This window comes from Pseudomonas sp. SD17-1 (genome assembly GCF_029201585.1).
Taxonomy (GTDB): domain Bacteria; phylum Pseudomonadota; class Gammaproteobacteria; order Pseudomonadales; family Pseudomonadaceae; genus Aquipseudomonas; species Aquipseudomonas palmensis.
The window spans coordinates 3207333-3265003 of record NZ_CP104044.1; the positions used below are offsets into that span (position 1 = coordinate 3207333).

The following is a 57671-nucleotide window of genomic DNA, read 5'->3' on the forward strand; positions in this document are numbered from 1 at the left end:
GGCTCGAACGCCACGGCGCCGGCGTAGCGCTCACGCAGTGCACCGAAGAACGCCTGCGCCACCTGCGGCTCGCAGGCCAGCGATGGCGGGGTCTGCACCAGCAGGCATCCCAGGCGCTCGTCCAGCTGCGTGCACTGCTGCACAAACGCATCCAGCAACCCGGCGCAGTTATGCAGGCGTTGCACATGGGTGATCTGCTTGGGCACCTTGACCGAGAATGCGAAGCCTGGCGGTACCGCATGAGCCCAGCGCGCATAGGTGGCGGGCTGGTGCGGGCGGTAGAACGAGCTGTTGATTTCCACGGCCGGCAGGCGCGACGCATAACGCTGCAGGTGCGTGCCCTGCTCGGCGAACGCCGGCCAGTACGCGCGCGGCAGGCTCCAGCCGGCACAGCCGATGCGTAACAAGGGGCTCATCGAGCGGCCTTGAGTTCGATCCAGGTGGGTGCATGGTCGCTGGCATGCGCTTCGTTGCGCACCCAGGCGTCGACCCCGGCGTTTTTCAGGCGCCTGGCCAGCGGCGGGTTGAGCAGCAGGTGGTCGATGCGCAGCCCCGAGTTCTTCTGCCAGTGCTGGCGAAAATAGTCCCAGAAGGTGTACACCCGCTCGTCCGGGTACAGGTGGCGGATAGCGTCCGTCCAGCCCTGGGCCAGCAGGCGCTGGTAGCATTCGCGGCTTTCGGGCTGCAGCAGCGCGTCCTTGAGCCAGGAGCGCGGGTTGTAGATATCCAGGTCGGTGGGCACCACATTGAAGTCGCCGGCCAGCAGCACCGGGTGCTCGCTGTTCACCAGGCCCTGGGCGTGGGCGATCAGGCGTTCGAACCAGGCCAGCTTGTAGTCGAACTTGGGCCCCGGTTGCGGGTTGCCATTGGGCAGGTACAGGCAGCCGACCTGAATGCCCAGCACCGCCGCTTCCAGATACCGGCTTTGCGTATCGTCCTCGCTTCCCGGCAAGCCGCGGCGCACCTCCAGCGGTTGCGCGTCACGGGCCAGAATCGCCACGCCGTTCCACGACGCCTGGCCATGGTGCAGGCAGCCATAGCCGAGGGCTTCGAAGTCAGCCACAGGGAACGCGCTGTCTACCGCCTTGAGCTCCTGCAGGCAGGCGATGTCGGGCTGTTCCCGCTCCAGCCAGGCCAGCAGGTTGGGCAGCCGCGCCCGCAGGCCGTTGATGTTGAATGTGGCGATCTTCAGCGTTTTCATCCGCACCTCCCTGGCGATCAGGTATCCGGGTCGTCGACCTTGGCCTCCACGGCCGCTTCGATGGCGTGCGTGTTCGCCTCGTCGGCCATGGCCTTGAGCGCCAGCCAGTCGTCCCATTCGATGGCACCGTCGTCCAGCAGTGCCTGGGCCAGGCTGACCAGGGCCTGGTGGTAGGCATCCGGCGATTCCAGCCGGTAACTCTGATCGTCCAGCACGGCATACCAGGCTTTGAGTTCAGGCGTATTGCGGTCAACCGACATGGCATTGTCCTCTGGGTCACTCAGCTCTAGTGAGTGCAGGGCGTGGCCGAACGTTCAGTTGCAGTGCACAGGCGGTCAGTCGGCCGCCACCACCTGATTGCGCCCCTGGGCCTTGGCACGGTACATCGCCTGGTCGGCGCTGTTGAGCAGGGTGTGCAGGTCGCTGTGCGCCGCACTGGCCACCGCCACGCCGAAGCTGGCCGTCATGCCCTGGCGACCATCGCTGTGGTGCACGAACTGCAATTGGGCGATGGCTTGCGCCAACTGTTCGGCGATGCCCAGCGCCGTGTCCATCGGGGTGTCGGCCAGCAGCACCGCGAACTCCTCGCCGCCCAGCCGACCGTACACGTCGGTGTCGCGGAACGAGGCCTTGATCACCCCGCCGATCTGGCGCAGCACCTCGTCGCCGACCTGATGACCGTAGGTGTCGTTGATGCGCTTGAAGTGGTCGATGTCCAGCATCAGTGCGCACAGCGGGCGCTGCTCGCGCTGGCTGTGGGAGTACAACTGCTGGGCATGTTCGAAGAACGCCCGGCGGTTCTTCAGGCCGGTCAGCTCATCGGTTTGCGCCGCGCTGCTGGCGATGTGGTGCGCGCGTTCCATCTCGTGGGTCAGGCATAACGCCTTCTCCAGCGCCGCGCAGAGCTTGCCGGTGGCACGCAGCATGAACGAGGAAAACACCAGCACCGCCAGGGCCATGCCGGTCTGCAGCTGCGAAGGCTGAAACAGCAGCCACAGCGTGCAGGGCAGCAGCACCAGGCCGATGGCGGCCAGGGTCATCGAGCGGTAGGCGTAATAGCAGGATACCGCGCTGCCCGACATGCCCACGGCGAACAACAGCACGATCGCCTGGGCCAGCAGGCTGTCGTGCGGCATCACCGCCAGCGCCCCCAGGCCCCACACGCCGGCACTGAACACCAGGGTGACCCAGTATCTGCGTTCCCAGCGCGATGGGGTATGGCTGGTCTCGGGGCTGCGGTAGTAAGCGGTGAACAGCACGATGCGCGACAGGGTCGCCACGCTCAGCACGCCGATCCAGCTCAACGCGACGTTGTGTTCGATGTAGTCCCAGCACAGCCAGCACAGCATCACTGCGCCAAGAAAGCTGCCGTATACCGCGGTCAGCGACTGACGGAACAGCAACTGCAAACGGTCGGTACGGGCCAGTTGCGCCACAGTGGCATCAGGGTGCGAAAAGGGATGATCCATTGGCTATGCCCGCTATGGTGAAGCGCTGGTAAGCCGCATTGTGGCACTGTGCGATCATCTCGAACAGCCGGCTGTCGGCTGGGGCGCGCACGTGCGATTGAATGTTCAGAGGGTCGAGGATAGCCTGTGCGCACGGCGGCCATGCCGACGTCTGACGCCAGGAGTGCACCATTGGTCTTGAACCTCGATATTCGCAGCTATCAGGCTGAAAGCGCTCATCACCAGCATGACTTCACGCAACTGGTGCTGCCCATCTGCGGGCGCATGGAAATCGACGTGGATGGCCGTGGCGGCAGCATCGACAATGCCCTGGCGGCGCTGGTGCGACCCGGTTCGCAGCACGCGCAGCTGGCGCAGCCCGGCAGTCGCTTCCTGGTGCTCGACTGTGCCCCCGATGCACTGCACGGCCAGCCGTTCACGGCGCTGGCGCAACGCACCTACGTCACCATCCCGCCCGCCACCCGGCGCCTGATCGAATATGCCGAGCTCATCGGCCGTGACCAGCTGGCGGCCACTGCAACGCACCTGGCGCCCTTGCTGCTGGCGTCGCTGGCCGCCCTGCCGGTGCAGCCGAACCCCGGCCTCAACCGCCTGATTGCCCAGGTACACGCCCAACCAGCCGCCGCCTGGAGCAACGAACGCATGGCCCATGTCGCGGGCATGAGCCTCAGCCAGCTGCATCAGCGCTTTCGCGAGCTGCATGACTGCACCCCGCAGGGCTGGCTGACCCGCGTAAGGATCGAGCAGGCGCAGCGCTGGCTGGGCGACAGCCACCTGCCGATTGCCGAGATCGCCCTGCGCAGCGGCTTCAGCGACCAGGCCGCCCTTACCCGCGCCATGCAGCGGGTGGGCGGCATCACCCCCGCCGCCTACCGCAGGCGCCAGCAACAGCCTGGGTAAAAAACCCCGCAGTCGGCGCCAATACCACCACTGGCAAAACCCGCATGCTGGGCACCTTTCACGGCAGGGGTGGTGCGATGTTCGCTGATCGTTCGTTGGTAAAGGGGCTTGGCTACGGCGTGGCGGCCGGGGTGTGCTGGGGCGTGATCTTCCTGGGCCCCGAACTCACCCCAGGGTTGAGCGGGGTGCAGTTCGCGGTACTGCGGTTCCTGTGTTACGGGCTGTTTTCGCTGGTGCTGCTGATGCCGCGCCTGCACCGGGTATGCGCGCAGCTCACCCGTGCCGACTGGGTCTCGCTGTTCTGGCTGAGCCTGGTGGGCAACCTGGTGTACTACTCGCTGGTGGGCAGCGGCGTGCAACTGGTCGGCATCGCCACCACCTCGTTGATCGTCGGTCTGATCCCGGTGCTGGTGACCCTGGCGGGGCGCCATGACGCCAACGCGGTGCCTGTGCGGCGGCTGATCCCCTCGCTGACCCTGGCGATGGCCGGCGTGGCCCTGATCAGCCTCGATGCGTTGCACAGCGGCGCCGACACCCGCACCAGCAGCGGCCAGGTGATAGCCGGCCTGCTGTGCGCCGTGGGCGCGCTGGTGAGCTGGAGCTGGTACGCGGTGGCCAACGCCCGTCGGCTGGCCCTGGTCGGCGGCGTGTCCTCCCACGACTGGGCCTTGCTCACGGGCCTGATGACCGGCGCACAGGCGCTGGTGCTGGCGATTCCGGTGCTGGGCCCTGAAGTGGCGGCCCATGGCGCGGCAACCTGGGTTCACTTCGTGCTGGTGGCCGCGGGCGTGGCGCTGCTGTCGTCGGTGGTCGGCGGCGCCTTCTGGAACCAGGCCAGCCGGCTGCTGCCGCTGGCGCTCAGCGGCCAGGTGCTGGTGGTGGAAACCCTGGCGGCGCTGCTGTTCGGCTTTTTGTGGGAACAGCGGCTGCCCGGTGCGCTGGAGCTGGTTGCTATTGCGCTACTGGTCGGTGGCGTGGTCTGGTGCCTGAACTGCCACCGCAGCGATACTGCCAGTGCCACACCAACCTCCTCCTGAACCAATGGACTGTGAAATGCTCACCATCAGACCCGCTACCAGCGCCGATGCCCAAGTGGCCTACGACATACGTCGGGAGGCAGTCCGTCATCACTGCATCGGGGCCTACCCGGCAGAACAGATGCTGGCCTGGACGGCGGGCACGGCCGAGGATGGCTACGCCAGCCTCATGGCCAGTCACTTCTACATGGGGTGCATCGAAGGTGAGCCGGTGGCAACCGGCATGCTGGATGTGAATGCCCGTGAAATCGGGGCGATCTTCGTGTTGCCGGGGTACATGCAGCAAGGCCTGGGCAAACAGATGCTGGCGTTTCTTGAAGCGCTGGCGCGCAACCTGGGGCTGGCGCAGGTGAACCTGGACGCCACGCTGAACGCTGCAGCCTTCTATCGACAGTGTGGTTATGTGGGCGAAGCGACAGCGCTCTATCACTCACCCCGGGGCATCGACCTGGCGTGTGTGCCCATGACCAAGGTACTGGTATAGGTCGGCGCCGGCCTCTCGCGGGTCAAGCCCGCTCCCACAAGGATGGCGGTGTGCCTTGTGGGAGCGGGCTTGACCCGCGATGCTGTCACTTCGTCCCGAACATCGCCGTCCAGTAGATCCCCGCATCGCTCTTGGGGTCAACCGCATAGGCCGCGCCCAGCTCCTTGAACTGCGGGTTCATCAGGTTGGCGCAATGCCCGGCGCTGGCCAGCCAGCCATCGACCACCTTGCGCACGTTGTCCTGCCCGGCGGCAATGTTTTCCCCGATCAGCTGATAGCTGTAGCCCTGCAACTCGGCGCGGTCGCCCGGCATGCGCCCGTCACGGTCGCGGTGGTCGAAGAAATTGCCGTTGGCCATGGCCCGCGTATGGCCCTGTGAGGCCTCTGCCAGGGTGGTATTCCAGGCCAGCGGCGCGCTGGCCGCATAGGCCTGGGCGCCGCACTGGCGCGGCTGGGCCCGCGCACTGTTGATCGCATCGAGCAGCTTCTGCCCCTCCACCTGCGACTCCGCCAGCTTGGCACTGAGCAGTGGGCGCGCCAGCACGATGCGCCAGTCACGCCCTTCGCGGCTCACGCCCACATCGACGAACTGCGGGTCGAGCACCACCTTGCAGAAGCTCTCCTGGATCGCCTTCATCGCTGCCGCTGCATCGCGCGGCCCCGACAGGCTGATGGCCTGCACGCTGACCATCGGGTACGAGGCCTTCACCAGCGCCTGCTGCAAGTCACCGACACCGTTGGCCGGGAGCACCAGGCGCGGGTCGCTGGCCAGCGGCGGCAGCTCCAGCGACACCTGCTCGGCACAACGTTGCGACTGGCTGCGATAGCCATTGATCGACTCGACCAGTTGCGTCTCGTCGCTCGCCACCGCCAGCGTGGTGACAAGCATGCCCAGCGCCAACGCGCCCAGACGCAGCCTGGATGATAAGTCGTGCATGTAACTCTCCCTTGAACAAACTGCGCCCATGATGCGTGATTTTGTGTTGCTTTCGTAGCACCACGGGATGCGACGCATTATCAATACCTGCCTGTGCGCCGCTATCGAGCTTGGATGCGCAGTGCCGGCCGGCGTTCCTTGCCCTGCGCACAAATCCACCGGTTGACGCCCCTACCCTCACACCAGCCGCAGGCTGGCAGCGGCCTGCGCGCCCGTGTCGCCAAGGCGCTGCTGCACGAATGCCCTGGCCTGGCGGGTGAGTTGATCCAGATGACGGTCGCGCTGCTTTTCGGCGTCCACCATGGCCCGCTTGCCGTGCTGCTTGAGCAGGTAGGCGTGAATCTGCTGGACCTCAAGGGTGCGGTAGATCGGCGCCACGTCGAGCACCGCCAGCAGCCCCTCGGTGGCGTGATCGCGGGTGTTCATCAACACCTGCGGCCCGCGTGCCCCCAGCACCTGAAAGCCCATCGCCTCGAAATACGCAACCTTGCCCACGGCGCAGGCCAGCTCCACGTGCGGGTAGCGCTCGCGCACCTGCCCCAGCAGGGCCCGGGCGATGCCCTGGCGCCGATGCCCGGCCAGTACCGCCATGTACGCCACCGCACAGGCCTGGGGGTCGTCCTGCACCGGCAGGTACAGCACGAACCCCAGCAGCCGCGAGGGGTCCTGCTCGTCGGTGGCCACCAGCAGCTCCACCGGGATGCCGCGCGCGCCACTCAGGGCCTCCAGGTACAGGTGCACTTCATAGCCGATGCCGTACTGGTAAAGGCTGTACAGCGGGTTGCTCGGCGGCAGGGCCACGCTGCTGATGTCGGTCAGGTAGTCGACCACCATCTGCAGGATCTGGCCCTTGATCGGTTCGTCGGGGGGTGTTTGCAGCAGGGTGATGACAGGCATGCGGCGTCTGGCTCCGGAAACAGGGTGACCTTGCGGTCCTGGCGGGGATTCTACAGGTCTGCGCGGCCCCGCCCTACCCCGCGCTCAAGCCCCACAGCACCTGCAGCACATGGCCGGTGGCACGCTCCACCTCGCCGCTGCGGTGCGCGATGCCCAGCTGGCGCCACAGCAGCGGCTGCAACGGGCGCATCACGATGCGCGCATCGGCCAGCGGCGTGGAGCCCTCGTTGGGCAGCAGGGTGGCGCCGTAGCCGGCAGCCACCAGGCTCTTGATCGCATCGTTGTAGTTGAGCTGGATGCGCGGCGCCGGCTGCTGGCCGGCCGCGTTGAACCACTCCGAGGTCAGGCGTGACAGCCCGGTGCTGCTGTCGTTGAGAATCAGCGGCTGGGTCGCCAGCCACTCGGGCGTGACCTGCGTCGGGCAGTCCCAGCGGGCCGGCAGGTACGCCATGACCGGGTCGCGCCGCCAGGGCTCGATGCTCAGCCCCTTCACCGGGCTTTGCGGCAGGGCCACCAGGCCGATGTCCAGCGAGCCCTCGGCGAGCTTGTTGAGCGTTTCGCGCGAGGTCAGCACCGCCACCTGCACATCGATGCCGGGATGTGCATGGCCCAGGGTTTCCAGCGCCTGGGGCATCAGTTGCGCAATCGCCCCGGTGGACGCCCCCAATCGCACGCGCCCGGCCAGGCCCAGCACCTGGCGCTGCACGTCGTCCAGTGCCTGCTGCGCGTCGGCCAGCAGGCGGCGGGCGCGCTCCACCAGGGTTTCGCCGATGGCAGTGGGCTGCACGTTGCCACGGGTGCGCGAAAGCAGGGTGCCGCCCACCCGTGCTTCAAGCTCGGCGACATGCAGGCTGACCGTGGGCGGCGCCAGGTTGAGCACCTGCGCGGCTTCGGCGAACGACCCCAGGTCGGCAATCGCCACCAGGGTACGCAAACGGTCCAGGCTGATTTCACGCATGGGTGTTGCCTCTTCAGTAAAACTGAACCTGACCTTTGCCAAATTCAACTTTTCCTATCTTAACCGCGCATCGAAGATAAGCCCTGACCTTTTTCACGTGCGAGCACACTCATGGCCACACCCGTTGTATTCATCGATGGCGACCAGGGCACCACCGGGTTGCAGATCCACCAGCGCCTGCAGGGCCGAACCGACCTGCAGTTGCTGACCCTGCCCGCCGAACACAGAAAGAGCCCGCAGCACCGCGCCGAGGCGATCAACGCCTGCGACATCGCCATGCTGTGCCTGCCCGACGATGCCGCGCGCGAAGCGGTGGCCAGCATCTGCAACCCGGCGGTGCGGGTGATCGACGCCAGTTCCGCGCACCGTACCCACCCGGAGTGGGTCTATGGTTTCGCCCAGATGAGCCCGCAGCAGGCCGAGCGCATTGCATCAGCCAAGCGGGTGAGCAACCCCGGGTGCTACCCGACCGGGGCGATCGGCCTGCTCAAGCCGTTGATCGATGCCGGCCTGTTGCCGCAGGACTACCCTGCCAGCCTGCATGCCGTGTCGGGCTACTCGGGCACCGGGCGCGCCGGTGTCGAGCTGTACGAGGGGCCGGATGCGGCCGGGGCGCCGGCATACCAGGCGTATGGGCTGGGGCTTGCGCACAAGCACGTGCCGGAGATCCAGCAGTACAGCGGGCTGGGCCAGCGGCCGATGTTCATGCCGGCCTATGGTGCGTTCCGCCAGGGCATCGTGCTGACCATCCCGGTGCAACTGCGGCTGTTGGCGCCGGGTGTTACCGGGGAGCGCTTGCATGCGTGCCTGGCCGAGCACTATGCGCAATTGCAGCACGTCGAGGTGCTTTCGATGCAGCAGGCCAAGGCGCTGACGTACCTGGACCCGCAGGTGATGAACGGCACCGACGACCTGCGCCTGATGGTGTTCGAGAATGGCGAGCAGGTGCTGTTGGCGGCGGTGTTCGACAACCTGGGCAAGGGTGCGGCGGGGGCGGCGGTGCAGAATCTGGACCTGATGATGGGGTGTGAGTGAGGGGCACTTCCCTGGCGATTGGCGCGGTGGCCTCGCAGCAAAAGCCTGCATTGTGCATGTAGGCCCTGCGACCGCTTCGCGCTCGTTCGCCGGCAACGCCGGCTCCTACGCCCTGCGGGCAGACTCCGCTTCTCGCCGCCAGGCCGTAGGAGCGGGCCTTGCCCCGCGATCTGGTGCGCAACGCCAGTAAAACTGAACACGCGATCTGCCTGATACATCGTGCATTCAGGCGCTGCGACCGCTTCGCGCTCGATTCGCGGGTCAAGCCCGCTCCCACGCCCTGCGGGCAGATGCTGCCTCTGGCCGCCAGGCCGTGGGAGCGGGCCTTGCCCGCGATCTGGTGCGCAGCGCCAGTAAAACCTGCACACGCGGTTCGCCTGACACACCGCGCACTCAGGCGTTGCGACCGCTTCGCGCTCGCTCGCCGGCAACGCCGGCTCCTACGCCCTGCGGGCAGACTCCGCCTCTGGCCGCCAGGCCGTGGGAGCGGGCTTGATCCGCGATCTGGTGCGCAGCGCCAGCAAAACCTGCCCACGCGGTTTTTCTGCCCACTCCGTTGCCAACCTCGCCCCACCAAGGCACTCTGCCATCGCTCGGCTGTTGCGCACCCTCGGCAATAAGGACCATTGCAATGACCTCACCCGATTTTCGGCCCAAGCCCGTCCACCAGCTGATCAGGGAGGACAGGCAAAGCCCGGTCAATCGCTTCTGGATCCCCGCCTACCAGCGCGGCTACCGCTGGAAACCCGAGCAGGTGCAACAACTGCTGGAAGACATCCTCGAGTTCGCCTACCGCAAGAACCCGCAGAACGACGACTTCTACTGCCTGCAGCCGCTGGTGCTAAAGGCCCGCGACAATGGCCAGTATGAAGTGGTCGACGGCCAGCAGCGCCTCACCACGCTGCTGCTGATTCTGCGTTTCTTCAACCAGCGGCTCACCGAAAGACACCGCGCACCGGTGTTCGAACTCAGCTACGAAACCCGCCCGCACCTGCCGGATTTTCTGCTCGGGCCCTCGGCCGAACAGGCCCGCGGCAATGTCGATTTCTTCCACCTGTACCAGGCCATGCACAGCATCGAGCACTGGTTCGATCAGCACGACAACGAAGTCGACGACTTCAAGTCCACCCTGCTCAACCGCACCAAGGTCATCTGGTACGAGCTGGCCGCCAGCGAGAACCCGGTGGACGCCTTCACGCGCCTGAACATCGGCAAGATCCCCCTGACCGACGACGAGCTGATCCGTGCACTGTTTCTCAAGCGCAACGCCGACGACGCCTCGGGCGAAACGCCCCAGCAACTGCGCATCGCCCACGAATGGGATCAACTCGAAAAGGCCCTGCAGAACGACGCGCTCTGGTACTTCCTGAACGAGCAGCCAAGCACCGGGCAGAACCGCATCGGCTTCCTGTTCCAGCTGGTAGCCCGGCTGGAAGGCGCAAGCGCGCCAGCCCGACAGCGCTACTCCGTGTTCCATCACTACAGTCGCCGGCTGGCTGCCCCCGACGCCTCGGCGCAACCGCTATGGCAGCAGGTCAAGAACACCTGCATGCTGCTGGAGGAATGGTTCGAGGACCGCCGGCTCTACCACATCATCGGTTTTCTGGTGCAGCAGGGTGTCGCCGTGGCCGAGCTGTTCGCCCTCTCGCAAGGCCTGCCCAAGAGCCAGTTCGAACAGCGCCTGCGCCAGCGCGTGTTCATGCAACTGACCGGCTCGCCCCTGCCCCAGCCGGCTACCCGCGACGCCATTACCGATGCGCTCTCGCCCTTCCTCGCCGGCCTGGACTACTCACAGCGGGACAGATCGGCCATTCGCGCGACCCTGCTGCTGTTCAACCTCGCCAGCCTGCTGCAGAACCCGCAATCGAACGTGCGCTTCCAGTTCGACAGCTTCAAGAAGGAGCGCTGGGACATCGAACATGTGCGCTCGGTCACCGCCCACCGCTTCAACGGCGCCGAGGAAAAACAGCAATGGCTGCAGCGCTGCCTGCCGCACCTGCCGGACAAGACCGAAACCCGGCCTCTGCGCGAGGCCCTGGAGGCATTCATTGGCGACCCCAAGGGTGCAGACGATGAGGCTTTCAACGCGCTCCACCAGGCAGTGCTGGAGGCGTTCGGCGAAAACCAGGAGGTCGACGACAGCATCGGCAACCTCACGCTGCTCGACCAGAAGACCAACCGCAGCTACAAGAACGCGATCTTCGCGGTCAAGCGCGAGCGCCTGCTGGCCCTGGACCAGGGCGGCGTGTTCGTGCCGCTGTGCACGCGCAACCTGTTCCTCAAATGCTACAGCCCTGACGTCAAGCACCTGCTGTTCTGGGGCGAACAGGACCGCAAGGGCTACGCGCTTGCGCTCTTGCACACCCTGATAGCCTTCTTCGCCGACCCGCAGGAGCAGCACCCATGAGCGCCCACAGCCAGATCATCTTCGGCCAGCTGTTCGAGCGCTACGCCGGCACCCGCATCCCGCTGATCCAGCGCGACTACGCCCAGGGCAGGGCCGATACCGAAGAGGTGCGCAGCGAATTCCTCGGTGCCCTGGCGCGCGCCCTGGCACTGCCGCCCGACGACCCGAGCCTGCCGCTGAACCTGGACTTCGTCTACGGCACGCTGAACCCCCAGCGCCAGTTCGTCCCGCTCGACGGCCAGCAGCGCCTGACCACGCTGTTTCTGCTGCACTGGTACCTGGCGCAACGCGACGGTGAGCTGGCAGCCTTCGCCCAGCTGTTCTGCAACGCCAACGGCAGCGCCCGATTCGCCTACAGCGTCAGGCCCAGCAGCAGCGAGTTCTTCGACGCCCTCAGCCAGCATGCGCCCTCGCCCGCGCTGGGTGCCGACGACTCGCTGATCGAGCACCTCACCGACCAGCCCTGGTACTTTCGCCACTGGCGCCTGGACCCCACCATCCAGTCATGCCTGACCATGCTGCAGGCCATGCACGAGCGCTTTCACAACGCCGCCACCGCCCGTTTTGCCCGCCTGATCGATGTGCAGCGGCCGGTGATCAGCTTCCAGATCCTCGACCTGGACGACTTCGGCCTGGCCGACGACCTGTACATCAAGATGAACGCCCGCGGCATGCCGCTGACCGCCTTCGAGACATTCAAGGCGCGCTATGAACGGCACCTGCACACCCAGTTCGACGGTCACACCCGGCAGATGCACGGCAAGCCGGTCAGCACCGCGACCTTCTTCGCCTGGCGCATGGACACGCGCTGGGCGGATTTTTTCTGGAACTTCAGCAACGCCCCCAATGACGCCACGGCCCCCGCGACCATGCGCCTGTTCGACCAGGCGGTGATGAACCTGTTGCAGATGGTCGCCGCGGCCACCCGCGCGCCCGAGGCGCCGGGCTACGAAGCCGACCTGCTCAAGCTGCGCAACCGCCAGCAGCGCCTGAGCTACCAGGTGTACGAGGACAACGGCTGGCTCGATGATGCGTTTTCCGAAACCCTGATGCTGCTGCTCGAGGCCTGGAGCGAGGGGCCCGACAGTTTCACCACCCAGTTGCCCACGGCGTACTACTTCGACGAGGTCGCCTTCTTCAACCACGCCATCAGCGACCAGCCACTGAACTACACCCGCCTGGTGCAGTTCTGCGGCTATGCGATGTTCCTGCGCCGCCATGGCAGCAGCCAACCGCAGGCATTTGGCGAGTGGATGCGACTGGTGGTCAACCTGTCGGTCAATGCCAGCTACGACGGGCCGGACGATGTAAAGCGCAGCGTCAGCGGGCTCGGCGAAATGCTGGAGCAGGCGCTGGACATCCTCGCGCACTTTGCCAGCGTCGACAGGCCCGTCAGCGGCTTTCGCGGTACCCAGGTGCGCGAGGAAATCACCAAGGCGAAACTGATCGTCGCCGACAGCCAATGGCGGCCGCTGCTCGAACACGCCGAGCAGCACGGCTACTTCCAGGGCCAGATCGATTTTCTGCTCGACCACAGCAGCGCCGCCTGGGCGCTGCAAAGCCACGCGCACGCCACCTGGCAGGAACACTTTGCCAGCAGCCTTGCGCTGGCCGAGCAGATGTTCGACGACCACGGCCTACGCGCAATCGACGACTTCCTCTGGGAGCGCGCGCTGTTGAGCGAGGGTGATTACCTGCTCAAACGCGGCTACAACCATTCGTTCCTTGGCGACGGTCTCACGGGCCCTGGCACCTGGAAACGCCTGCTGGCCAATGAAGACGGCATGCGCGTGACGCTGTTCTGCCTCTGGAACCGACTGGACGAAACCCGCCCGCTGCCGGCCCAGTTGCAACGCATCATCGACCAGGCCCGGGTGCGGGAGCCGTGGCGCCAGGTGCTGATCCAGACCCCCTCGGCCCTCGGGTACTGCGCGTTGCGCCAACTGCGCTTCGAACGCGACCAGGTGTACCTGCTGGCCAGGGAACGCATGAGTGGCAGCCATGCCGAGCTGTTCAGCTTCGCCCTGCATCAACAGCTGCAAACCCCGCAGCGGCTGGCGCAACTGGCACCGCTGTCGGTCGAAGGCTACCTGCCGGTTTCCGGCAGTGCCGACGAACCCTACTTCTACCTGCTGCACAGGCACAGCCCGCAGGTGCACACCCATCTCTATGTCACCTCCACGCCGCATGGCTTCCTGCTGCAGATCGATGTCGATGAACTGCTCGGGCGCGACGCCCTGGCCCATGCCCTGCAGCAGGACTTCGACTTTGTCGTCGAGGCCGGCTACCTGCAGAGCCACTGCCCCCGCGACACGGTCGAACAGCGGCTGGTCGCGCTGGCCGGCCTGTTGGCGGCCTGAGGCACGCGGACTGCCCGCCGCCCTCCAAGTGGTCGGTTGATGCCCGCGCCCTGCCCCTATGCTTGGGCAGGTCGCGAGGCATGCAGCCTTGCCATCAACGAGGACCATCAGCGATGACCAGCAGTACCGCATCACTCGCCATCCGCCCCATCCAGCCCACCGACTTCGAGGCCTGGCTGCCGCTCTGGCTGGCCTATCAGGACTTCTACCAGGTCGACCTGGGCGAAGCCGTCAACGCCACCACCTTCAAGCGCTTTCTGGACCCCGACGAGCCCGTGTTCGCCGCAGTGGCCGAGTACGACGGCGAGCTGGTCGGCATGGTCACCTGGGTCATCCACCGCTCCACCTGGTCGACCACCCACTACTGCTACCTCGAAGACCTCTACGTCGCCCCGCAGATGCGCGGCCAGGGTACCGGCGAGCACCTGATCGCCTGGGTCAAGGCCGCCGCCGACCAGCAGCAGTGCACACGCCTGTACTGGCACACCCACCAGACCAACCATCGCGCCCAGCAGCTGTACAACCGTGTGGCCGTCAACCCCGGCACGATCCTCTACCAGATCGCGCTGTAACCTTCCCCCGTTCAAGGGCAGGCATGGACAGCCGGGCCCTGGCAGGTCAGCATGCCGGCCTGCCCTTCTTCACTGCACAGACGTCATGGCCCACAGTTTTCAACTCGACACCCTGAAGATCCGCCTGGCCGCCGCCGAGCTGGCCCCGCTGGAGCTGCGCGTGCGGGTACAGCGCGCCCTGCGCGAACTCATTCTTGCCGGCGAACTGCCGCCGGGTTGCCGCCTGCCCGCCACCCGCACCCTGGCCAGTTCCCTGGGACTGTCTCGCGACACCGTGGAGATGGCCTATGTGCAACTGCAGCTGGAGGGCTGCATCTGCCGCCGCCCAGGCTCGGGCAGCTATGTGGCCGAGCACCTGGGGCCGCGTCTGCTGGGTGCACGCCCCCCGCGCACCGGCGCGCCGCAGCACGCGCCTGCCACCGTCGGCCTCAGCGCCCGTGGCGCGGCGATCCTGGCCAGCGGCGGGGTCAGCGACCAGCAGCAGGTCAAGGCCTTCGCCACCGGCCTGCCCGAGACGCGCAACTTCCCCCTCGACACCTGGGACCGCCTGCAACGCCAGGCCCAGAAGGACTACCGCGCCCAGGTGCTGCTGCATGGCGACCCACTGGGTGCCGCGCCGCTGCGCCAGGCCATCGCCCGCTACCTGAACCTGGAACGCGGCGCCAGGGTGCACGCCGACCAGGTGCTGGTGCTGAGCAGCGCGCGCCAGGCGCTGTACCTGTGCGCGCAGGTGCTGGCCGACCCCGGCGGGCCGATCCTGCTCGAAGACCCGGGTTACTTTGGCGCGCGCAAGGCCTTCGAGATGGCCCAACTGCAGGTGGTGCCCGTGGCCGTGGATGAGCACGGCCTGCGCACCGACCTGCTGCGTGCTGACCGCAGCGGCGCCAACACCGTCTACGTCACCCCGTCGCACCAGTACCCCACCGGCGTCACCCTGGCCCTGGAACGGCGCCTGGACCTGATTGCCTGGGCCGCCGAGCGCAACGGCTGGATCATCGAGGACGACTACGACAGCCAGTTCCACTACGACGGCCTACCCACCGCCTGCGTGCAGGGCCTGGACAACGCGCAGCGCACGATCTACCTGGGCACCTTCGCCAAGTCGCTGTACCCCGGCCTGCGCATGGGTTTCATGGTGCTGCCGCCGGCCCTGGTCGCGCCCATGAGCCACGCGCGCAGCATGCTCGACGGGCACACCCCGCAACTGGCCCAGTTGACCCTGGCGCGGTTTATCGAAGACGGCCATTTCGCCGCGCACATTCGCGCCATGCGCACGCTGTATGCCGTGCGCCGCGAGGCCATGGCCGAGGCACTGCACCAGCACCTGGGCGGCATCGCCAGCGCGCAGCTGCCACCGGGCGGCCTGCAGATGCTGTGCCGCCTGGAGCACGGCTGGAGCGAGGCCGAGACGATCCGCCAGGCCGCGCGGGCGGGCATCCACCTGCCCGGCCTCAGCCGCCTGTACGCCACGCCGCCGGCACAGGGCGGCTGGCTGCTGGGCTTCGCAGCGCTCACCCCGCACCAGATCGGCAGTGCCGTGGCACGCCTGGCCAAGGCCCTGCGCCCCGGCGTGCGCAGCGGTCTGGCGCAGGCCAGCGAGGTGGACTGATCGGGCCACCCCTGGCGCGGATACGCTCGGCACCCGAGCCCATCCCACAAGGACCTGCCCATGAACCGAACCGCTTCGCGCCTGCACCCGCGTGACCTCGTCTCACCCACCCTGGCCGCCCTGATCAGCGTCATGGTCAACTATGGCGGCACCTTCGTGCTGGTGTTCCAGGCCGCGCAACTGGGCAACCTGACCGCCGCGCAAACCGCCTCGTGGGTGTGGTCGGTGAGCATCGGCGTGGGCCTGACCGGGGCCTGGCTGAGCTGGCGCTACCGCGCGCCGATCATCACCGCCTGGTCCACCCCGGGCGTGGCGTTCCTGGCCACGGTCATGCCGTTCACACCCTATGGCGAGGTGATCGGCGCCTACGTGCTGTGCGCCATCGGCTTCATCCTGCTGGGGCTGTCGGGGGTGTTCGAGCGGCTGGTGCGCTGGATACCGGCCGGCATCGCCGCCGGGCTGCTGGCAGGCATCCTGCTGCAGTTCGGGGTCAACGCCTTCGGCGGGGCCAGCGCCGACCCGCTGCTGGTGATCGTGCTGGTGCTCACCTACGCCGTGCTGCGCCGCTTCACCTCGCGCTTTGCCGTGGTCGGGGTGCTGGTGGCGGGCCTGGCCATGCTGCTGGCCCAGCAGCGCCTGGACCTGCACGGCGTGCACCTGAGCATGGCGCTGCCGGTGTTCGAAACCCCGCAGTTCAGCCTTGGCGCGCTGTTCGGCGTGGCGCTGCCGCTGTTCGTCATCACCCTCACCGGGCAGTACATGCCGGGCATGCTGGTGCTGCGCAACGACGGCTACACCACCAGCGCCAACCCGATCATCACGGTCACCGGGCTGGGGTCGCTGCTGATGGCGCCGTTTGGCGCCCATGCGTTCAACGTGGCCGCCATCACTGCGGCCATCTGCACCGGCAAGGACGCGCACCCCGACCCGGCCAGGCGCTACCTCGCCGGCATCGCCTGCGGGGTGTTCTACGTCACCGTGGGGGTTTTCGGCGTGACCCTGGCCAGCCTGTTCATGGTGCTGCCGCGCACTTTCGTCACCACCCTCGCCGGGCTGGCCCTGCTGGGCGCCATCGGTGGCAGCCTGGCCAGCGCGATGGGCGATGCGCGTACCCGCGAGACCGCGCTGATCACCTTTCTGGCCACCGCCGCCAATGTCACCCTGCTGGGTATCGGCGGCGCGTTCTGGGGGTTGCTGACCGGCCTGCTGGTGCATGCGCTGATGCACGCCGGCCGCCCGCTCAGCCCAGCCGTGGCGAGTGCGCCAGCAAGCCCTGGGTGTACGCCGCCTGGGGGTGGTCCAGCACATCCTGCGCCGGCCCCTGCTCGACAATCCGCCCTTCCCTGACCACCACCACGCGGTCGGCGATGGCGCGCACCACGCCCAGGTCGTGGGTGACGAACAGCAGGGTCATGCCCTCGCCCTGCAACTGCTTGAGCAGCGCCAGGATCGCCGCCTGCACCGACACGTCCAGGGCCGAGGTCACCTCGTCGCAGATCAGCACCGAAGGCTCGCACACCAGCGCACGGGCAATCGCCACGCGCTGGCGCTCGCCGCCCGACAGATGATGCGGGTATTTGTGCGCCGCATCCGGGGGCAGCGCGACCCGTGCCAGCGCCGCGTCGATACGCACCCGGCAGGCCGCGCCCTTGAGGCCGAAGAAGTGCTCCAGGGGCGCTTGCAGGCACTGCGCCACGGTCTGGCGCGGGTTCAGGGCGCGATACGGGTTCTGGAAGATGTACTGGATACGGTGGCGCGTGACCGCAGGCCGCTGGCGCGCCAGCAGGCTCAGCGGCTGCCCGTCGAAGGTCAGCTCGGCCTGGGCGGTATCGCCCAGCCCCGCCAGGGTGCGCGCCAGGCTGGTCTTGCCCGAGCCCGACTCGCCCACCACCGCCAGGCATTCGCCCTTGTACAGGTCCAGCGACAGGTCGAACAGCACCTGGCGGTCGTAGCTCAGGTTGAGGTCGCGCAGGCTCAGCAGCGGCGTGTCAGCGCAGCTGAGCATCGTTGCCGGCACCACCGTCGGCGCAGCCACAGCAGTCAGTTGCGGGTGCAGGCAGGCGACCTGCTGCGCGCTGTCCAGCACATTCAGCGACGGCTCCAGCGAGGTGCAGGCAGCGCTGCGGCGCGCGCACCGCGGGGCGAAGGCGCAGCCTTGCGGGCGCTGACCGGGCGCCGGGGCATGGCCGGCAATCGCCTGCAACGGGCGCTGGCGGGCCACGTCCGGAATCGCCGCCAGCAGGCCCAGGGTGTACGGGTGCGCGGGCCGCGCGAACAGGCGTTCGCGCTGCGCCACCTCGACGATGCGCCCGGCGTACATCACCATCACGCGGTCGACCAGGTCCTTGATCACGGCCAGGTCGTGGGACACGTACACCGCCGCCACCCCCTGCTCCTTGCACAGCCTGCGCAGGGTTTGCAGGATGTGCGCCTGGGTGCCGACGTCGAGGGCGGTGGTGGGTTCGTCGAGCACGATCAGGCGCGGGCGCAGCACGAAGGCCAGGGCCAGCATCACCCGTTGCTGCTGGCCGCCGGACAGTTGATGGGGGAAGCGCCTGAGAAACTCGCGATCGCCGGGCAGGCCGACGTCCACCAGGGTCTGCTGCAGGCGGTCGGCCTGGGCCGCGCGGGCAAGCTGCGGCTCGTGGGCCAGCAGGGTTTCGCGCAGCAGGTTGCCGATGCGCAGCGCCGGGTTGAGGGCCATGGCCGGGTCTTGCGCGACATAGCCGATCAGCCCGCCGCGGGCACGGCGCAGGGCATCGCCCTTGAGCTCGAGCAGCGAGGCGCCGGCGATATCGATGCGCCCGCCGGCAATCTGCGCACCGCGCCGGGCATGGGCCAGCAGCGCGGTGGCCAGGGTGGTCTTGCCCGAGCCGGACTCGCCGACAAGGCCGAGGATTTCACCGGGGGCCAGGCTGAAGTGGATGTGGTCGATGATATCGGCGCCGCTGGCGAGTTCGACCCGCAGGTTCTCGACCCGCAACGCTTCGCCGGCAACGCCGGCTCCTACAGGCGGTGCAAAACCTGTAGACGCCGGCGTTGCCGGCGAAGAGGCCATCAAGGCATGCGCATTCATTTGCGTTCTCCCGCACTGTGCCGGGCAATGCCCTCGGCCAGAATATTGGTGCCGTAGGCGAACACCCCGATCAGCAGCGCCGGTGCCAGCACCGCCCACGGCTGCACCAGCAGCCCGGCCTGGTTCTCGTTGATCATCAGCCCCCAGTCCGCCGCCGGCGGCGCCACGCCGTAACCCAGAAAGCTCAGGCCCGACAACATGCCCACGCCCCAGGTCAGCATGTTGCCAAAGTGCACCAGCAGCGGCGTCAGCACGTTGGGCAGGATCTCGCGAAGCAGAATCCGCGTGCGCGAAAAGCCCATCATCTGCGCCGCCTCCACGAACTCCTGGCTGGCCACCGCCACCGCACTGCCGCGCGCCAGGCGGATCACGCCGGGGGTAAAGGCAATTGCCACGGTCATCACGATCAGCCACGGCGCGCGCCCCAGCATCGACACGATCAGCAGCACCAGGATCAGGTCCGGAAACGCCAGCCACACATCCGCCAGCCAGGTGATGGCCTGGTCCAGGCGCTGGCGCGACAGCCCGGCCAGCAGCCCCAGCGCCGTGCCCAGCACCAGCGCAATGGCAGCGGCCGCCAGCGACATCCACAGGATCGACACACCGCCACCGAGCAACCGCGACACCACGTCGTGGCCCAGAAAATCATGCCCCAACGGCGCCTCGCCGCTGGGCGGCCCGTACACCCCGCCAACCATGTCGGTAGGCGCATGCGGCGCCAGCCACGGGCCCAGCAGCGCCAGCAGCACGATGGCCAGGGTCACCAGCCCACCCCGACGAATTTGCGGCTCACGCCAGACACTTGCACTGAACATGCTCTCTTCCTCTCAAGGGGCCTTGGCTGCCGGGCGGCGCCACCAGCTCTGGATGCCGCGACGGTTGCGCTGGATCAGCGTGACCCGCCGCGCGGTGCGCAGCCTGGGGGTCAGCAGCACGGTGAGCAGGTCGGCCAGCAGGTTGATCGCCACCACGCCCAGGGTGATCACCAGCACCACGCCCTGGATCAGCGGCAGGTCGCGCATCTGGATCGCGGTGTTGAGCTGGGTGCCGATGCCGGGGTAGCTGAAGATCACCTCGGCCAGCAGCGCGCCGCCGATCAGGGTGCGCAAGGTCAGGGCCACGCCCTGCACTGCCGGCACCAGCGCGTTGGGCAAGGTGTGGCGCCACACGATGCGCCATTCGGGCACCCCGCGCAGGCGCGCCGCACTCACGTAGTCGGATTCCAGCGCCTCGATCATCGAGGCGCGTACCAGCCGCGCCAGGTAAGGCAGCGACGACAGGCTCAGGGCCAGTATCGGCAGCAGCAGAAACTCCAGCTGCTGCCACAGGTGCTTGTCCGGGTCGAGGATCGACACCGCCGGCAGCAGGCTGAACTGCGGCATGGAAAACAGCAGCACCAGCCCGATGGCCAGCAGAAAACCCGGGGTGGCCTTGAGAAAGATCAGCGCCGACAGCGCCCAGCGGTCCAGCCGGCTGTCACGCCGCAGCGCCAGGCTCACGCCGATGCTCAACGCCAGCGGCACCACCACCAGCAGCACGCCGCCCAGCAGCGCCAGGGTATTGCCAAAGCGCGCGAGAATGATGCCGGCCACCGGTTGGTTCGAATCCAGCGAGATGCCCAGGTCGCCGTGCAGCACCTGCCCCAGCCAGCTCAGGTACTGCAGCAGGATCGGCCGGTTCAGGCCCAGTTGCTCGCGCAGGGTCTGGATGCTCTCCAGCGGCGCGTCGGGGCCCAGGATCACCCGCGCCGGGTCCGAGGGCAGCGCCTGGGTGGCGATGAACACCACCAGGCTGATGACCCAGGCGGTGAGCAGGCCGTAGCCCAGGCGCCCGATGAACCAGGGCAGCCAGGCCGGCAGTCGATGAGAGGTTGCGCACGGTTCAGGCATGGTTCAACCACAGGCTGTCAAAGCGCCAGGAGGCGAAGGTGGTCTGTTCGCCGTGCAGGCCGCCGACCTTGTTCGAGGCGGCGTCCAGCACGTCGGTGAAGCCCCAGATCAGCAGGCCGCCGCGCTGGTGCTGAATGGCCTGCGCCTCGTGTACCAGTTGCTTGCGCTGCGCCAGATCCGGCTGGCCGAGTGCCTGGGTGAACAGCGCACTGAAGCGCTCGTCACGGAAGTTGCTGCGGTTGTAGATCGCCAGCGGTGCATCGTTGTGCAGGCCGGTGGCCAGAAAGCCGCGGGCCGGTGTCGAGCCGGGCGACATCAGCCACTGCTCCTTCTGCGGGCCGTTGAATACCGAGGCGTCCACCGGCGTGACCTTGACCTGGACCCCTGCCTTCTTCGCCTGCTGGGCGAACACCAGGGCAGCGTTGATTTCGTTGGCGGTGGTGGTCAGCTCTATGCGCAGGTCGGTCTGCCCGGCCTGGCGCAGCAGCGAACGGGCCTGGTCCAGATCGAAGGGGCGCTGGGCGATGGCATGGTTGTAGGTGGGGTCGGTTGGCGAATACAGGTCGTTGGCGATGCGCCCGAAACCGTTGAGGCCACGGCCCACCAGCTCCTGGCGGTCGGCCAGCAGGCGGAAGGCCTGGCGTACCCGCTCGTCCTGGAACGGCGCCTTGGCGGTGTTGAGGTTGAAGCCACTGAACGAGGTGGTGGGCGACACCACCAGTTGCAGGCGCGGGTCGGCCTTGAGCAAGGCACTGTGCTCGGCCTGCACGCCGCTGGCGATGTCGATCTGCCCGGCACGCAGGGCGGCTACGCGCGATACCTGGTCCTTGAATTCGATGATCTCCAGCTCGTCGGCATATGGCTGGTTGGGCTTGTAGTAGTTTTCGAAACGGCTGAACAGCGCACGCTGGCCCGGCACGAAACGTTTGAGCCGGTACGGGCCGGCGCCCACCGGGTTGCTGACCGGGTCGTAGTCGGTGGGCACGATGCCGCCGAAGGCAATCAGGGTCTCGTCCAGCGGGAAGAAGCTGCGGCCCTGCTTGAAGCGGATCTCGATGGTGCGCTCGTCGAGCTTGCGCAGCGCCTGGCGGTCGATGTCGCCCACCAGCCCGGCAAATGGCGAGGCAAGTTTCGGGTCGGTCAGGCGCAGGATCGAGAACAGCATGTCGTCGGCGCCGATGCTCTTGCCGTGGTGGAACTCCAGCCCCGGCTTGATGCGAATGGTCCAGGCGCTGGCATCGGCATTGGGCTCGGCAAATTCGGCCAGGCCCAGGCGCGTGCTAACGTCGTCGTTCCATTCCCAGAACTTGCTGTACAGCGCCCAGCCGCGAATGATCCCGCCACCGGAAGGCTTGTGTGCATCCAGGTTGCCGGCCTGGTCGCCGTCGATGATGCCGACGCGCAGGCGCCCGCCGTGCACCGGGGTGCCCGGGGGTGCGCTGGCCGCCGCGTCGCTGGCAGGCCCGCCGGCATCGCAGCCGCCCAGCAGGCTGGAGCCCAGCAACAGGCCGCCACCGACGGCCAGGCTGTTGCCGAGGAAGATCCGGCGCGAGAATTCATGAGGCATGGGCAGCTCCTTAGGCCGGCTCGACAGCGGTGCGCGCACTCAGGCGCGGGATCTCGAACCCGTGGTCCAGTTCCAGCAGCGGGAACAGCAGGTCGGCCACCCGGTGCGCTTCATCGATCAGCGGAAAGCCCGAGAGAATGAACGCCGAGGTGCCCTGCTGCTGGTACTCGCGAATGCGCTCGGCCACCTGCTCGGCACTGCCCACCAGGTAGGTGCCGGACGACGGGCCGAGGATGTCGAAGCCGAACAGGCTGGGGCCGGTCCACACGTTGGGGTAGATCTCAAGCTCGCGCGCAGTGGGCAGGCGCCCGTCGCGGATGCTCTGCACGTTGCGCTGCACCTGCGGGTTGTCGCTGTGGAAGGTGTCCAGGGTCTGGCCCGGCGGCAGGCGGCGCTCGATGGCGGCGCGGGCGGTGGCCAGGGAGGTCTGTTGCAGCAGATTCTCGGCATGCGCCCAGGCTTGGGCCTCGGTCTCGCGCACGATGACCTGCAGGCGCGTGCCGTAGGTCAGTTCGCGGCCGATCTTCGCCGCTTCGGCGGCCACGCGGCGGAACTTGTCGCCCAGCCTGGGCGGGGTGTCGGCAAAGCTCAGGTACACGTCCAGCAGTTGCACCGAATGCGCCACGCCCACGTCCGAGGTGCCGGCGCCCCACAGGGGTACCGCCAGGCGCTGCGGCGGGTGCCAGCCGCCCAGCGGATGGCGCGCCGCTGCAGCCGGGCGTGGCGCGAGCTGCACGTACTGGCCGTCGAAACCGGCGGTGTCGCCGGCATAGATGCGCTGGAAGGCGCGCCAGTATTCCAGGCTGAACTGGTAGCGCTCATCGTGCGGGTAATGCACACCCAGGGTGGCCAGGCCCGCGTCGCTGCCATTGACCACGTTGAACAGCAGGCGGCCGTTGGAGAACTCGTCGAAGGTCAGCGCCCACTTGGCCAGCACCGCCGGCGACAGCTCGCCCGGGTGCTGCGCCACCAGAAAGCGCAGGCGCTCGGTGGCATCGATCAGTGCCGCCGACACCGCCAGGCTCTCGTTGGGGCTTGAACCCAGCAGGGCGCCGTAGAACCCCAGGCGGTCACTGGCCACCGCCAGTTGCCTGAGGTGGGCGAAATCGGTTTTCCAGCGCCCCTGGGGCTCCCACGGGTAGGGGCCGTCGGGGCTGGTGAGGTACCACAGGATCTTGATGGCCATGGCAGGTTCCTCAGGCGCGTGGGCGGTCGATGGCCGGGACCAGGCCCAGCGCGTGGGCGCGGTCGATCAGCTTGCTCATGTTCCATTGCTGGGTGAGCACGCCGGGGCCGTAGGGGCGCGAGCCGCCGATGGACTCGGCCAGCAGTTGCAGTTGCGCGCCCTCCTCCAGCAGCAGGATGAATTCGGCGGTGGCGCGCAGGCCCTGGCGCCCCCACACTGTCGCACCGCCGTTGGCTTCGAGAATCGCCGGGGTGTAGGGGTTCTCGGCCAGGCGCTCGAGAATGAAGTCGACCTCGTCCTGGCGCCGGTCGATGTACACCGGCAGCTCGCGGGCCAGCTGGTAGCGCTGCACCGGCACGTAATGGAACGGCAGGCTGCGCTGGGTCTGCGCCCAGGCGCCCAGGTACGGGGTGTGCACGTGGGACACCGTGGTGATGCCGGCGTCTTCGCGAAACAGCCGGGTGTAGCGGCCCAGCCCGCCCTTGCCCTGGCCATGCACCAGGTTGCCGGCAAAGTCGCTGACCGTGGCCTGCAGCGGCTTGCGGTAGTCCCACGGGCCTGGGTAGTTGACCGACACCAGCAGCTCGCGGCCCGGTACGCGCTCGATGAAGCCCACGGTGCCGGCGGCGGTGATGGTGTTGGTTTCGCGGAACACGGTGAAGGCCTGTTCGGCCTCGTGCAGCACCTGCTCGATGAAGGCCTTGAGGTCGGCGTCGATCAGGTGCTCGGTAGTCAGTACGGTCATGGCGAACTCCTTGGTTCAGGCGCGGGCGCGCCGGGCCAGCAGTTGATGGGCAGCTTGCAGTGGACGCGGGTCGACCCAGTCGGCGAGGTTGAAATCGGCTTCGAGAAAGCCATGCAGGTTGAGGAAGGTCTTCTGGATGTCCAGGTAGCCCAGGCGCTGGGCCGAGAGGTCCGGGGCCAGGGTGGTGTGGAAGTCGCCACGGTAGGCTTCGTCCACGCCCTGGGCGCCGGCGCGGGTCTCGTCCTGCAGGATGCGCAGCAGTGCCTCGCGGTTGTGGCTGGCCCAGTCGGCGGCGCGCAGGGTCTGCGCCAGGAAGCGCACCACCAGCTCGAAGTGGTTGTCCAGCAGGCTCTGGTGCACGGTGATCGGCCGTGGCGTGCCGTTGTTGATGCGGTAACGCGGGTCGCTGATCTGGTCCAGGTCGATGCCCACCACCAGGCCCAGGCGGCGCGCTGCATCGGCAGCGGCGGCGCCCTTGACGTACACCGCGTCGACCTCGCCACGGGCCAGGTAGTCCAGCCCCGACCACAGGCGCTGCAGGCCCTGCTCGGGGGTGGGGGCGTCGTCCTGGTTGTGCAGCGCCACTTCCACCAGTTCGACATCGTCGAAGCTCAGGCCGGCCAGGCTCAGCGCGCCCTTGTAGCCATGCAGGCTCATGGCACGGGCGATGCTGCCCGGGCGGTTGTCGCCCCAGGCCGGCAGCGCCAGGCGCTTGCCCTTGAGGTCCCGGGCGCTGCGGATGCCGGAGTCGGGGCGTACCAGGACGGTCTGCCATTCCTCGATCCAGGTCAGGCCGATCAGGCGGCTGGGCGAACCGGCGGCGCGGGCGGCCAGGGCCGGCACGTTGCCGCCCTCGCGAAACAGCCCGGGCAACTGGTGATCGTAGTGGTGATGGCCGAGCTGGCGGGCCTCCTGCAGGGTCTCCACCGGCAGGCCGTCGGCGGCGAATTCCTCGCCCAGCCAGCCCAGGGTGTAGGCGATGCCGGAGGCGGTCGGCACCGGGCAGCGGGTGAACCAGATCTGTTCGAGGGCCGGTGCGGCAGGCAACGGCAAGGTAGCGGCGATTGACATGGGCATGTTCCATCAAGCGAAGGTAGCCATGCCATAGCAGCGCCCGTGCCAACTCACCAACTCATTGTTTTTGTTGGTTTTTTAGAGACCTTCTGAACACCGGCTGCTGGCCTGGCAGCAGTGTTGCAGCTGCCCTGCTGCTGCCAGAGCAACAATCGGCGCCCCGCTGCTGCCCCAGCAGCACCCCGCCGCCCGTACCTGGCCGCAGTCCTTGTGGCACAAGGCTTTGCGGCGTGTGGCACAGAACCTGCTCAAGGGTCTGAAACCTGTTCATTCAAGGAAGCCCCCGCATGAGTACCCCGCCCCGCCGCCTGGAAAGCGCCGCCCAGGCCATCGCCGCCGCCCATGAAATCGCCGGCCACATCGCCGAGCTGGCCCGCGACCCGCACAACAACCACCAGTTGCCGCGTCGCCAGGCCCAGCTGCTGTCCGACAGCGGCCTGACCGCCATCGGCGTGCCCACGCAGTTCGGCGGGCTGGGCGCTTCGGTACAGACCATCGTCGAGACCGTGCGCATCGTGTCCGCCGCCGACGGCGGTGTCGGGCAACTGCTGCAGATTCACAACGTGATGCTGCGCGGTGTGCTCAGCGGCTACCCGGATGAAGTGCGCGAGCGCCTGATCGCCGACCTGCTGGCCGGCAAACGCCTGGGCAACGCCCTGGCCGAGGTCGGCGGCAAGAACAAGTTCGCCCTCAAAACCCGCATCGAGCGCCGCGAAGACGGCAAGCTGGTGCTCAACGGCAGCAAGTTCTACTCCACCGGCTCGTACCTGGCCGAATGGATCTCGCTGACCGCCGCCAGCGACGACGGCGGCGCCGGGGTGCTGCTGCACCGCGACACGCCGGGCCTGACCCTGCTCGACGACTGGGACGCCTTCGGCCAGAACAACTCGGTGAGCGGCACGGTGCAGTTCGACAACATCGAGCTGGACGAGCGCTATGTGCTGCGCCGCCAGGGCCCGATGAAGCGCACCGGGCTGACCTTCCCGCAGATACTGCACGCGGCCATCGACACCGGCATCGCCGCCGGCGCCCTGCAGGCCGGCATCGACTACCTCAACCAGCACGCGCGCCCGTGGGTGGAGAGCGAGGTGGAGCGCGCCAGCGAAGAGCCGCACATCATCCGCCAGATCGGTGAATACGCCGTGGCCCTGCGCGCCGCCGAATCGCTGCTGCGCGATGCCGCACGGACCTTCGACGCGCACGAGCTGGCCCCCGACGACAAGGCCCTGCAGGACGAGCTGATTCTCTCGGTAGCCACCGCGCGGGCGCACTCGGATGCCGCCTCGCTGAAGATCTCCAGCGACATCTTCTCGCTGCTGGGGGCCAGCGCCTCGCTGAGCAAATGGAACCTGGACCGCTTCTGGCGCAATGCGCGGGTGCACACCACCCACGACCCGATCCGCTGGCGCCTGCACCACGTGGGCAACTACTACCTCAACGGCATCGACCCGGGCGAATACACCGCCATTCTCGCCGCCAGGCAGAGCGCGGGCGCCAGCCGCTGAACACCGGGCGCGGGGCCTGCCCTGCGCCTGCTTTCCCCTTTGCCTCGAGTTTTCCATGAGCCCTCGACACCCGCTGCTGCGCAGCCTGGCGATCTACCGCGAAATGCCCTGGCGTTTCGCCCTGGTCGCCGGGCTGTTCGTTTTCATCAACCTGGGGCTGGTCTGGCAGCAATGGCTGATCGGCCATGCGCTGAACGACGTGAGTGCCGGCGCCGCCGTGGTGCGCCTGGCCGATGGCAGCCTGGACGCACGCCTGGCCTGGCACTGGTTCTGGCTGATAGGCGCGGTGGCGCTGGGCCGCGCGGTGTTGCAGTACGCCGCGGCCATCGGCTCGCTGGTGCTCGGCCAGGCGCTGCTCACGCGCCTGCGCGAGCGCCTGCTGGCCCAGGTGCAGGCCCTGCACCTGGGCTACCACTGGCAGCACGGCATGGGCGAGATGGTCACCCGCACCACCCGCGATGCGGACAAGGTGCGCGATGCGCTGATCAGCTTCTGGCGCCAACTGGTGGAAACCCCGTTGGTGGTGCTGGCCACCGTCGGCCTGCTGGCCTGGTACGACCCGTGGCTGGCCCTGGGGCCGCTGCTGCTGACCGTGCTCGGGCTGGGCATCTTCGTGCACCAGACCGAGCGCCTGGTGGCACTGGACCGTGCCGTGGGCGCCGCCTACGACCGGGTCAACCAGGACCTGGCCGAAGGCATCGGCGCGGTACGGGTGATCAAGTCGTTCGGCCTGCAGGCCCAGCGCATCGAGGGCTTTGCCGCGCAGGTGCAGGTGTTTGCCGGGCATGCACGCCAGGCGCTGGCCTACGCCAGCTCGCGCATACCGCTGCCGCAGGCGGTGGTGGCGCTGGGGCATGTGTGGATCCTGGTGGTCGGTGCGCAGCTGGTGGCCCAGGGGCGCATCGGCATCGGCGAGCTGGTGACCTCGCTGCTGATCGCCACCACCCTGGTGTTTCGCATCGAAGGCATCGGCCGGGTGATGCAGACCTTCGCCGACGCGCGCGCCTCGGCCGAGCGTATCTGGCAGTTGCTCGATGCGCCGGTACACATCGTCAGCGGTCAGCAGTCGCTGCCCCCGGGGCCGCTGGGCCTGAAGCTGGAGGCTGTCGGCGTGGCAGCGCCCGGCGGTGGGCAGGCGGTGCTCAGCCAGTGCTCGTTGCAGATAGAACCCGGCGAGGTGGTCGCGCTGGTGGGCGCCACGGGCACCGGCAAGAGCCTGCTGGCCAGCCTGCTGCCGCGCCTGACCGAGGCCGACCAGGGCCGCGTGCTGCTGGGCAGCGCTGCACGGGGCTGGCACGACGTGCGCACCCTGGCGCTGGATGAACTGCGCCGGCGCGTGCATGTGCTGCCCCAGGAGAGCTTTCTGTTCGCCGACAGCCTGGCTGCCAACCTGCGCCTGGGTGCGCCCACGGCCAGCGACGCGCAACTGCTCGATGCACTGCGCCAGGCCAGCGCCGAGGACGTGCTGGCGCGCCTGCCCCAGGGCCTGGACACGCCGCTGGGCGACCGTGGCGTGACCCTCTCGGGCGGCCAGCGCCAGCGCCTGTGCCTGGCCCGCGCCCTGCTGGCGGCCCCCGACATCCTGTGCCTGGACGACGCCACCAGCGCGCTGGACGCGATCAGCGAGCAGCATGTGCTCGACACCCTGCGCCAGCGCCGCAGCGATGGGCATGCGCCGACCCTGCTGCTGATCGCCAGCAAGCTGAGCACCGTGCAACTGGCCGACCGCGTGCTGCTGCTGAGCAGTACCGGCATTGCCGACAGCGGCAGCCATGCGCAGCTGCTGCACCGCAACCCGACCTACCGTGAACTGCTGGGGATCGAGCATGGCTAAGCCGCAAGCGGGCACTGCCCTGAGCGATATCGAAATAGAAGAATTGCTGGCAAGAAAGGCCCTGGACCGCAGCATGTTCCGGCGCCTGCTGCCCCTGCTGCGCCCGGTGCGCCGGCAGATCGGCTGGGTGATCGGCCTGGAGCTGGTGCTGGTGTTCACCGTGTTTCTGCGCCCGTGGTTCGTGCGCGAGCTGCTCGATCACGGGCTGATCCATGACGGCAACGCCTGGCTGCTGGACCCGCCGCTGGTGCTGTGGCTGGGCGCGGGCCTGGCGGCAAGCTGGCTGGGGCGCTTCGTGCTGGCGGGGCTGTCGCAGTACATCGCCGGCAGCGCCGCGATCAGCGTGCTCAACGACCTGCGCGTGCGGGTGTTTGCGCACGTGCAGGCGCTGAGCGTGGGCTACTTCGACCGCACCCGCGCCGGGCGCATCATTTCGCGGGCCGACCGCGACGTGGACGCGCTTGAGCCGCTGCTGATCCAGGGCCCGCCCGAGCTGCTCGGCGCCCTGCTGCGCTGCAGCCTGGCGGCGGTGATGCTGTGGCTGATCGAGCCGCTGTTCTTCTTCAGCCTGATCGGCAGCGTGCCGTTGCTGCTGCTCGCCACCTGGGGCTTCAAGCGTATCGCCCAGCGCAACTGGGCGAAGGTCGCGGAAAACCGCAGCCGCTTCACCGCCCACCTGGTGGAGAGCGTCAGCGGCGTGCGCCTGCTGCAGCAGACCGGCCGGCAGCAGACCAACCTGCAGCGCTACCAGGGCCTGCTGGACGAATTCAACCGCGCGCTGATTCTGGGCAGCCTGCGCTCGGGCTGGTTCGCGCCGTTCACCGCGCTGCTGGCCGCGATGGGCATGGCGGTGCTGGTGCTGGTGGGTGGCTACGGGCTGGCCGAGGGTTCGGTGACGGTAGGCCAGGTGGGTGAAAGCCTGTTCTACGTGATGCTGTTTCTGGGGCCGTTGCAGGAGCTGACCGACCTGTTCGAGCGCTATGCCACCGGTTCGGCTTCGGCGCAGCGGATCTTTCTGCTACTGGACACCGCGCCGCAGATTCTCGACCCGCAGGTGCCCGTGGCGTTGCCCAGGGCCCGTGGTTTGCCTATGAGCGTCAGGCGCCAACGCCGGTGATCGACGGGCTGGACCTGCACATACGGGCCGGCGAGGTGCTGGCATTGGTCGGGCCGTCGGGGCATGGCAAGAGCACGCTGGTGCAGTTGCTCACGCGCTTCTATGACGTGGACGGCGGCGCGGTGAAGCTCGATGGCATCGATGTTCGCCAGTTGAGCCAGCAGCAGTTGCGCCGGCACGTGGGTGTGGTGCTGCAGGACAACGTGCTGTTTGCCGGCAGCATCCTCGACAACCTGCGCCTGGCAGCACCGGGGGCGGACGATGCGACGCTGATCGCGGCGGCCCGCGAGCTGGGCGCCGATGAAGTGCTGGAGCGCCTGCCGCACCAGTACGCGACCCAGGTGGGGGCGCTGGGCGCGCACCTGAGCCATGGGCAGCGTCAGCTGGTGTGCCTGGTGCGGGCGTACCTGGCAGACCCCGCGGTGCTGGTGCTGGACGAAGCCACCTCGGCGGTGGACGTGCATACCGAGCGGCGCATCCAGCGGGCGTTGCGTCGGCTGTGCGAGGGGCGCACGGCGATCATCATCGCGCATCGGCTGGCGACCATTCGCGAGGCGGACCGCATCGTGGTGATCGGCCAGGGCCGCCTGGTGGAGCAAGGGCCGCATGCGCAGTTGCTGGCCAGGGGTGGGGCGTATGCGGCGCTGCATCGCAGCTATGCGCGGGCCGGTTAGGGCCAATCGCGGGTCAAGCCCGCTCCCACAGAGGGGCATTGCTCTGGTGCTGCAACCGCCGCACCCACTGCTGCTGCACTGCTGCCCTGGCAGCAGTGCAGCAGCCCACCCCCCGCAAAATCGGGCCCGCACCGCGTGGCATGACGGTTGCACCACCTCTGGCACATTCACCGAGGAACAGCCATGAGCACCGAATTCTTCTGGCGCCTGCCCCTGGGCACCGACGGGCCGCAATTGAGCACCGACCGGCACAACCGTGGCAGCTTCAGCCACCAGCACGGCCATATCGCACCCGGCCGGCTGGCAGACGGCCGCCCCGACGGCTTCACCTATATCGACTACATCGCCCAGGTGGCCAAGGCCGCCGAACTGGCCGGCTTCGAAGGCGCCCTGCTGCCCACCGGCCCCGAACCCTGGATCGTGGCCGCCGCACTGGCCCGCGAAACCCGCCGCCTGCGCTTTCTGATCGCCTTCCAGGCCGCCTGGACCCTGCCCGCCTACGCCGCACAGCAGGCCGCCATCCTGCAGCACCTGAGCCACGACCGCCTGGACTGGAACATCATCACCGGCGGCAACCCCGCCAGCCAGCGCGCCCAGGGCGACTTTCTCGACCACGACCAGCGCTACCGGCGCACCGGCGAATTTCTCGACATCATCGACGGCCTATGGCGCAACGAGCACTTCAGCTACCAGGGCGAGGTCTATCAACTGGACAACGGCGCCCTGCCCGAGCACCTGGCCCATGTGCGCAAGCCGGGGGTGTACTTCTCCGGCTTCTCCGACCCGGCCCTGGACGTGGCTGCACGCCATGCCGACGTGTACCTGAACTGGGCCGAGCCGATCGAGCAGCTCAGGCCGCACATCGAGCGCGTGCGCGAGCTGGCCGACAGGCAGGGCCGCACGGTGCGCTTCGGCCTGCGCGTGGACCTGTTCGCCCGCGAAACCGAAGAGGCCGCCTGGCGCGACCTGCGCCGCCAGTTCGACAGGCTCGACGGCAGGCCCAGCGCCCTCTCCAGCACCTTCAGCACTGCCAGCGACTCGGTCGGCGGCGCCCGCCAGAGCGCCTATCACCAGAACATCCAGCGCTTCGACGACCTGATTCTGGGGCCAAACCTGTGGGCCGGTTTCGCCAAGGCCAAGCCCGGCCCCACCGTGGGCCTGGTGGGCAGCCACCAGAACATCGCCGAACGCCTGGCCGAGTACCGCGACGCCGGCTTCTCGACCTTCATCCTGGCCGGCAACCCGCACCTGGAAGAAGCCCTGCGCATCGGCCAGGAAGTGCTGCCGCTGGTGCAACAACAACCCATCAAGGACCCGATGCCCCTATGACCACCCCTCTCGATACCCTCTGGTACACCCACAGCCCGGTGCCGACCGGCCTTGGCATCGCCGTGCAGACCGGGCGCCTGGCCGAGGCGTTCCAGCCGCTGGGCACCTCGATCCAGTCGCTGCGCGAGTCCAGCGAGCGCGAAGTGCGCGAAGCCCACTACGACCATCACCTGCCCAACTCGGTGCGCCACGGCGGCAACATTCCGGCGATCTGGGCCTACGCCAGCGGCGTGCAGACCCGCGTGCTGGGGCTGAGCTGGGCCGATGAGGTGCAGTTGATCCTGACCACCGAGGACAGCGGCGTGAAAAGCGTGCGCGACCTCAAGAACCGCCGCTTCGGCCTGCCCAAGTGGGCCAACGTGCAGATCGACTTCACCCGCGCCCAGGCCCTGCGCGGGCTGGAAAACGCGCTCAGGCTCGAAGGCCTGGACGTGGCCGATGTGGAGCTGGTGGACTACCCCTACGGCGGCACCCACAGCGACGAGCAGGTCACCCATGTGCATGGCGCCACGGTGACCCTGGGCATGAACCGGGTGAGCCGGCGCAACAACGAACTGATCGGGCTGCTGCGCGGCGACATCGACGCGATTTTCCTCAAGGGGGCCTCGGCCTTGCAACTGGCCCACGAGTTCGGTTTGCGGGTGGTGATCGACACTGGCTCGCACCCCGACCCGCTGATCCGTTCCAACAACGGCACGCCGCGCACCTTGACCGTGGACCTGAACCTGCTGCAACAGCATTTCGGCGCGTGCACGCGCATCGTCGACGTGGTGCTGCGTACCGAGCAGTGGGCCTGGGCCAACCCCGATGAAACCCGGCGCTACCTGGCGCGCGAGCTCAACACCAGCGAGTACTGGGTGGCGGCGGCGTATGGCGAGGACGCGCACCGACGCCTGCGGACCACGCTGGACAGTCGCTCGATCGAGGCGCTGCAGGATTTCACCGATTTTCTGCATCGGTGGCATTTCATTGCGCGGCGCTTCGATGTGCGCGACTGGATCGATTTCAGTGTGCTGGAGGCGGTGATCGGGTCGACGTCGCGGGTGGCCACCTGAAAATCGTGTCGCCCCATTCGCCAGCAAGGCTGGCTCCTACACAGGCCTCGCCCCCTGTAGGAGCCAGCCTTGCTGGCGAAGCTTTTCAAACCGGTTGCTGCTGCAGCAGCAGGCATTCCACAGCCCCCTGCTGCACCGCTAGCAACCCATCCCGAAACACCCTATAAACCCCATGTAAATCAACAACTTGCAAACATGGCACAAACCCTGCTCTAGCCCCGTATCAGCCACACTCGGGGAGCCACACCATGCATCAGCTTCATCCACTGGCCAGGGGCATCGGCCTGGGCCTGCTGCTCGCAGGCACCAGCACCGCCCACGCCGACGACAGCACCACGCCGGCACTCAAGACCGTCACCGTCACCGCACAACACCGCGAAGAAACCCTGCAGGAAGTGCCGATGGCGGTCAGCGCGGTCCAGGGCACCAGTATCACCGCCGACGGCGTGCGCGCCATGGGCGACATCACCACCTTCATCCCCAACGCCTCGGCCAAGAACCCCGATGGCGATGGCCGCCCGCGCTGGTACATCCGCGGCCTGGGCACCGGCGACACCGGCGCCGCCACGGTCTACCCGGTGGGCATCTATGCCGACGACGTCTACCTCAACGCCCCCGTCGCCGGCGGCGGCCCGCTGTTCGACCTGGAGCGCATCGAGGTGCTGCGCGGCCCGCAAGGCACCCTGTACGGCAAGAACACCACGGCGGGGGCAGTCAACGTGATCTCGAAAAAGCCCACCTTCGACACCGACGGCTTCGGCACCATCGGCTTTGGCAGCAAGAACGAACGCATCCTCAACGGCGCCCTGGGCGGCACCCTGGTGGACGAACGCCTGGCCGGCCGGGTGTCGCTGTATTCCGAGGAGCGCGACGGCTTCACCCACAACCTGACCAACGACCAGACCTATGGCGACGTCAACAAGAAGGCCGTGCGCGTGCAGTTCCTGGCCAGGCTCAACCCGGACCTGGAGGCGCTGTGGAAGCTCCACGGGCGCCAGTTCAAGGGCGATGGCAGCAGCGGTTCGCTGCCGCTGGGCACCTATTACAACGTCGGCTACCAGCGCCCCCAGGGGCGGCGCATCGAGCTGAACGTGGACGAGCACTCCAAACTCGACCACGACGGCACCTCGCTGACCCTGAACTGGGACATCGGCGACTACCGGCTGACCTCCATCACCGCCTACGACTCTATCCGCCAGCAGTCGCTGACCGACGCCGACTACACCCCCTACGAGGTCAACGGCGCGAGCGACACCGACAACCGCTACGACCAGTACTCGCAGGAATTTCGCCTGGCCTCCCCGCAGCAGGAAACCCTGCGCTGGATGCTCGGCACCCACTACTTTCACGAAACCCTCGACAGCACCGACCGGCGTTTCGTGACCCCGGGCCCGACGCCCAACGGCACCGGCTCCAACCAGATCGGCGGGGTCGACCTGAGCAGCCTCGACTACACCCACAAGACCGACAGCTACGCGCTGTTCGGCAACCTGGCCTATGACCTGAGCGACAACTTCACCGTGACCGGCGGGCTGCGCTGGACCACCGAGAAAAAGAGCATCGACCTGGACCTGGCCCAGCTCACCCGCACCAGCGCCAACGGCCCGCTGGTGCCGCTGGGCGCTGCGGGCGCCAACGGCAACCGCGACGAGAGCAAGCGCTGGGACGCCTGGACCTACGATGTGACGCCCGAGTACCGCATCAACGACAACCTGCGGGTGTTCTTTCGCTATGCCCACGGCTTTCGCTCCGGCGGCTTCAACACCGGGCTGTCGAGCAACCTGGCGCAGCTGACCACGGTCGACCCGGAACAGCTCGATGCCTACGAGCTGGGCCTGAAATCGGAGTGGTTCGACCACCGCCTGACGGTCAACGCCAACCTGTTCTACTACGACTACCAGGACATCCAGGTCAACCTGCTGACGGTCAACAGCGGCGTGCTCACCACCGCGCTCACCAACGGTGCCAAGGGCAAGGTCAAGGGCGCGGAGCTGGAGATCGAGGGCCAGCCCACCGACTACCTGCACCTGCGCGCGGCGGTGTCGTTCCTGGACACCGAGTACACCGACTTCAAGAACGTCAACCCCACCACCGGCGAAGTGACCGCCGACTACAGCGGCAACAGCTTCGTGCGCTCGCCGCGCAACGTGGTGTCGCTGGGCGCCGACTACACCATCCCGCTGGCGATCGGCGGCAAGCTGGTGGCCGGCGCCGACGTGAGTTTTCGCGACAAGGAGTACTTTCTGGCCAACCGCCAGAGCAGCGCCGAGCCGACCCTCAGCCAGCCTCACTACACCCTGGCCAACAGCCGCCTGACCTGGTTCAGCGCGGATGAAAAGCTCAGCGTGACCGGCTTCGTCAACAACCTCACCGACCGCCGCTACCAGGTGCACGGCCGGCCCAACGGCCCCCAGGGCCAGTACGTGCTGACCTACGGCGACCCGCGCACGGTCGGCGTCAGCGTCACCAGCCGATTCTGATCGAACGCGCCGGCGGCAGGCTGCCGGCGCACTTCAACTGCCTTGCAAGGAGTACACCCCATGTTGCGTCCCACCCCCTTGGCCGGCGCCATCGCGCTGGTCATCGGCAGCGTTGCCGTGCCCGAATGCTCTGCCCAGGCCGCACCCGGCGCGGATGACAAGCTCGATACCGTGGTCGTGGTCGGCACCCGCCGCAGCGACGTCACCGCGCTGCAAAGCGCAGCCCCGGTGGATGTGCTGAGCGCCGAAAAGCTGCAGGACACCGGCGCCAGCGACCTGTCCGGTGCGCTGACCGCCCTGTCGCCCTCGTTCAGCTTCCCGCAGTCGCCCCAGGGCGCGTTCGCCGGCTCCATCGCCCAGGGCGCCTCGCTGCGCGGCCTGGCGTCGGACCAGGTGCTGGTGCTGGTCAACGGCAAGCGCCGCCATACCAGCGCCAACGTGACCCGCCAGGGCCTGGCCAACGGGCGTGGCGCAGCGGCCGTGGACCTGAGCCTGATCCCGCTCAGCGCGGTGTCGCGGGTGGAGATCCTGCGCGACGGCGCCGCCGCCCAGTACGGCTCGGACGCCATCGCCGGGGTGATCAACATCGTGCTCAAGGAGAACGACGACGGCGGCAACGTGGGCTATCGCTTCGGCGGCTATGACAAGGGCGACGGCCTGCAGCGCAAGCTCAGCGGCTGGAAGGGCCTGGCCCTGCCCAACGATGGCTTCCTGACCCTGAGCTTCGATGCCGGCAGCCAGGACCCGGCCAGCGACACCAACCCCGACAACCGGATCTTCTACCCCGGCAGCACCAGCACCGATACCCCGCGCGAGCAGAACAACCGCTACCGCACCTGGCGCTGGGGCTCGGGCAATGTCTCGGACCAGTACAACCTGGTGGCCAACAGCGAAATCGGCCTGGGCGAAGGGCTGACCGCCTATGGCTTTGCCACCTATGCGCACAAGAACACCGACGCCGACGGCTTCTTCGACCCGCCCACTACCCTGGCCCGCAACTACGGCAGCGATGCGCTGCGCCGCTACCCGGACGGGCGCCTGCCGGTCACCCGCTACAACCTGCAAGACTATGCCGTGACCGGCGGCCTGCGCTGGGAGGACGAAACCCTGGGCACGTTCGACCTGGCTGCCAACTACGGCAACGACACGTTGAAGTCCACCGACCGCAACGCCATCAACCCCAGCTGGGGCACGGCCAGCCCGTCGAGCATCTACACCGGCGAGCGCGAGAACCAACAGACCAACCTGACCCTGGACTGGGTGCGCGACTTCCCCACCGACCTGCTGGCCAGGCCGCTGACCCTGTCGGCGGGCCTGGCCTGGCGCAAGGAGAACTACCACCTGGGCGCCGGCGAGGCGGCCGGCTGGCAGAACGGGCCGCTGTTCGGCAGCCTGGACCCGGTCAGCGGGCGGCCGATCCCCGGTTACTACTCGGGCATCACCAACGTCGATGCCGCGTCGCTGGAGCGCAAGGTGTTCGGCGCCTATGTCGACCTCGAAGGGCAGCTCACCGACAAGTTCCAGGCCGGCGTGGCGCTGCGCTCGGAGCATTACTCGGACTTTGGCGACACCACCAACGGCAAGCTGTCGCTGCGCTACGACTTCACCCCGCAGATCGCCGCACGCGGCAGCCTCAGCACCGGCTACCGCGCCCCCTCGCTGGTGCAGAGCGGGCTGTCCTCGTTCAGCGTGCAGGTGGTGGAGCAGCCACCTGGCAGCGGCAACTGGGTCGAGGTGCAGCAGCGCACCCTGCGTGCCGACAGCCCCGAGGCCGCGCTGCTGGGCGGGCGCGCACTCAAGCCCGAAGAGTCGACCAACTACTCCCTGGGCCTGGTGTGGCGCCCGCTGGCCAACGCCTCGGTGACCGTGGACGCCTACCGCATCGACATCGACAACCGCATCACCCTGTCCGACCAGTTGCCGGCCAGCGTGGTGGGGCCGATCTTCGCCGGTACGCCGTATGCCAGCATCCAGAGTGCGGCGTTCTATACCAACATTGCCGACACCCGCACCGACGGCATCGAGCTGGCCGGCCAGTACCAGTGGGACCTGGCGCAGTACGGCCGGCTGGACCTGAACGCCGGCTTCGCCAAGACCCGCACGCGCATCACCGAACTGCGCGATGCCGGCGGCATTGCCGGCAACCAGATCGTCGGGCGCGCCACCCAGGGCCTGATCGAGCACGGCACCCCCGACACCAAGCTGACCCTCAGCGCCAACTGGCTGTACCAGAACTGGGGCGTGACCCTGACCCAGCGCCGCTACGGTGAATGGCAGAGCCTCAATGCCAGCAACCCCGACCTGGACCAGACCTTCAGCGCGCAGTGGATCACCGACCTGGACCTGAGCTACCGCTTCGACCAGGGGCTGAAGGTCTCGGTGGGTGCGATCAACCTGTTCGACAGCCACCCCGACAAACTCGAAGGCCAGACCCTGTACGGGGTGCAGAAGTACTCGATCACCTCGCCCGAGGGCGCCCAGGGCGCGTTCTACTACACCAGCCTGAGTTACGACTTCTGAGTTTTGTCCGACAATAAAATTGAGCTGGATCAACGTTTGGCGTGATGTATGGCACTTAGCCTTCATCCACTGCGACAGCGCTTCTATAGTGTGGCGGGAACCACGTTCCCCCCACTCTAAGGAGCGTTCATGCTGCGCGTACTTTCACTGGAAAACCTCACCGTCACCCGCAAACTGGCACTGGGCTTCGGGCTGATGCTGGCCCTGGCGGTGTGGTTGGCCGCCACCGGCCTCAAGGGGTTGCACAACGACAAGACTTCGTTCGAGCGGATCAACCGACTGAGCACCCTGTTCGACGAAACGGTGTTTGCCCGCGAGGCCAACTACCAGTACGCGCTGGCGCCCCAGGCCGCCCACCTGGACACCCACCAGACCCACCAGCAGGCCTTGCACAGCGCACTGAACGCGGTGCTCGAGGACGTGCAGCGCGGCGCCTGGCCCGCCGAAGACCTGCAGACCGTGCAGCAACTGGCCGACGGCCTGCAGGGCTACATCACCACCCACCAGGCCGCCCTGGCCCTGGACCCGCCCGACAGCGCCCGGGTGGTGCAGGCCAACGCCCTGCTGGCCGACCTGCAGGGCAGCATCAACGTGCTGTACAAGAAGGAAGAGGAGCGCGCTGCCGCCAGCGTGGCCACGGTGGTCTCGATTCTACTGGGCGTGACCGTCGCGACCCTGGTGCTGGGCACCCTGATCGCCTGGCTGATCGGCCGGCAGATCGTGCGCCCGCTGCGCCAGAGCCTGGAGGCGGCCGAGCGCATCGCCCACGGCGACCTCACCGTGCAGCTGGACAGCCATCGGCGAGACGAACTGGGCCAGCTGCTGCGCGCCATCGGCGACATGAGCCAGCGTCTGCGCGAGGTGATCACGCGCATTGGTCACGGCTCCTCGCAACTGGCGGTATCGGCCAGCCAGCTGGCCACCATCACCACCCAGACCCAGGCCGGCACCGACAGCCAGCGCAGCGACACCGACCGGGTCGCCACCGCCATGAACCAGATGACCTCGATGGTGCAGGCCGTGGCGCGCAACTCCGAAGACGCGGCCCAGGCGGCCCGCCAGGCCGACGAGGAAGCCAGCGGCGCCTCGGGCATCTCGCGCAATGCCATCGTGCAGATCGAGGCGCTGGCCGGCGAGGTCGGGGTGTCGGCCGAGTCGATGAGCCGCCTGCACCAGGAAATCGACCGTATCGCCAGCGTGCTCGGGGTGATCAAGGCCGTGGCCGGGCAGACCAATCTGCTGGCGCTCAATGCCGCCATCGAGGCGGCACGTGCCGGCGAGGCCGGGCGCGGCTTCGCAGTGGTGGCCGACGAGGTGCGCAGCCTGGCCCAGCGTACCCAGCAGTCTTCCGAGGAGATCGAGCACCTGATCGGCGAGTTGCAGCGCATTGCCAACGAGAGTACGCAGATCATGCAGTCCAGCGTGGAGCAGACCCAGTCGACCGTGACCGGGGTGCGCAACACCGGCGATGCGCTGGCGGCGATCACCCGGCAGGTCTCGGACATCCAGCAGATGAGCCTGCGCATCGCCAGCGCCGCCGAAGAACAGACCACGGTGGTCGAGGAAATCACCCGCAACGTGCTGCATGTGCGCGAAACCGCCGACCAGTCGGCACTGGCCAGCAGCGAGATCGCCAGCTCCAGCGTCGAACTGGCGCGCCTGGGCAGCGACCTGCAGAGCCTGGTGGTGCATTTTCGCACCTGACGGCTCGCGGCACGGGCTGCGGCGCAGGGCGCGGGCAGGTGAAGGGGGAAAACGGATTGACTCCGTTTCCTGGCTGACCCAAGCTTGCCCCACCCCGCCTGCCCGGATGCCGCATGTCAAAACCGCGCCTCTATACCCTGCTCAGCCTGCTCGTGCTGCTCGTCATCGGGCTGGGCTACGGCTGGCTGGGTGACGCCCCGGCCCCCGCGCCGGCCCCCAGCCATGGCTACACCAAGGCGCTGACCATGGCCCATGAAGGGCAGCCGGGGGCGGCGCGGGTGCTGTACCAGCAACTGGCGCGCGCCGACCTGTCGGGCATTCGCCGCGCCAGCCTGCATGCCGAGCTGCCCAACTACCCTTCGCCGCTGGCGCTGAAGCTGGCCGACCAGGACCTGAGCCACGACGACCCGCTGGTGCGCCGCGCGGCGATCGCCAGCATCAGCGCGCTGGTGCCGGCGCCGCAGCGCAGCGTGCTGCTGGGGCCGATGCTCGAAGACCCCGAGCAGAGCGTGCGCTTTGCCGCGGTCGATGCGCTGCTGGGGCTGGGCCCGGACGATGTCGGCCTGTACTACGGCCCGCTGCAGCAGGCACTGGAGCAGTACCAGCAGGCCTTGCTCAAGCAGCTCGACGATGCCGCCGCCCAGGTGCACCTGGCCCGGCTGTACGTGCACGAGGGCCATGACGACGAGGCGGCGCAGGCACTGGAGCGAGCGCTGGCGCTGGCCCCCGACGACCTCGAGGCACTGGCGGCCAAGGTGCGCCTGCTCGACAGCCAGGGCCACGCCGATGCCTCCCGCGAGCTGCTGGCCCAGGCGCTCAAGCGCCACCCAGACTCGGCCTTCCTGCAACACGAGCTGGGCCTGTGGCTGATGCGCCACGACCAGCACGAATACGCGCTGCTGGCGTTCGACCGGGCCCTGGCGCTGGACCCGGACAACGCCGAGTATCGCTATACCCTGGCGTTGACCCTGCACAGCCTGGAGCAGGTCGAGGTGGCGCAGAAGCAGCTCGAAACCCTGCTCGCCCGCCAGCCGGCCAACCGCAAGGCGCGGGTGCTGCTGATCGGCTACTGGAAAGAGACCGGCCAGCTGCAGAACGTGCAGGTGCTGCTGGCCCAGCTGGAGCAGCAGAACCCGGACGATCCGCTGGTGCAGCAAGGCCTCTGAGGCCCCTCGTCCGGGCTCCCGCAAGCGTTTTGAACCCCGCCGAAAGTGGCGTGTCCAGTGATAGTGCATGGATAAAAAGGCAATCGCCTGGCTGTGCGTTATCAAAGGAGATCGCCCGTGAACAATTCGGTGCCAAACGGCGAACGCGCACTGATACTTGCCCCGCCCACCCTCAGCCGCCTGGCGCTGAACCTGTTCGACGAAGCCGGCATACAGGCGCTGGCCACCCGCGACCTGGACGAGATGGCCGATGCCCTGGGCCAGGGCGCGGGGCTGGCCATCATCGCCGACGAGTCCCTGGGCGGCTTCGTGCAGTCGCCCGTGCACAACTACCTGCGTACCCAGCCCGCCTGGTCGGACCTGCCGGTGGTGCTGCTGACCAGCCCGGCCCGGGCGCCGGACGCCGACCTGCACACGGCGCTGGGCAACCTGTTCCTGCTGGCATGCCCGTTCCAGCCCAGCGGCCTGCTGGCCCTGACCCACGCTTCGCTGCGCGCACGCCGTCGCCAGTACCAGGCCCAGTACAGCGCGGCCCGCCTGCAGGACCTGGAGCAACGGGTGGAAGAGCAACTGCGCCACCTGCGCGAAGACGAACAACAGCTGCGCCACACGCAGAAGATGGAAGCCATCGGCCAGTTGGCCGGCGGTGTGGCCCACGACTTCAACAACCTGCTTACCGGCATCGGCGGCAGCGTGGAACTGATCCGCCGGCGCCTTGCCCAGGGCCGCCAGGAAGACCTGCCCAAGCTTATCGACATGAGCCTGGGGGCGGTGCAGCGCGCCGCCAGCATGACCCATCGGCTGCTGGCATTCTCCAGCCGTCAGCCGCTGGATGCGGGCCCGGTCAGCCTGGCCAGCCTGCTGGACGGCGACCAGCTGCGCGCCCTGCTGACCCCACAGATCGACCTGCAGGTCAGCCTCGACGCCGACCTGTGGCACATCGAGGTGGACGCGCAGCAGTTGCGCGAAGCCATCGACAACCTGCTGAGCAACGCCCGTGATGCCATGCCCAACGGCGGTGAGCTGCGCATCCACGCCGGCAACCGCCGCCAGGGCAAGCCGTTGCCTGGCGGGCATCCGCTGGCCAGCGGCGACTATGTGCTGCTGAGCGTGCACGACAACGGCTGCGGCATGCCGCAAAGCAGCGTGGACCGCGCCTTCGACCCCTTCTTCACCACCAAGCCCATCGGCCAGGGCACCGGGCTGGGCCTGTCGATGGTGTATGGCTTCAGTCGCCAGTCACAGGGGCACGTGGCGCTGTACAGCAGCATCGGCCATGGCACCCAGGTCGAGCTCTACCTGCCGCGTCATGTGGGGGATGTACAGGGCGCGCCAGCGCCCGCCCCCGGCCCGCCGCCGGAGGCCAATGGCAGCAACCGCGTGCTGATCGTGGAGGACGACCACACGGTGCGCCAGCTGGTCCACGAGACCCTCGCCGAGCAGGGCTACCAGTGCTGCGAGGTGGCCGACGCCAGCCTGGCACTGTCGGTTCTGCGCTCCGACCGGCCGATCGACCTGCTGATCAGCGATGTGGGGCTGCCGGGGATGAACGGGCGCCAGCTGGCGGAGATCGCGCGCAAGCTGCGCCCGGGGCTGAAGGTGCTGTTCATCACCGGCTACGCCGAAAACGCCACCTCGTGCCGGGGCTTTCTCGACCCGGGCATGCAGATGATCAACAAGCCATTCAAGTTCACCCAGCTGACGCGCAAGGTGGCGCAGATGCTCGGCCCGGGCAACGCCCCATGAGCCTGCCCCAGCCCCCGCCGGTGGCCGGCCGGCAGGTCACCGAGCACGCCGTGCGGGTGCTTACGGTGAATGTGCACAAGGGCTTCAGCGCGTTCAACCGGCGTTATGTGCTGCCCGAGTTGCGCGAGGCCGTGCGCAGCCAGGACGCCGACCTGGTGTTTCTGCAGGAGGTGCTGGGCAGCCACCGTGGCCATGCCAGCCGCCACCCGGACTGGTCCCACGTGCCGCAGTACGAGTTCCTGGCCGACAGCCTGTGGCCGCAGTACGCCTACGGGCGCAACGCGGTGTACCCGGACGGCGAGCACGGCAATGCGCTGCTGTCCAAGTTCGCCATCCGGCATTACGAAAACCTCGATGTGAGCGTGACCGGCAGCGAGCGCCGCGGCCTGCTCCACGCCGTGCTCGATGTACCCGGCCAGCGTCCGCTGCACACCGTGTGTGCGCACCTGGGGCTGGACGAGCGCCAGCGCGTCAAGCAGTTGCGCCTGCTGTGCCGGCTGCTGGACAGCCTGCCCGCCGAAGCGCCGGTGATCGTGGCGGGCGACTTCAATGACTGGCGCCAGCGCGCCGACCAGCACCTGGCCGGCTGCGGCCTGGTGGAGGTGTTCACCCAGGCCCACGGGCGCCCCGCACGCAGCTTTCCGGCGCGCTGGCCGCTGCTGTGCCTGGACCGTATCTATGTGCGCAACGCCCAGGCCCGGCAACCCCGGGTGATGGGGCGCAAACCCTGGTCGCACCTGTCAGACCACTTGCCGCTGTTCGTGGAGGTACTGCTATGAAGGCCGACTGGCGCGAGGATAACGAGGTGCAATTGCTGATCAATGGCGAGGCGTACTTCCCGGCCGCCTTCGAGGCGATTGCCAATGCCAGGGAGCAGGTGCTGCTGGAGACCTTCATCATTTTCGAAGACAAGGTCGGCAAGCAGCTGCAACAGGTATTGATCGAGGCAGCGCAACGCGGCGTGCAGGTGGAGGTGCTGGTGGACGGTTATGGCACCGCCGACCTGAGCAACGCCTTTCTGCTGGCGCTGAGCCAGGCCGGTGTGCACCTGCAGGCGTTCGACCCGAGCCCGCGGCGGCTGGGGCTGCGCACCAACCTGTTCCGCCGCCTGCACCGCAAGATCCTGGTGATCGACGGGCACACTGCCTTTGTCGGCGGAATCAACTACAGCGCCGACCACCTGGCCGACTTCGGGCCGATGGCCAAGCAGGACTACGCCGTGCGGGTACGGGGGCCGATCGTGGCCGACCTGCAGCAGGCCACCCTGACCCTGCTCGACGCCCAGCGCGCCCGCCCTGTGCGGCCCCGGGGCTGGTGGCGCCGGGCGCCGCCGATCAGTGCCGACAGCGTGCAGGCGCGCATGTGCCTGTGCATCCGCGACAACGCCGAGCACCCCACCGACATCGAGCAGCACTACATGCGCGCCATCGTCACCGCGCGCGAACGGATCATCATCGCCAACGCCTATTTCTTCCCCGGCTACCGGATGCTGCGGGCCCTGCGCAATGCGGCCCGGCGTGGCGTGGACGTCACCCTGATCCTGCAGGGCATGCCCGACATGCCGCTGGTGCGGCTGTGCTCGCGCATGCTCTACAACTACCTGCTGCGCGACGGCGTGCGCATTCACGAGTACTGCGAGCGCCCGCTGCACGGCAAGGTCGCGGTGGTGGACCGCGAGTGGTCCACGGTTGGGTCGAGCAACCTCGACCCGCTGAGCCTGTCGCTGAACCTCGAGGCCAACCTGGTGATCCGCGACCAGGCCTTCAACCAGCTGCTGGGCGAGCACCTGCAGGCGCTGGCCCACAGCCAATGCAAGCCGGTGACCCTGCAACGGGTGCTGCGCGGCTACTGGTGGCGCGCGCCGCTGATCTTCATGGCGTTCCACTTCACCCGGCTGTTCCCGGCCATCGTCGGCTGGCTGCCTGCGCACCAGCCCCGGCTCAAGCCGCTGCAGCCGCCAGCGGCGCTCCAGGAGCCGCTGTCATGAAGCTTTCCGGCACACACTGGCAATGGGCGCGCCGGGCCCTGACCCTGGCGTTCTTCATCCTGATACCGACATTGCTGTTCATGTTGCTGCGCAACCAGGACTGGGGCGAGGTGCGTCACGCCCTGGTGTCCTACCCGCCCGGGGTGTTGCTGCTGGGCGGGGCGATTGCGGCGTGCAGCTTCGTGCTGTTCAGCTGCTATGACCTGCTGGGGCGGCGCTACACCGGCCACCAGCTGCCGGCGCGCCAGGTCGTGCCGCTGGCCTTCGTGTGCTACGCGTTCAACCTGAACCTGAGTGCCTGGGTGGGCGGGGTTGCCCTGCGCTATCGCCTGTATTCGCGCCTGGGCCTGGATGTACCGACCATCAGCCGCCTGCTCGGGCTGGGCCTGGTGACCAACTGGCTGGGCTACCTGCTGGTGGCCGGCAGCCTGTTCGCCTGTGGCCTGCCGCGCCTGCCGGCGGGGATGGAGATCGGCACCGGCGGGCTGCGCGTGATCGGTGTGCTGATGCTGCTGGCCGCTGCGGCCTACCTGGGCGCCTGCGCGTTCGCCAGGCGCCGCAGCTGGCAGGTGCGCGGGCAGGTGCTCACGCTGCCGGGCATCCGCCTGGCACTGCTGCAGGCCGTCATGGGGGCATGCAACTGGCTGCTGATGGGGCTGGTGATCTACACCCTGCTGCCGGACATGGTGGGCTACCCGAGCATCGTCGGGGTGCTGATGATCAGCAGCATTGCCGGGGTGATCACGCATATTCCGGCAGGCCTGGGGGTGCTGGAGACGGTGTTCATCACCCTGCTGCAGGGCCAGTACGCCAAGGGCACCCTGCTGGCGGCGCTGATTGCCTACCGCGTACTGTACTTTCTGCTGCCGCTGCTGGTGGCCTGCGTCGTCTACCTGCTGCTGGAGCGCGTGGCCAGTCAGGGCGCCGGCGTGCCGGCCCCCGGCCCGCGCGACTCGGCGCGCTGAAGCATGGCCTTGACCTTGCGCTGCAGGCGGTCCAGCGGGAACGGCTTGGTCAGCAGTTCCACCCCCGCCTCGAGGGTGTCGCGCTGGGCGATGGCTTCGTCGGTGTAGCCGGTGATGAACAGTATGTTCTGCTGCGGGTTGTGCCGGCGCACCTCGCTGGCCACCTGGCGCCCACTGAAACCGCCGGGCAGGCCGATGTCGGTGATCAGCAGGTCGACCGGCGGGCCGGCCAGGCACGCCGCCAGGCCTGAACGGCCATCCACGGCCTCGATCACGTCGTAGCCTTCCTGTTGCAGCACCTCCTTGATCAGCATGCGCAGGGTCGGTTCGTCATCGATCAGCAGGATCCGCCCCTTGCCCGGCACGCTGACCTTGGCCTGCACCGGTACGCTGGCTGCAGGCTGGCCGTCGGCGCCACAGTAGCGTGGCAGCACCAGCCTGATGCGGGTGCCGCCGGTATCGGACGCCTCGATCCACACCCGCCCGCCCGACTGGCGCACGAAACCGTACACCATCGACAGGCCCAGGCCGGTGCCCTGGCCCACGGGCTTGGTGGTGAAGAAGGGTTCGAAGGCGCGCTCCATCACCTGGGGGCTCATGCCCTGGCCGTCGTCCTCGACCGTCAGCGAGCAGTAGTCGCCAGGGGGCAGGCCGTCCCTGCCTGCGACCCGGGCATCGTAGCGTTCATTGCCGGTACTGATGGTCAGCCGCCCGCCGGCGCGCATCGCATCGCGTGCGTTGATGCACAGGTTGAGCAAGGCGTTTTCCAGCTGGTTGGCGTCCACCAGGGTGCGCCACAGCTGCGGCTCGACCTTCAGCTGCAGGGCGATGTCCGGGCCCAGGGTCTGGCGGATCAGGGCGTCCATGCCGTGCACCAGGGCATTGAGGTCTGCCGGGCGCGGGTCGAGGGGCTGGCGCCGGGCGAACGCCAGCAGGCGGTGGGTGAGCACCGCCGCGCGCTGGGACGCCTCCTTGGCGGCGGCGATGTAGCGATCCAGGCCGTCCAGCTGGCCACTGCCGATACGCCGCTCGATCATTTCCAGGCTGCCGCTGATACCGGTCAGCAGGTTGTTGAAGTCGTGCGCCATGCCGGCGGTCAACTGGCCCACGGCATCCATCTTCTGGCTCTGGCGCAGCAGTTCCTCGGCTTGCACCAGGGCCGCGGCGCGCTCCTGGTCCAGGGTGATGTCGTGGCCGATGGCGGTATAGATGCCGGTGCTGGGCACGATCGACCAGTTGAACCAGCGGTAGTGGCCGTCGCGGTGACGGTAGCGGCACTTGAAGCCCTGCACGGTCTGCCCGGCCCGCAGTTGCTGGTGCACCGCTTCGATGCCCGGCCGGTCGTCGACATGGCACAGCTCCAGCACCGGCCTGCCGATGAACGAATCGTCCCAGCCCAGCAGCTCGCGACCGCAGGCATTGATGGCGTAGATCTGCAGGTCTTCGCGCACCAGCATCATGATGTCGCTGGACAGCTCCCAGATGCGCTCGTGGTCTGCGGTCTGCTCCATGATCTTCTGTTCGAAGGCATCGGCGCGTTCGCGCCACACCTGCTCGTTTCTGACCGTCTCGGTGGTTTCGAACACGGTGTTCAGAAAGCCCGCCACCTGGCCGGACTCGTCGCGCACCGGGCTGTAGCAGAAGGTGAAGTACGCCCGCTCCACGTCCCCGTTGCGGTCGGTATCGAGCGCGAAGTTTTCCATGAACACCGCTTCGCCGGCGTAGGCCCGCTGCGCCAGGGCGCTGATATCGTCCCACACGTCGCTCCAGATCACGCTCAGCGGCTTGCCCAGCGGCGCCGGCTTGGCGCCGAGCAAGGGCACGAACGCGTCGTTGTGGATGCTGATCAGCTCGGGGCCCCACACCAGGCAACCCGGAAACTTGGAAGCCAGCAGCATGTCCACGGCGATGCGCAGCGAAGCCTGCCATTGCGGCGCCGGCCCCAGGGCGGTGCGGCTCCAGTCGAACTGGCGTACCGCATCGCTCATGCCGCCCGACAGGTTCGGGGCCGCTTCAGAGTGGGGGGTGTGCATGATCGGGTGCGCTTCCTTGGGGCTCAAGGCTCGGACTGCTCGCCGATATCTTCGTTCCAGAGCTGGGGGTGGTCCTCGATGAATCTGCGCATCAGGCCGGTGCAGGTGGCGTCATGCAGCACCTGCAGGTTCACGCCACGGCTCTGCAGCAGGTCCTCCTCGCCCAGGAAGGTGTGGTGCTCGCCGATCACCACCTGCTTGATGCCGTACAGCAGGATGGCGCCGCTGCACATGGCGCAGGGTGACAGGGTGGTATAGAGGGTGGCGTCGGCGTACACGCTGGCCGGCTGGCGCCCGGCATCTTCGAGCGCGCTCATTTCACCATGCAGTATCGCGCTGCCCTGTTGCACCCGTCGGTTGTGGCCGCGTCCGATGATCCTGCCCTGGTGCACGATCACCGAGCCGATGGGAATGCCACCTTCTGCCAGGCTCTTCTGCGCTTCGTCGATGGCGGCCTGCATGAACGGGTCGGTGTGTGTGGACATGATGGCGGTGACTCCTGTGACAGCGGCTGTATGGGTGGAAACTAGCACAACGCCCTGGGCGATGGCGGGTTTTGCGGCCGCGACTATGCTCTATAGGTTTGCTTCGCCCCACCCCTCCCCGCGCCCGATCACCAGAGGAACGCTGCAATGAGCAAGAAAGTACTGGTAGTGCTGACCAATACCGCCAGGTATCCGAGCCTCAAGCGCGCCACCGGGCTGTGGCTGGGCGAAGCCGTGCACTTCGTTGCGGTGATCGAGAAGGCCGGCTACAAGGTGGACTATGTGAGCCCCGCCGGCGGCTACGTGCCGATCGACCCGCACAGCCTGAGCATGGCCCCGGACCTGGATTGGCAGTGGTACGACGACAAGGCGTTCATGAACCGCCTGGGCGCCACCCTGGCACCTGACCAGGTCAAGGCGCAGGACTACCACGCGATCTATTTCACCGGCGGCCACGGGGTGATCTGGGACTTCCCCGACAACACGGCATTGCAGGGCCTGGCGCGCCAGATCTTCGAGGCCGGCGGCGTGGTGGCCTCGGTGTGCCATGGCGCGGTCGGCCTGCTCAACATCAAGCTCAGTGACAACACCCTGCTGCTCAAGGACCGCGAGGTTACCGGGTTCTCCAACGTCGAGGAACAACTGGCCGAACTGGACAAGGTGGTGCCGTTTCTGACCGAGAACGAACTGGCCGCGCGCGGTGGCCTGTACAGCAAGGCCGAGGACCCCTGGCAGGAATACGTGGTGCGCGACCAGCGCGAGGGGCGCCTGATCACCGGGCAGAACCCCGCCTCCTCGGCCGCTGTCGCACGCCAGGTGCTGGCAGTACTGGCCGCATCGAAGGCAGGCTAGCCCCCCGGAGCGTCGACGAATAGCACGGCCAATGTCGTCGCGTCTTACAAGGGCAAACTACGCCCCTCACTTATGCTGAACGGCATCCGCTCAAGATGCCCGCGCGCCCCTGCGGCCCGCTCTGTCAACATAGGTGAATCATGCCCCGTCACAAATTTCGCGCTGGCCGTGTGCTGCTGGAACTGCTGGTCATCCTGTTGATCGGCCTGACCCCTGTGGGGTGCGGCCTGTTGATCATGAGCTGGCAGGTGGAAAAGATGCTGGCCGAGTCGACCCTGGTCTCGATCCAGCACACCCAGCAGGACATCGATCGCATCCTCGACTCGCTGCACAATGCCAGCAACAAGGTGCTCAACCTGGCGGACTTCCCCTGCCCGCGGGCCCTGCCCAGCCTGCGTACCGAAGTGGTGATGCGCCCCGAGCTGCGCTCGCTGGTGCTGGTGCGCGAGAACCGTGCCTACTGCAGCACGGTGCACGGCGAATACCAGCTGCTGGTCGACCCGGGCAGCTTCTTCAACCAGCGCCTGCGCCTGGAGCCGGGCAACGATGTGACCCCGGACTCGGCCATCCTGTATTACCGCCTGCAGGAGTACCCGCTCGGCGTGCTGGCCCTGGTCGACGCCAAGACCCTGCAAGCCACGATGCAGCGGGTAAAGGCCAGCGCCAATCTGGTGCTGCAGTTCGGTGACGATTACCTGTGGAGCGAGGGCAGCACCTTCGACGACGTGCTGCCCGATCACTCCGAACAGCATGTCCGCGTGCTGTCCGCCAGTTACGGGTACACCATCCATGGCGGCTACCCGGACGGCCATATCTGGCAGGCGATGCTGTCCAACGCCCAGGCCATCATCCCGTCGTTGCTGCTGGTGGGCGTCATGACCTCGGCAGCGGTGTACTGGACGCTGTTTCGCAACCGCCGCGCGCCATCGGTGCGTCGTTACGGTTGAGGCCGGCGCAGGCACAAAAAAAGGCCATCGAGGCATGCTCGATGGCCTTTTTGCATACGCGCCGCGTTTATTCGGCGGTCAGTACACCGCGGCGAACCTGGTCGCGCTCGATGGATTCGAACAGGGCCTTGAAGTTGCCCTCGCCGAAGCCGTCGTCACCCTTGCGCTGGATGAACTCGAAGAACACCGGGCCCATCAGGGTTTCGGAGAAGATCTGCAGCAGCAGGCGCTTGTCGCCCGCCTCGGACGAGCCGTCCAGCAGAATGCCCCGCGACTGCAGCTCGCCCACCGGCTCGCCGTGGTTCGGCAGACGGCCTTCGAGCATTTCGTAGTAGGTGTCCGGCGGTGCGGTCATGAAACGCATGCCGAGCTTTTTCAGCGCGTCCCAGCTCCTGATCAGGTCGTCGGTGAGGAAGGCGACGTGCTGGATGCCCTCGCCGTTGAACTGCATCAGGAACTCTTCGATCTGACCGGCGCCCTTGGAGGACTCCTCGTTCAGCGGGATACGGATCATCGCGTCGGGGGCGGTCATGGCCTTGGAGGTCAGGCCGGTGTACTCACCCTTGATGTCGAAGTAGCGGATCTCGCGGAAGTTGAACAGCTTCTCGTAGAAGCCGGCCCAGTAGGCCATGCGCCCGCGATACACGTTGTGGGTCAGGTGGTCGATGATCTTGAGGCCGGCGCCGACCGGGTTGCGGTCCACGCCTTCGATCCACTTGAAGTCGATGTCGTAGATCGAGCTGCCTTCCTCGAAGCGGTCGATCAGGTACAGCGGCGCGCCGCCGATACCCTTGATCGCCGGCAGGCGCAGTTCCATCGGCCCGGTCTCGATCTCGACCGGCTGGGCACCCAGCTCCAGGGCACGGGCATAGGCTTCATGGGCATTGCGCACACGGAAGGCCATGCCGCACACCGACGGACCATGCTCGGCGGCAAAGTAGGACGCCACGCTCTTGGGTTCGTTGTTCAGGATCAGGTTGATGCCGCCCTGACGGTACAGGTGCACGTCCTTGGAGCGGTGACTGGCGACCTTGGTGAAGCCCATGATCTGGAAGATCGGCTCCAGGGTACCCGGGACAGGTGCGGCCAGTTCAATGAACTCGAAGCCCATCAGGCCCATCGGGTTTTCGAAGATATCTGCCATGTTCGTTTCCTCATCATCAAAGCGTTCAAATCACAGGGGTAGCTTGCTGTCGATGTGGAGCGAACGTGGCGGCGCGCAGGAGATGCCCCTCACACTGCGGGCGAGGTAGTCACCATAAATCAGTTTGAACCCATGACACTTCATATGGGACCTATTCTCGGCCGTCTGATCCTCCAGTGGCGAAGGACCTTATTATTGTATGCGTAACGCGATTCTACAGGGCGTAAGAAAAATTGTAAGTACTTTAGTGCCCGGGCCTGCCGACAGCGGCAGCCTCCCCTGCAGTACATCAGGCTGACGCCTCAGCTGTATACGGGCCGATGAACGGCTATGCTGTGCGCTCAGGGGTACCAGGGAAACCCTGCCCTTGAAATCATCCGCGCTCATCCCGCACAGGTAGACACCATGCCCCTCACGAAAAAACGCCCCGGTCGCTGGACCCTGCGAGCCCTGCTGCCATGGCTGGTGGGGGCGATACCGGTGGTGTCCGGCGTGCTGATCATGCACTGGCAGGCCCAGCGTGAGCTCGAGGCCAGGGCCGTGAACACGGCCGCCCTGGTCACCGGGCACTTCGAACGCATCCTCGACAACATCGCCGGCGCCGCCCAGGCCCTGCTGCCCCTGACCCGCCAACCCTGCGCAGAGGCCACGCTGGCCCTGCGCGAACAGGTGACACGCGGCTCGTTCGTGCGCTCCAGCAACCTGTTTCGTGACAATGACCTGTACTGCAGTTCGCTGTTTGGCAACTTCAGCGAGCCGGTGGATGCCAAGGACTATGTCGATGGCAGCCTGTGGTTGATGAACGGCAACTCGGTGACGCCCGGCCATGCACTGCTGGCCTACCGGCTCAGCAAGGGCAACGACGGCGCCATCACCACCGTCGATGGCGACCACCTGAGCAGCGCCCTGGAGCTGCTCGACCAGGGCACCACCCTGGTGCTGCAGGTAGGCCCCAACTGGATGGGCGAAGACGGCGTGGTGCACCAGGGCCCGCCCCCGGTGTTTGCCGTGGCGCCGACGCAGCAGGCCTCGCAGCGCTATCGTTTTTCGGTGCACAGCGGTTATGCCGCTGGCGAGCCCTGGCGCCTGATGCGCGCCGAGTACCCGGGGCTGTTCGGCCTGGTGACCCTGCTGGGCGTGATGGCCGGCGCGGCCTGCCGCTGGCAGCTGCGCAGGGCCAGTTCGCCACGGGTGGAGCTGCAACGGGCACTGGAGGCCGACGAGTTCATCCCGTACTTCCAGCCGGTGGTGCGCGAGGGTGACTACCGCTGGGCCGGCGCCGAGGTGCTGATGCGCTGGCAGCACCCGCGCGAAGGCATGGTGCGCCCAGACCTGTTCATTCCCTATGCCGAGCACAGCGGCCAGATCGTGCCCATGACCCGGCGCCTGATGCAGCGCGTGGCCGAAGGCCTGGCGCCCCACGCCGAGAGCTTTGGCGACGGCTTTCATGTGGGCATCAACATCACTGCCGATCACTGCCAGGACATGGCCCTGTATGACGACTGCCGCGATTTTCTCGCCGCCTTCCCGCCTGGCCGGGTGATCCTGACCCTGGAGCTGACCGAGCGCAAGCTGGTGGTACCCAGCGACACCACCGAGCAGCTGTTCGCAAGGCTGCAGGCCCTGGGGGTGATGATCGCCATCGATGACTTCGGCACCGGCCAGTCGAGCCTGGGCTACCTGCGCCAGTTCAAGGTCGACTACCTGAAGATCGACCAGAGCTTCGTGGCCATGATCGGCGTCGATGCCCTGTCGCTGCATATCCTGGACAGCATCATCGAGCTGTCGGGCAAGCTGGGCCTGGGCATCGTCGCCGAGGGTGTGGAGACCATCGCCCAGCGCGACTACCTGGCCCGGCACCGGGTGGACTTCCAGCAGGGCTACCTGTTCGCCCGGCCGATGCCGTTGGCCGAGTTCGTGGCTGCATTGGGCACACAGCCGGTTGCCCAGGTGACGCGCCCCTGAGATCATGCGCGCTCACCACTTCCCTACCCCTTCGTGCTCCCGAGGCCCCCTTGTCCAGAGGCATCGTTTCATCGGTCATGGCGTCGTGTCTGTTCGCCCTGATGTACTACTACACCTCCCTGCTCACCCCCCTCGACGGCGAGGAGATCTTCGGTTGGCGCATGCTGCTGACCCTGCCGTGCATCACGCTGTTCATGCTGCTGTCCAAGGACTGGCCACTGGCAATCGGCGTACTGCAGCGCATCCGGCGCAACCCGCTGCTGTTGCTGGGGCTGGTGGGTACCTCGACATTGATGGGTCTGCAGCTGTGGGTGTTCCTGTGGGCACCGCTGCACGGGCGCAGCATGGAGGTGTCGCTGGGGTACTTCCTGCTGCCGCTGACCATGGTGCTGACCGGGCGGGTGGTGTATGGCGAGCGCCTGTCACGCCTGCAGAAGGTCGCCGTGGCCTGCGCCGTGGTGGGGGTGGGGCATGAACTGATACGCCATGGCTCGTTCGCCTGGGAAACCCTGCTGGTGGCCGGCGGCTACCCGTTCTACTTCATCTTGCGGCGCAAGTTGCGCACCGATCACCTGGGCGGGCTGTGGGCCGACATGTGCCTGATGATGCCGCCCTCGGTGTACTTCATCGTGCAGGGCCCGCTGAGCGCAGCCGACCTGCTGGCCCACCCGCAGCTCTATGTGCTGATCCCGATCCTGGGCGTGATCAGCGCCCTGGCGCTGGTCACCTACGTGATGGCCAGCCGTCTGCTGGCGTTCAGCCTGTTCGGCCTGCTCAGCTATGTGGAACCGGTGCTGCTGGTGGCGGTGGCCCTGATCCTGGGCGAGAGCATCGCCCCGGATCAGTGGCTGACCTACCTGCCGATCTGGCTGGCAGTGGTGGTGCTGGTGCTCGAGGGGGTCAGGCACCTGCTACGTCAGCGGCGGCGTTCGGTGTAAGCCGTACCTGCCGCACCCGGCGCTCCTGCACGGCCTCGACGGTCATCAGCCAGTCGCCCCAGGTCAGTTGATCGCCCACCCGCGGCAGGCGGTCGAGCAGGCTCATGACCAGGCCGGCGAGGGTCTGGTAGTCCTCGGTGGGCTTGGCCGCAAAGCCGATCTGCGCCTGGATCTGGCGCAGGTTCAGCGCGCCGTTGACCAGGTAGCCGTCCGGCGCCTGCACGATGCCCGGCCCTTCGACTTCACTGGCATCGGGCAGCTCGCCGGCGATGGACTCGAGGATATCGGTCATGGTCAGCACGCCGGTGAAGTCGCCGAATTCGTTGACCACGAAGGCGATGTGGGTCGACTGGCTGCGCATCTGCTCCAGCGCGTTGAGGATGCTGAAACTCTCCAGCAGGTTCAGCGGCGTGCGCGCCAGGCGCTCCAGATCCGGCTCGTGACCGGCCAGCAGCTCCCTGAGCAGCTCCTTCTTGTGCACGAAGCCCAGCGGCTCCTCCACCCGCCCCTGGCGAATCAGCGGCAGGCGCGAGTAGGACGAATGCATCAGCGCGGTACGGATCGCCTCCGGCGGTTGCGCCAGGTCGATGAAGTCGACTTTGGCGCGCACCGTCATCAGCGTTCTGATGGGGCGTTCGGCCAGGTTCAGCACGCCGCTGATCATCACCCGTTCGCGGCGGTCGAACAGCACCTGTTCATCGCCATCCTCGACCAGGTCGGCGATGTCCTCACCCACCTCGTCGGCCTGCAACCGGCGCCCGCCCAGCATGCGCATCACCGCGTGGGCGGTGCGCTCGCGCAATGGCCGGTGCTGTTGCAGGCTGCGCTTGCGCCGGGCGCGGGCCAGCTGGTTGAACAGCTCGATCAGGATCGAGAAGCCGATTGCCGCGTACAGGTACCCCTTGGGTATATGAAAGCCCAGGCCCTCGGCGGTGAGGCTGAAGCCGATCATCATCAGAAAGCCCAGGCACAGCATGATCACCGTGGGGTGGGCGTTGACGAAGCGGGTCAGCGGCTTGCTCGCGACGATCATGATGCCGATGGAGAAGATCACCGCGATCATCATGATCGACAGGTGCTCGACCATGCCCACGGCGGTAATCACCGCGTCCAGCGAGAACACTGCATCGAGTACCACGATCTGCGCCACGATCGGCCAGAACGCCGAATGGCGCGCCGGGCCCTGATGGTGGGCGACATGCCCTTCGAGACGCTCGTGCAACTCCATGGTGGCCTTGAACAGCAGGAACACACCGCCGAACAGCATGATCAGGTCACGGCCCGAGAAGCTCTTGTCGAACACCTCGAACAGCGGCGCGGTCAGCGTCACCATCCACGAGATGCTGGCCAGCAGGCCCAGGCGCATGATCAGCGCCAGCGACAGGCCGATCACCCGCGCGCGGTCGCGCTGATGGGGCGGCAGCTTGTCGGCGAGAATCGCGATGAACACCAGGTTGTCGATACCCAGTACCAGCTCGAGCACGATCAGCGTGGCAAGGCCCAGCCAGGCCGTGGGGTCGGCTAGCCATTCCATGGGCAGGTACTCAGGCGGGAAACGTCACGGGGACGGGAAAGGGAGGATGGCCAGGACGGCCGGGTACTGGGAGGCTCCGAGAACGAAGTCATATCAACCTTGGGTCAATTAGGGACGGTGATCCTACAATTTCAGCTGACTTTTCTCACAGCGTGAAATTATTTCAATCTGTGGCAAAACACCCGCTGCGGCACAGGGCAATTTCCTTCAATACCCCACCGACCTTCCCGCCTACCCTCGCTGCACCCTCCCCCTCAAGGATCTGCCGCATGAGCCTCAGCCTTTCCATGGCCGCCTTCGCCCTGGCCGCCTCCATTTCCCCTGGCCCGGTCAACATCGTTGCCCTGGGCGCCGGCGCACGGCATGGCTTGCGCCCGGCCATGCGCCACGTTACCGGTGCCACCCTGGGGTTCATACTGCTGCTGGTACTGATCGGCCTGGGCCTGCACGAGGTGCTGCGCCACTGGCCAGGCCTTGCCGTTGCCCTGCACTGGGCCGGGGTGCTGTTTCTGCTGTACATGGCATGGAAACTGGCCCGCGACGACGGCGCGCTCGGTGAAGGGCGTGATACCCACGCACCCAGCCTGCTGCGCGGCGCTGCCATGCAATGGCTCAACCCCAAGGCCTGGCTGGCCTGCGTGGCGGGCATCGGCGCCTTCGTGGGCCAGGGCGAAACCGCCCTGCTGGGTCAGTTCAGCCTGATCTACCTGGTGATCTGCTACCTCTCGCTGGGCTGCTGGGCGCTGGCCGGCAGCCTGATCCGCAGCTACCTCGACAACCCGCGGCGCCTGCGCCTGTTCAATCGCAGCCTGGCCGCCCTGCTGGTGCTGAGTGCCCTGTACCTGATGCAGGGGTCTGTATGAAAAAGACGAAGGTCAGGCTGTTTTCAACCCAGCATCACCGAGTATCAAGGCTTTTCGTACAGCGCCTAGGCTGAGCGGTAATGCCCGGGCGTCGCAGCCAGGTGCTGCTTGAATGCCCGTTGCAGATGCGCCTGGTCGGCAAACCCGGCCTCCAGCGCCACCTCGGCGATCAGCCGGCCCTGGCGCAACTGGGCGCGGGCGTACTGCACGCGGCAGTCCAGCACAAAGCCGTGCGGGGTCAGGCCGTAATGCTGCTTGAAGGTGCGGATCAGATACGAGGTGGACAAGCCGGCCGCCTGGCTGATGTCTTCGAGCTTGAGCGGTTCGGTGCAATGTGCGCGAATGAATGCCGCCGCCCGCTCCAGGCGCGCATCCGGCCTGGCCAGCGGCGGTGGCGCTGCCTCCAGCTGCTGGCGCAGGTCGCCGAAGAACGCTTCGGCAGCCGCCGCCTTGCACGCCGCGCCACGCTGGTTGTCGATGAGCACGTCGTACAACTGCAACAGGGCCTCGAACAGGGCCGGGGCGGTACTCAGGGTGGCAGCGACCGGTGCGAAGCCAAGGCGGGTCAGCCACGGCATGTCCACGTAAAGCATCAGGTACGACCACGGCTGGTCGGCGATCGGGTTGCAGGCGTGCACCACACCGGGGTTCATCATCACCACCGTGCCGGTCTCGACCTCGCGCCAGGTGTGCCCGCTGAGGTAGGAGCTGCGCCCGGCAGTGATCGCACCGATGGAGAACCCGGCATGGGAATGGCGCGCATAGCAGACCTTGCGACCGTCTGCGACCCCGCGCGCCTCGATGAAGGGCAACGCCGGGTCACGCCAGAAATACGAGGTGGTGGTCATCGCGTGCGGGCCTGTGGGCAGTGGAACAACGCGCACTCTATCAGGCTTCAGGGCGTGCCACTGCCCCTTGCGCACCGCTCGTCGTCACTCGCGCGCCCTGATAAGCTGCCGCGCAGACCGTTCAAGGAAGACCCGCATGAGCAGCAAGCGCTTCACCGAAACCAGCAAATTTCTCAGCTACGTGCTGCGTCACGCCCCCGAATCCATCGATCTGCAACTGGACAGCGAAGGCTGGGGCGATGTCGATGCACTGATTGCCGGCGCCGCTCGCCAGGGCCGCGCGCTGGACCTGGCGCACCTGCAGGCGGTGGTGGCCAGCAGCGACAAGAAACGCTTCGGCCTGTCGGACGATGGCCGCAGGATTCGCGCCGTACAGGGGCACTCGACAGCGACGGTCGAGCTCCAGTACGCGCCCAAGGCGCCGCCTGCCGAGCTGTACCACGGTACGGCAACGCGCTTTCTCGACTCGATTGCCCAACAGGGCCTGATCGCCGGCAACCGTCACCACGTGCACCTGTCCCACGACCCCGCCACGGCCATTGCGGTCGGCCAGCGTTACGGCTCACCGGTACTGCTG

45 protein-coding genes and 2 pseudogenes (2 of these 47 cut by a window edge) are annotated in these 57671 nt (G+C 67.4%); 28 read left to right on the forward strand and 19 right to left on the reverse strand.

Features of this window, described 5'->3' with window-relative positions:
* From N0B28_RS14610 to N0B28_RS14625, 4 genes are all read right to left on the reverse strand, one after another.
* Positions 1-416, reverse strand: the 5' portion of a protein-coding gene (locus N0B28_RS14610; RefSeq protein ID WP_275727048.1) for a DUF72 domain-containing protein. The gene continues 310 nt to the left of window position 1, outside the view; 416 of the gene's 726 nt are visible here — the first part of the coding sequence; its start codon is at positions 414-416; its stop codon lies off the left edge, out of view.
* On the reverse strand, positions 413-1201 hold the full coding sequence (gene xth / locus N0B28_RS14615; protein WP_043860499.1) for an exodeoxyribonuclease III: 789 nt from the start codon (positions 1199-1201) through the stop codon (positions 413-415). The genes N0B28_RS14610 and xth overlap by 4 nt, the downstream gene beginning before the upstream one ends.
* Before the next feature lie 17 nt (positions 1202-1218).
* On the reverse strand, positions 1219-1461 hold the full coding sequence (locus N0B28_RS14620) for a hypothetical protein (RefSeq protein WP_054915353.1): 243 nt from the start codon (positions 1459-1461) through the stop codon (positions 1219-1221).
* A gap of 75 nt (positions 1462-1536) precedes the next feature.
* Positions 1537-2670, reverse strand: a complete 1134-nt coding sequence (locus N0B28_RS14625; protein WP_043860497.1) for a diguanylate cyclase — start codon at positions 2668-2670, stop codon at positions 1537-1539.
* Between the two features lie 171 nt (positions 2671-2841).
* On the opposite strand from N0B28_RS14625, the gene N0B28_RS14630 reads away from it, so the two are divergent.
* The 3 genes from N0B28_RS14630 to N0B28_RS14640 all read left to right on the forward strand — a co-directional run bounded on the left by N0B28_RS14630 (position 2842) and on the right by N0B28_RS14640 (position 5091).
* Positions 2842-3570 (forward strand): AraC family transcriptional regulator, encoded by a 729-nt coding sequence (locus N0B28_RS14630; protein WP_345799351.1) that lies wholly within the window; start codon positions 2842-2844, stop codon positions 3568-3570.
* A 77-nt stretch (positions 3571-3647) separates the two neighbouring features.
* Positions 3648-4607, forward strand: coding sequence for a DMT family transporter (locus tag N0B28_RS14635; RefSeq protein WP_275727052.1), 960 nt, complete (start codon positions 3648-3650; stop codon positions 4605-4607).
* A 16-nt stretch (positions 4608-4623) separates the two neighbouring features.
* A complete protein-coding gene (locus N0B28_RS14640; RefSeq protein WP_058540690.1) occupies positions 4624-5091 on the forward strand; it encodes a GNAT family N-acetyltransferase in 468 nt (155 codons plus the stop codon).
* Positions 5092-5176: 85 nt separating this feature from the next.
* On the opposite strand, the gene N0B28_RS14645 is transcribed toward N0B28_RS14640, so the two are convergent.
* From N0B28_RS14645 to N0B28_RS14655, 3 genes are all read right to left on the reverse strand, one after another.
* On the reverse strand, positions 5177-6028 hold the full coding sequence (locus N0B28_RS14645; RefSeq protein ID WP_043860494.1) for a CAP domain-containing protein: 852 nt from the start codon (positions 6026-6028) through the stop codon (positions 5177-5179).
* 177 nt (positions 6029-6205) lie between these two features.
* A complete protein-coding gene (locus tag N0B28_RS14650) occupies positions 6206-6925 on the reverse strand; it encodes a GNAT family N-acetyltransferase (RefSeq protein ID WP_043860493.1) in 720 nt (239 codons plus the stop codon).
* A gap of 73 nt (positions 6926-6998) precedes the next feature.
* On the reverse strand, positions 6999-7883 hold the full coding sequence (locus N0B28_RS14655; protein WP_275727056.1) for a LysR family transcriptional regulator: 885 nt from the start codon (positions 7881-7883) through the stop codon (positions 6999-7001).
* A gap of 111 nt (positions 7884-7994) precedes the next feature.
* Between N0B28_RS14655 and argC the strand changes: the two genes are divergently transcribed.
* From argC to N0B28_RS14685, 6 genes are all read left to right on the forward strand, one after another.
* A complete protein-coding gene (argC, locus tag N0B28_RS14660; RefSeq protein ID WP_275727058.1) occupies positions 7995-8918 on the forward strand; it encodes an N-acetyl-gamma-glutamyl-phosphate reductase in 924 nt (307 codons plus the stop codon).
* A gap of 631 nt (positions 8919-9549) precedes the next feature.
* A complete protein-coding gene (locus tag N0B28_RS14665) occupies positions 9550-11325 on the forward strand; it encodes a DUF262 domain-containing protein (RefSeq protein ID WP_275727060.1) in 1776 nt (591 codons plus the stop codon).
* Positions 11322-13685 (forward strand): DUF262 domain-containing protein, encoded by a 2364-nt coding sequence (locus tag N0B28_RS14670; protein WP_275727063.1) that lies wholly within the window; start codon positions 11322-11324, stop codon positions 13683-13685. Before N0B28_RS14665 ends, N0B28_RS14670 begins: the two co-directional genes overlap by 4 nt.
* Before the next feature lie 113 nt (positions 13686-13798).
* Positions 13799-14257 (forward strand): GNAT family N-acetyltransferase, encoded by a 459-nt coding sequence (locus N0B28_RS14675; protein ID WP_054915360.1) that lies wholly within the window; start codon positions 13799-13801, stop codon positions 14255-14257.
* A gap of 85 nt (positions 14258-14342) precedes the next feature.
* Complete coding sequence (locus N0B28_RS14680; protein WP_054915361.1) at positions 14343-15866, forward strand: PLP-dependent aminotransferase family protein; 1524 nt, start codon at positions 14343-14345, stop codon at positions 15864-15866.
* A 60-nt stretch (positions 15867-15926) separates the two neighbouring features.
* The gene (locus tag N0B28_RS14685; protein ID WP_104573100.1) at positions 15927-17213 is read left to right on the forward strand and encodes a benzoate/H(+) symporter BenE family transporter; all 1287 of its coding nucleotides are present in this window, start codon (positions 15927-15929) and stop codon (positions 17211-17213) included.
* Here the strand turns inward: N0B28_RS14685 and N0B28_RS14690 are convergent.
* The 7 genes from N0B28_RS14690 to N0B28_RS14720 are packed head-to-tail and all read right to left on the reverse strand — an operon-like array spanning position 17107 to position 25400.
* Positions 17107-18942: an ABC transporter ATP-binding protein gene (locus N0B28_RS14690; protein WP_275727069.1), complete on the reverse strand. Its 1836-nt coding sequence runs from the start codon at positions 18940-18942 to the stop codon at positions 17107-17109. The genes N0B28_RS14685 and N0B28_RS14690 overlap by 107 nt on opposite strands.
* Positions 18939-19757 (reverse strand): ABC transporter permease, encoded by an 819-nt coding sequence (locus N0B28_RS14695; RefSeq protein ID WP_043860485.1) that lies wholly within the window; start codon positions 19755-19757, stop codon positions 18939-18941. Before N0B28_RS14695 ends, N0B28_RS14690 begins: the two co-directional genes overlap by 4 nt.
* Before the next feature lie 12 nt (positions 19758-19769).
* The gene (locus N0B28_RS14700; protein WP_054915363.1) at positions 19770-20831 is read right to left on the reverse strand and encodes an ABC transporter permease; all 1062 of its coding nucleotides are present in this window, start codon (positions 20829-20831) and stop codon (positions 19770-19772) included.
* Positions 20824-22398, reverse strand: a complete 1575-nt coding sequence (locus N0B28_RS14705) for an ABC transporter substrate-binding protein (RefSeq protein WP_275727071.1) — start codon at positions 22396-22398, stop codon at positions 20824-20826. The genes N0B28_RS14700 and N0B28_RS14705 overlap by 8 nt, the downstream gene beginning before the upstream one ends.
* A 10-nt stretch (positions 22399-22408) precedes the next feature.
* Positions 22409-23584 carry an LLM class flavin-dependent oxidoreductase gene (locus tag N0B28_RS14710; RefSeq protein ID WP_275727073.1) on the reverse strand — a complete coding sequence of 392 codons (1176 nt, stop codon included), beginning with the start codon at positions 23582-23584 and terminating at the stop codon, positions 22409-22411.
* Between the two features lie 10 nt (positions 23585-23594).
* Positions 23595-24329, reverse strand: a complete 735-nt coding sequence (locus N0B28_RS14715; RefSeq protein WP_043860481.1) for a class II aldolase/adducin family protein — start codon at positions 24327-24329, stop codon at positions 23595-23597.
* Positions 24330-24344: 15 nt separating this feature from the next.
* Positions 24345-25400 carry an ABC transporter substrate-binding protein gene (locus N0B28_RS14720; protein WP_054915367.1) on the reverse strand — a complete coding sequence of 352 codons (1056 nt, stop codon included), beginning with the start codon at positions 25398-25400 and terminating at the stop codon, positions 24345-24347.
* Between the two features lie 290 nt (positions 25401-25690).
* Between N0B28_RS14720 and N0B28_RS14725 the strand changes: the two genes are divergently transcribed.
* From N0B28_RS14725 to N0B28_RS14785, 13 genes and pseudogenes are all read left to right on the forward strand, one after another.
* Positions 25691-26908: an acyl-CoA dehydrogenase family protein gene (locus N0B28_RS14725; protein WP_275727078.1), complete on the forward strand. Its 1218-nt coding sequence runs from the start codon at positions 25691-25693 to the stop codon at positions 26906-26908.
* Positions 26909-26963: 55 nt separating this feature from the next.
* Positions 26964-28742: an ABC transporter ATP-binding protein gene (locus N0B28_RS14730; RefSeq protein ID WP_275727081.1), complete on the forward strand. Its 1779-nt coding sequence runs from the start codon at positions 26964-26966 to the stop codon at positions 28740-28742.
* Positions 28735-30533 (forward strand): annotated as a pseudogene (locus tag N0B28_RS14735) (ABC transporter ATP-binding protein). Before N0B28_RS14730 ends, N0B28_RS14735 begins: the two are co-directional and overlap by 8 nt.
* A 183-nt stretch (positions 30534-30716) precedes the next feature.
* Positions 30717-31862, forward strand: a complete 1146-nt coding sequence (locus tag N0B28_RS14740) for an LLM class flavin-dependent oxidoreductase (protein WP_043862915.1) — start codon at positions 30717-30719, stop codon at positions 31860-31862.
* Positions 31859-32917, forward strand: a complete 1059-nt coding sequence (locus tag N0B28_RS14745) for an ABC transporter substrate-binding protein (protein ID WP_043862916.1) — start codon at positions 31859-31861, stop codon at positions 32915-32917. The genes N0B28_RS14740 and N0B28_RS14745 overlap by 4 nt, the downstream gene beginning before the upstream one ends.
* A gap of 248 nt (positions 32918-33165) precedes the next feature.
* Positions 33166-35397 carry a TonB-dependent receptor gene (locus N0B28_RS14750; protein WP_275727088.1) on the forward strand — a complete coding sequence of 744 codons (2232 nt, stop codon included), beginning with the start codon at positions 33166-33168 and terminating at the stop codon, positions 35395-35397.
* Positions 35398-35457: 60 nt separating this feature from the next.
* Positions 35458-37917, forward strand: coding sequence for a TonB-dependent receptor (locus N0B28_RS14755; RefSeq protein ID WP_275727091.1), 2460 nt, complete (start codon positions 35458-35460; stop codon positions 37915-37917).
* Positions 37918-38046: 129 nt separating this feature from the next.
* Positions 38047-39621 carry a methyl-accepting chemotaxis protein gene (locus tag N0B28_RS14760; protein ID WP_043862919.1) on the forward strand — a complete coding sequence of 525 codons (1575 nt, stop codon included), beginning with the start codon at positions 38047-38049 and terminating at the stop codon, positions 39619-39621.
* Between the two features lie 113 nt (positions 39622-39734).
* The gene (locus tag N0B28_RS14765; RefSeq protein WP_054915374.1) at positions 39735-40787 is read left to right on the forward strand and encodes a tetratricopeptide repeat protein; all 1053 of its coding nucleotides are present in this window, start codon (positions 39735-39737) and stop codon (positions 40785-40787) included.
* 117 nt (positions 40788-40904) lie between these two features.
* A complete protein-coding gene (locus N0B28_RS14770) occupies positions 40905-42533 on the forward strand; it encodes a response regulator (RefSeq protein ID WP_088515376.1) in 1629 nt (542 codons plus the stop codon).
* A complete protein-coding gene (locus N0B28_RS14775) occupies positions 42530-43312 on the forward strand; it encodes an endonuclease/exonuclease/phosphatase family protein (protein WP_043862922.1) in 783 nt (260 codons plus the stop codon). Before N0B28_RS14770 ends, N0B28_RS14775 begins: the two co-directional genes overlap by 4 nt.
* Positions 43309-44520 carry a cardiolipin synthase ClsB gene (clsB, locus tag N0B28_RS14780; RefSeq protein WP_054915377.1) on the forward strand — a complete coding sequence of 404 codons (1212 nt, stop codon included), beginning with the start codon at positions 43309-43311 and terminating at the stop codon, positions 44518-44520. Before N0B28_RS14775 ends, clsB begins: the two co-directional genes overlap by 4 nt.
* On the forward strand, positions 44517-45485 hold the full coding sequence (locus tag N0B28_RS14785) for a lysylphosphatidylglycerol synthase domain-containing protein (protein WP_274096409.1): 969 nt from the start codon (positions 44517-44519) through the stop codon (positions 45483-45485). The genes clsB and N0B28_RS14785 overlap by 4 nt, the downstream gene beginning before the upstream one ends.
* Here the strand turns inward: N0B28_RS14785 and N0B28_RS14790 are convergent.
* Both N0B28_RS14790 and N0B28_RS14795 read right to left on the reverse strand, forming a co-directional pair.
* On the reverse strand, positions 45437-47518 hold the full coding sequence (locus N0B28_RS14790) for an ATP-binding protein (protein WP_275727104.1): 2082 nt from the start codon (positions 47516-47518) through the stop codon (positions 45437-45439). The two genes, N0B28_RS14785 and N0B28_RS14790, sit on opposite strands and share 49 nt — an antisense overlap.
* A 23-nt stretch (positions 47519-47541) precedes the next feature.
* Positions 47542-48003 (reverse strand): nucleoside deaminase, encoded by a 462-nt coding sequence (locus N0B28_RS14795; RefSeq protein WP_274096410.1) that lies wholly within the window; start codon positions 48001-48003, stop codon positions 47542-47544.
* Positions 48004-48150: 147 nt separating this feature from the next.
* On the opposite strand from N0B28_RS14795, the gene N0B28_RS14800 reads away from it, so the two are divergent.
* Together N0B28_RS14800 and N0B28_RS14805 are read left to right on the forward strand one after the other, a co-directional pair.
* Positions 48151-48855, forward strand: a complete 705-nt coding sequence (locus tag N0B28_RS14800) for a type 1 glutamine amidotransferase domain-containing protein (RefSeq protein ID WP_078480157.1) — start codon at positions 48151-48153, stop codon at positions 48853-48855.
* Between the two features lie 140 nt (positions 48856-48995).
* Entirely contained in the window at positions 48996-49802 is an 807-nt protein-coding gene (locus N0B28_RS14805) for a CSS-motif domain-containing protein (RefSeq protein ID WP_043862927.1), read from the forward strand.
* A 67-nt stretch (positions 49803-49869) separates the two neighbouring features.
* Here the strand turns inward: N0B28_RS14805 and hppD are convergent, their stop codons facing one another.
* On the reverse strand, positions 49870-50946 hold the full coding sequence (hppD, locus tag N0B28_RS14810; RefSeq protein WP_275727110.1) for a 4-hydroxyphenylpyruvate dioxygenase: 1077 nt from the start codon (positions 50944-50946) through the stop codon (positions 49870-49872).
* Between the two features lie 405 nt (positions 50947-51351).
* On the opposite strand from hppD, the pseudogene N0B28_RS14815 reads away from it, so the two are divergent.
* A pseudogene (locus N0B28_RS14815) lies at positions 51352-52900 on the forward strand (EAL domain-containing protein).
* 61 nt (positions 52901-52961) lie between these two features.
* A complete protein-coding gene (rarD, locus tag N0B28_RS14820; protein WP_043862930.1) occupies positions 52962-53849 on the forward strand; it encodes an EamA family transporter RarD in 888 nt (295 codons plus the stop codon).
* On the opposite strand, the gene N0B28_RS14825 is transcribed toward rarD, so the two are convergent.
* The gene (locus N0B28_RS14825; RefSeq protein WP_058540673.1) at positions 53812-55383 is read right to left on the reverse strand and encodes a TerC family protein; all 1572 of its coding nucleotides are present in this window, start codon (positions 55381-55383) and stop codon (positions 53812-53814) included. The two genes, rarD and N0B28_RS14825, sit on opposite strands and share 38 nt — an antisense overlap.
* 269 nt (positions 55384-55652) lie before the next feature.
* Here N0B28_RS14825 and N0B28_RS14830 point away from each other — a divergent pair, with 269 nt between their 5' ends.
* Positions 55653-56246, forward strand: a complete 594-nt coding sequence (locus N0B28_RS14830; RefSeq protein ID WP_058540672.1) for a LysE family translocator — start codon at positions 55653-55655, stop codon at positions 56244-56246.
* A gap of 65 nt (positions 56247-56311) precedes the next feature.
* Here the strand turns inward: N0B28_RS14830 and N0B28_RS14835 are convergent, their stop codons facing one another.
* The gene (locus N0B28_RS14835) at positions 56312-57094 is read right to left on the reverse strand and encodes an AraC family transcriptional regulator (protein ID WP_088515382.1); all 783 of its coding nucleotides are present in this window, start codon (positions 57092-57094) and stop codon (positions 56312-56314) included.
* A 136-nt stretch (positions 57095-57230) separates the two neighbouring features.
* Between N0B28_RS14835 and N0B28_RS14840 the strand changes: the two genes are divergently transcribed.
* Positions 57231-57671 carry the 5' portion of an RNA 2'-phosphotransferase gene (locus N0B28_RS14840; RefSeq protein WP_253086992.1) on the forward strand. Its footprint extends 111 nt past the window's final position, so the window shows 441 of its 552 coding nt (coding positions 1-441); the start codon lies at positions 57231-57233; its stop codon lies beyond the right edge, outside the window.

Excerpts from the sequence above, each read along its gene's own strand:
- N0B28_RS14685 (WP_104573100.1), top strand. The coding sequence starts at position 15,927 with ATGAACCGAACCGCTTCGCGCCTGCACCCGCGTGACCTCGTCTCACCC.
- N0B28_RS14760 (WP_043862919.1), top strand. The coding sequence starts at position 38,047 with ATGCTGCGCGTACTTTCACTGGAAAACCTCACCGTCACCCGCAAACTG.
- N0B28_RS14690 (WP_275727069.1), bottom strand. The coding sequence starts at position 18,942 with ATGAATGCGCATGCCTTGATGGCCTCTTCGCCGGCAACGCCGGCGTCT.
- N0B28_RS14650 (WP_043860493.1), bottom strand. The coding sequence starts at position 6,925 with ATGCCTGTCATCACCCTGCTGCAAACACCCCCCGACGAACCGATCAAG.
- N0B28_RS14695 (WP_043860485.1), bottom strand. The coding sequence starts at position 19,757 with ATGTTCAGTGCAAGTGTCTGGCGTGAGCCGCAAATTCGTCGGGGTGGG.
- N0B28_RS14790 (WP_275727104.1), bottom strand. The coding sequence starts at position 47,518 with ATGCACACCCCCCACTCTGAAGCGGCCCCGAACCTGTCGGGCGGCATG.
- N0B28_RS14750 (WP_275727088.1), top strand. The coding sequence starts at position 33,166 with ATGCATCAGCTTCATCCACTGGCCAGGGGCATCGGCCTGGGCCTGCTG.
- N0B28_RS14710 (WP_275727073.1), bottom strand. The coding sequence starts at position 23,584 with ATGGCCATCAAGATCCTGTGGTACCTCACCAGCCCCGACGGCCCCTAC.
- N0B28_RS14635 (WP_275727052.1), top strand. The coding sequence starts at position 3,648 with ATGTTCGCTGATCGTTCGTTGGTAAAGGGGCTTGGCTACGGCGTGGCG.
- N0B28_RS14715 (WP_043860481.1), bottom strand. The coding sequence starts at position 24,329 with ATGACCGTACTGACTACCGAGCACCTGATCGACGCCGACCTCAAGGCC.
- N0B28_RS14805 (WP_043862927.1), top strand. The coding sequence starts at position 48,996 with ATGCCCCGTCACAAATTTCGCGCTGGCCGTGTGCTGCTGGAACTGCTG.
- N0B28_RS14835 (WP_088515382.1), bottom strand. The coding sequence starts at position 57,094 with ATGACCACCACCTCGTATTTCTGGCGTGACCCGGCGTTGCCCTTCATC.
- hppD (WP_275727110.1), bottom strand. The coding sequence starts at position 50,946 with ATGGCAGATATCTTCGAAAACCCGATGGGCCTGATGGGCTTCGAGTTC.
- N0B28_RS14765 (WP_054915374.1), top strand. The coding sequence starts at position 39,735 with ATGTCAAAACCGCGCCTCTATACCCTGCTCAGCCTGCTCGTGCTGCTC.
- N0B28_RS14705 (WP_275727071.1), bottom strand. The coding sequence starts at position 22,398 with ATGCCTCATGAATTCTCGCGCCGGATCTTCCTCGGCAACAGCCTGGCC.
- N0B28_RS14755 (WP_275727091.1), top strand. The coding sequence starts at position 35,458 with ATGTTGCGTCCCACCCCCTTGGCCGGCGCCATCGCGCTGGTCATCGGC.
- N0B28_RS14785 (WP_274096409.1), top strand. The coding sequence starts at position 44,517 with ATGAAGCTTTCCGGCACACACTGGCAATGGGCGCGCCGGGCCCTGACC.
- N0B28_RS14730 (WP_275727081.1), top strand. The coding sequence starts at position 26,964 with ATGAGCCCTCGACACCCGCTGCTGCGCAGCCTGGCGATCTACCGCGAA.
- N0B28_RS14745 (WP_043862916.1), top strand. The coding sequence starts at position 31,859 with ATGACCACCCCTCTCGATACCCTCTGGTACACCCACAGCCCGGTGCCG.
- N0B28_RS14700 (WP_054915363.1), bottom strand. The coding sequence starts at position 20,831 with ATGCCTGAACCGTGCGCAACCTCTCATCGACTGCCGGCCTGGCTGCCC.
- N0B28_RS14680 (WP_054915361.1), top strand. The coding sequence starts at position 14,343 with ATGGCCCACAGTTTTCAACTCGACACCCTGAAGATCCGCCTGGCCGCC.
- N0B28_RS14795 (WP_274096410.1), bottom strand. The coding sequence starts at position 48,003 with ATGTCCACACACACCGACCCGTTCATGCAGGCCGCCATCGACGAAGCG.
- N0B28_RS14625 (WP_043860497.1), bottom strand. The coding sequence starts at position 2,670 with ATGGATCATCCCTTTTCGCACCCTGATGCCACTGTGGCGCAACTGGCC.
- N0B28_RS14640 (WP_058540690.1), top strand. The coding sequence starts at position 4,624 with ATGCTCACCATCAGACCCGCTACCAGCGCCGATGCCCAAGTGGCCTAC.
- N0B28_RS14720 (WP_054915367.1), bottom strand. The coding sequence starts at position 25,400 with ATGTCAATCGCCGCTACCTTGCCGTTGCCTGCCGCACCGGCCCTCGAA.
- N0B28_RS14665 (WP_275727060.1), top strand. The coding sequence starts at position 9,550 with ATGACCTCACCCGATTTTCGGCCCAAGCCCGTCCACCAGCTGATCAGG.
- N0B28_RS14655 (WP_275727056.1), bottom strand. The coding sequence starts at position 7,883 with ATGCGTGAAATCAGCCTGGACCGTTTGCGTACCCTGGTGGCGATTGCC.
- N0B28_RS14675 (WP_054915360.1), top strand. The coding sequence starts at position 13,799 with ATGACCAGCAGTACCGCATCACTCGCCATCCGCCCCATCCAGCCCACC.
- N0B28_RS14620 (WP_054915353.1), bottom strand. The coding sequence starts at position 1,461 with ATGTCGGTTGACCGCAATACGCCTGAACTCAAAGCCTGGTATGCCGTG.
- N0B28_RS14645 (WP_043860494.1), bottom strand. The coding sequence starts at position 6,028 with ATGCACGACTTATCATCCAGGCTGCGTCTGGGCGCGTTGGCGCTGGGC.
- N0B28_RS14830 (WP_058540672.1), top strand. The coding sequence starts at position 55,653 with ATGAGCCTCAGCCTTTCCATGGCCGCCTTCGCCCTGGCCGCCTCCATT.
- N0B28_RS14775 (WP_043862922.1), top strand. The coding sequence starts at position 42,530 with ATGAGCCTGCCCCAGCCCCCGCCGGTGGCCGGCCGGCAGGTCACCGAG.
- argC (WP_275727058.1), top strand. The coding sequence starts at position 7,995 with ATGGCCACACCCGTTGTATTCATCGATGGCGACCAGGGCACCACCGGG.
- xth (WP_043860499.1), bottom strand. The coding sequence starts at position 1,201 with ATGAAAACGCTGAAGATCGCCACATTCAACATCAACGGCCTGCGGGCG.
- N0B28_RS14670 (WP_275727063.1), top strand. The coding sequence starts at position 11,322 with ATGAGCGCCCACAGCCAGATCATCTTCGGCCAGCTGTTCGAGCGCTAC.
- clsB (WP_054915377.1), top strand. The coding sequence starts at position 43,309 with ATGAAGGCCGACTGGCGCGAGGATAACGAGGTGCAATTGCTGATCAAT.
- N0B28_RS14725 (WP_275727078.1), top strand. The coding sequence starts at position 25,691 with ATGAGTACCCCGCCCCGCCGCCTGGAAAGCGCCGCCCAGGCCATCGCC.
- N0B28_RS14800 (WP_078480157.1), top strand. The coding sequence starts at position 48,151 with ATGAGCAAGAAAGTACTGGTAGTGCTGACCAATACCGCCAGGTATCCG.
- N0B28_RS14825 (WP_058540673.1), bottom strand. The coding sequence starts at position 55,383 with ATGGAATGGCTAGCCGACCCCACGGCCTGGCTGGGCCTTGCCACGCTG.
- N0B28_RS14740 (WP_043862915.1), top strand. The coding sequence starts at position 30,717 with ATGAGCACCGAATTCTTCTGGCGCCTGCCCCTGGGCACCGACGGGCCG.